50 protein-coding genes (2 of these 50 only partly in view) are annotated in these 56,559 nt (G+C 70.0%); 20 read left to right on the top strand and 30 right to left on the bottom strand.

Features of this window, described 5'->3' with window-relative positions; all coding sequences use genetic code 11:
• The 5 genes from ASE43_RS09335 to ASE43_RS09310 all read right to left on the bottom strand — a co-directional run.
• Positions 1-191: the beginning of a S9 family peptidase gene (locus tag ASE43_RS09335; RefSeq protein WP_057160269.1), read on the bottom strand. It extends 2,002 nt beyond the left edge of the window; only the first 191 of its 2,193 coding nucleotides appear in the window; it begins with the start codon at positions 189-191; its stop codon lies beyond the left edge, outside the window.
• A gap of 110 nt (positions 192-301) precedes the next feature.
• On the bottom strand, positions 302-2,392 hold the full coding sequence (locus ASE43_RS09330; protein WP_157499882.1) for a prolyl oligopeptidase family serine peptidase: 2,091 nt from the start codon (positions 2,390-2,392) through the stop codon (positions 302-304).
• A gap of 245 nt (positions 2,393-2,637) precedes the next feature.
• A complete protein-coding gene (locus tag ASE43_RS09325) occupies positions 2,638-2,973 on the bottom strand; it encodes a hypothetical protein (RefSeq protein ID WP_057160267.1) in 336 nt (111 codons plus the stop codon).
• A 333-nt stretch (positions 2,974-3,306) separates the two neighbouring features.
• Positions 3,307-4,269 (bottom strand): patatin-like phospholipase family protein, encoded by a 963-nt coding sequence (locus tag ASE43_RS09315; RefSeq protein WP_057160265.1) that lies wholly within the window; start codon positions 4,267-4,269, stop codon positions 3,307-3,309.
• Positions 4,269-5,237, bottom strand: a complete 969-nt coding sequence (locus ASE43_RS09310; RefSeq protein ID WP_056178209.1) for a YafY family protein — start codon at positions 5,235-5,237, stop codon at positions 4,269-4,271. Before ASE43_RS09310 ends, ASE43_RS09315 begins: the two co-directional genes overlap by 1 nt.
• Positions 5,238-5,329: 92 nt before the next feature.
• On the opposite strand from ASE43_RS09310, the gene ASE43_RS09305 reads away from it, so the two are divergent.
• From ASE43_RS09305 to ASE43_RS09275, 7 genes are all read left to right on the top strand, one after another.
• Positions 5,330-5,908, top strand: a complete 579-nt coding sequence (locus tag ASE43_RS09305; protein ID WP_157489367.1) for a hypothetical protein — start codon at positions 5,330-5,332, stop codon at positions 5,906-5,908.
• A 99-nt stretch (positions 5,909-6,007) separates the two neighbouring features.
• Positions 6,008-6,622, top strand: coding sequence for a hypothetical protein (locus ASE43_RS09300; RefSeq protein ID WP_057160263.1), 615 nt, complete (start codon positions 6,008-6,010; stop codon positions 6,620-6,622).
• Positions 6,623-6,665: 43 nt separating this feature from the next.
• The gene (locus ASE43_RS09295; RefSeq protein ID WP_057160262.1) at positions 6,666-9,674 is read left to right on the top strand and encodes a molybdopterin oxidoreductase family protein; all 3,009 of its coding nucleotides are present in this window, start codon (positions 6,666-6,668) and stop codon (positions 9,672-9,674) included.
• Complete coding sequence (locus ASE43_RS09290; RefSeq protein ID WP_157489366.1) at positions 9,671-9,889, top strand: hypothetical protein; 219 nt, start codon at positions 9,671-9,673, stop codon at positions 9,887-9,889. The genes ASE43_RS09295 and ASE43_RS09290 overlap by 4 nt, the downstream gene beginning before the upstream one ends.
• Positions 9,886-10,674 carry a 4Fe-4S dicluster domain-containing protein gene (locus ASE43_RS09285; RefSeq protein WP_056178199.1) on the top strand — a complete coding sequence of 263 codons (789 nt, stop codon included), beginning with the start codon at positions 9,886-9,888 and terminating at the stop codon, positions 10,672-10,674. Before ASE43_RS09290 ends, ASE43_RS09285 begins: the two co-directional genes overlap by 4 nt.
• Before the next feature lie 100 nt (positions 10,675-10,774).
• A complete protein-coding gene (locus ASE43_RS09280) occupies positions 10,775-11,773 on the top strand; it encodes a DmsC/YnfH family molybdoenzyme membrane anchor subunit (protein ID WP_057160261.1) in 999 nt (332 codons plus the stop codon).
• Positions 11,774-11,882: 109 nt separating this feature from the next.
• Positions 11,883-12,557, top strand: a complete 675-nt coding sequence (locus tag ASE43_RS09275; RefSeq protein WP_057160260.1) for a DUF481 domain-containing protein — start codon at positions 11,883-11,885, stop codon at positions 12,555-12,557.
• Between the two features lie 74 nt (positions 12,558-12,631).
• Here ASE43_RS09275 and hemC read toward each other — a convergent pair whose 3' ends face one another.
• The 5 genes from hemC to ASE43_RS09250 form a co-directional block, all read right to left on the bottom strand.
• Complete coding sequence (hemC, locus tag ASE43_RS09270; RefSeq protein WP_056178193.1) at positions 12,632-13,552, bottom strand: hydroxymethylbilane synthase; 921 nt, start codon at positions 13,550-13,552, stop codon at positions 12,632-12,634.
• A 388-nt stretch (positions 13,553-13,940) separates the two neighbouring features.
• Positions 13,941-14,669 carry a LytTR family DNA-binding domain-containing protein gene (locus ASE43_RS09265; protein ID WP_056178191.1) on the bottom strand — a complete coding sequence of 243 codons (729 nt, stop codon included), beginning with the start codon at positions 14,667-14,669 and terminating at the stop codon, positions 13,941-13,943.
• An 8-nt stretch (positions 14,670-14,677) separates the two neighbouring features.
• Positions 14,678-15,739, bottom strand: coding sequence for a histidine kinase (locus tag ASE43_RS09260; RefSeq protein ID WP_056178189.1), 1,062 nt, complete (start codon positions 15,737-15,739; stop codon positions 14,678-14,680).
• Between the two features lie 2 nt (positions 15,740-15,741).
• The gene (locus ASE43_RS09255; RefSeq protein WP_157499796.1) at positions 15,742-16,428 is read right to left on the bottom strand and encodes a carboxylesterase; all 687 of its coding nucleotides are present in this window, start codon (positions 16,426-16,428) and stop codon (positions 15,742-15,744) included.
• A 58-nt stretch (positions 16,429-16,486) separates the two neighbouring features.
• On the bottom strand, positions 16,487-17,443 hold the full coding sequence (locus ASE43_RS09250) for an energy transducer TonB (protein WP_056178186.1): 957 nt from the start codon (positions 17,441-17,443) through the stop codon (positions 16,487-16,489).
• A gap of 120 nt (positions 17,444-17,563) precedes the next feature.
• Here ASE43_RS09250 and ASE43_RS09245 point away from each other — a divergent pair, with 120 nt between their 5' ends.
• The 4 genes from ASE43_RS09245 to ASE43_RS09230 all read left to right on the top strand — a co-directional run bounded on the left by ASE43_RS09245 (position 17,564) and on the right by ASE43_RS09230 (position 23,853).
• Positions 17,564-17,932 (top strand): hypothetical protein, encoded by a 369-nt coding sequence (locus ASE43_RS09245; protein ID WP_056178184.1) that lies wholly within the window; start codon positions 17,564-17,566, stop codon positions 17,930-17,932.
• Positions 17,933-17,988: 56 nt separating this feature from the next.
• On the top strand, positions 17,989-19,314 hold the full coding sequence (locus ASE43_RS09240) for a TolC family protein (protein WP_057160259.1): 1,326 nt from the start codon (positions 17,989-17,991) through the stop codon (positions 19,312-19,314).
• Positions 19,311-20,570 (top strand): efflux RND transporter periplasmic adaptor subunit, encoded by a 1,260-nt coding sequence (locus ASE43_RS09235; protein WP_157499794.1) that lies wholly within the window; start codon positions 19,311-19,313, stop codon positions 20,568-20,570. Before ASE43_RS09240 ends, ASE43_RS09235 begins: the two co-directional genes overlap by 4 nt.
• Before the next feature lie 97 nt (positions 20,571-20,667).
• Entirely contained in the window at positions 20,668-23,853 is a 3,186-nt protein-coding gene (locus ASE43_RS09230) for a CusA/CzcA family heavy metal efflux RND transporter (protein WP_057160258.1), read from the top strand.
• Positions 23,854-24,096: 243 nt separating this feature from the next.
• Here the strand turns inward: ASE43_RS09230 and ASE43_RS09225 are convergent, their stop codons facing one another.
• The 3 genes from ASE43_RS09225 to ASE43_RS09215 are packed head-to-tail and all read right to left on the bottom strand — an operon-like array spanning position 24,097 to position 27,359.
• Entirely contained in the window at positions 24,097-24,666 is a 570-nt protein-coding gene (locus ASE43_RS09225; protein ID WP_056178176.1) for a hypothetical protein, read from the bottom strand.
• 13 nt (positions 24,667-24,679) lie between these two features.
• Positions 24,680-26,845: a xanthine dehydrogenase family protein molybdopterin-binding subunit gene (locus tag ASE43_RS09220; protein ID WP_057160257.1), complete on the bottom strand. Its 2,166-nt coding sequence runs from the start codon at positions 26,843-26,845 to the stop codon at positions 24,680-24,682.
• Positions 26,846-26,903: 58 nt separating this feature from the next.
• Positions 26,904-27,359, bottom strand: a complete 456-nt coding sequence (locus tag ASE43_RS09215; protein ID WP_056178173.1) for a (2Fe-2S)-binding protein — start codon at positions 27,357-27,359, stop codon at positions 26,904-26,906.
• 167 nt (positions 27,360-27,526) lie between these two features.
• On the opposite strand from ASE43_RS09215, the gene ASE43_RS09210 reads away from it, so the two are divergent.
• Both ASE43_RS09210 and ASE43_RS09205 read left to right on the top strand, forming a co-directional pair.
• Positions 27,527-28,528: an XdhC/CoxI family protein gene (locus tag ASE43_RS09210; protein ID WP_162258777.1), complete on the top strand. Its 1,002-nt coding sequence runs from the start codon at positions 27,527-27,529 to the stop codon at positions 28,526-28,528.
• On the top strand, positions 28,525-29,148 hold the full coding sequence (locus tag ASE43_RS09205) for a nucleotidyltransferase family protein (protein ID WP_057160255.1): 624 nt from the start codon (positions 28,525-28,527) through the stop codon (positions 29,146-29,148). Before ASE43_RS09210 ends, ASE43_RS09205 begins: the two co-directional genes overlap by 4 nt.
• Positions 29,149-29,211: 63 nt before the next feature.
• On the opposite strand, the gene ASE43_RS09200 is transcribed toward ASE43_RS09205, so the two are convergent.
• The gene (locus ASE43_RS09200) at positions 29,212-29,427 is read right to left on the bottom strand and encodes a hypothetical protein (RefSeq protein WP_056178169.1); all 216 of its coding nucleotides are present in this window, start codon (positions 29,425-29,427) and stop codon (positions 29,212-29,214) included.
• 184 nt (positions 29,428-29,611) lie between these two features.
• Positions 29,612-30,517 carry a LysR family transcriptional regulator gene (locus ASE43_RS09195; RefSeq protein ID WP_057160254.1) on the bottom strand — a complete coding sequence of 302 codons (906 nt, stop codon included), beginning with the start codon at positions 30,515-30,517 and terminating at the stop codon, positions 29,612-29,614.
• Positions 30,518-30,626: 109 nt separating this feature from the next.
• Here ASE43_RS09195 and ASE43_RS09190 point away from each other — a divergent pair, with 109 nt between their 5' ends.
• Positions 30,627-31,085, top strand: coding sequence for a carboxymuconolactone decarboxylase family protein (locus tag ASE43_RS09190; protein ID WP_057160253.1), 459 nt, complete (start codon positions 30,627-30,629; stop codon positions 31,083-31,085).
• Between the two features lie 34 nt (positions 31,086-31,119).
• On the opposite strand, the gene ASE43_RS09185 is transcribed toward ASE43_RS09190, so the two are convergent.
• Positions 31,120-31,926 (bottom strand): class I SAM-dependent methyltransferase, encoded by an 807-nt coding sequence (locus ASE43_RS09185; RefSeq protein ID WP_162258776.1) that lies wholly within the window; start codon positions 31,924-31,926, stop codon positions 31,120-31,122.
• Positions 31,927-32,159: 233 nt separating this feature from the next.
• Between ASE43_RS09185 and ASE43_RS09180 the strand changes: the two genes are divergently transcribed.
• From ASE43_RS09180 to ASE43_RS09170, 3 genes are all read left to right on the top strand, one after another.
• Positions 32,160-33,209, top strand: a complete 1,050-nt coding sequence (locus ASE43_RS09180; protein ID WP_057160251.1) for a bifunctional nicotinamide-nucleotide adenylyltransferase/Nudix hydroxylase — start codon at positions 32,160-32,162, stop codon at positions 33,207-33,209.
• Between the two features lie 64 nt (positions 33,210-33,273).
• Positions 33,274-34,698, top strand: a complete 1,425-nt coding sequence (locus tag ASE43_RS09175; RefSeq protein WP_057160250.1) for a nicotinate phosphoribosyltransferase — start codon at positions 33,274-33,276, stop codon at positions 34,696-34,698.
• Between the two features lie 134 nt (positions 34,699-34,832).
• Positions 34,833-35,750 carry a rhodanese-like domain-containing protein gene (locus tag ASE43_RS09170; RefSeq protein ID WP_057160249.1) on the top strand — a complete coding sequence of 306 codons (918 nt, stop codon included), beginning with the start codon at positions 34,833-34,835 and terminating at the stop codon, positions 35,748-35,750.
• Positions 35,751-35,760: 10 nt separating this feature from the next.
• Here the strand turns inward: ASE43_RS09170 and ASE43_RS09165 are convergent, their stop codons facing one another.
• Positions 35,761-36,156 carry a VOC family protein gene (locus ASE43_RS09165; RefSeq protein ID WP_056178156.1) on the bottom strand — a complete coding sequence of 132 codons (396 nt, stop codon included), beginning with the start codon at positions 36,154-36,156 and terminating at the stop codon, positions 35,761-35,763.
• Between the two features lie 236 nt (positions 36,157-36,392).
• Here ASE43_RS09165 and ASE43_RS09160 point away from each other — a divergent pair, with 236 nt between their 5' ends.
• Positions 36,393-37,442 (top strand): diguanylate cyclase, encoded by a 1,050-nt coding sequence (locus tag ASE43_RS09160; RefSeq protein WP_056178152.1) that lies wholly within the window; start codon positions 36,393-36,395, stop codon positions 37,440-37,442.
• A 46-nt stretch (positions 37,443-37,488) separates the two neighbouring features.
• Positions 37,489-37,773: a DUF4031 domain-containing protein gene (locus ASE43_RS09155; protein WP_057160248.1), complete on the top strand. Its 285-nt coding sequence runs from the start codon at positions 37,489-37,491 to the stop codon at positions 37,771-37,773.
• 37 nt (positions 37,774-37,810) lie between these two features.
• On the opposite strand, the gene ASE43_RS09150 is transcribed toward ASE43_RS09155, so the two are convergent.
• From ASE43_RS09150 to acnD, 12 genes are all read right to left on the bottom strand, one after another.
• Positions 37,811-38,572, bottom strand: coding sequence for an ABC transporter permease (locus tag ASE43_RS09150; RefSeq protein ID WP_056178148.1), 762 nt, complete (start codon positions 38,570-38,572; stop codon positions 37,811-37,813).
• Complete coding sequence (locus ASE43_RS09145; protein ID WP_057160247.1) at positions 38,569-39,546, bottom strand: ABC transporter ATP-binding protein; 978 nt, start codon at positions 39,544-39,546, stop codon at positions 38,569-38,571. The genes ASE43_RS09150 and ASE43_RS09145 overlap by 4 nt, the downstream gene beginning before the upstream one ends.
• A 129-nt stretch (positions 39,547-39,675) precedes the next feature.
• Positions 39,676-40,788 carry an NAD-dependent epimerase/dehydratase family protein gene (locus tag ASE43_RS09140; protein ID WP_082607201.1) on the bottom strand — a complete coding sequence of 371 codons (1,113 nt, stop codon included), beginning with the start codon at positions 40,786-40,788 and terminating at the stop codon, positions 39,676-39,678.
• A gap of 459 nt (positions 40,789-41,247) precedes the next feature.
• Positions 41,248-41,847, bottom strand: a complete 600-nt coding sequence (locus ASE43_RS09135) for an ankyrin repeat domain-containing protein (RefSeq protein ID WP_057160246.1) — start codon at positions 41,845-41,847, stop codon at positions 41,248-41,250.
• 25 nt (positions 41,848-41,872) lie between these two features.
• The gene (locus tag ASE43_RS09130) at positions 41,873-42,946 is read right to left on the bottom strand and encodes a hypothetical protein (RefSeq protein ID WP_057160245.1); all 1,074 of its coding nucleotides are present in this window, start codon (positions 42,944-42,946) and stop codon (positions 41,873-41,875) included.
• On the bottom strand, positions 42,943-43,770 hold the full coding sequence (locus tag ASE43_RS09125; RefSeq protein ID WP_057160244.1) for a hypothetical protein: 828 nt from the start codon (positions 43,768-43,770) through the stop codon (positions 42,943-42,945). The genes ASE43_RS09130 and ASE43_RS09125 overlap by 4 nt, the downstream gene beginning before the upstream one ends.
• A gap of 3 nt (positions 43,771-43,773) precedes the next feature.
• A complete protein-coding gene (locus ASE43_RS09120; protein ID WP_162250647.1) occupies positions 43,774-44,322 on the bottom strand; it encodes a sigma-70 family RNA polymerase sigma factor in 549 nt (182 codons plus the stop codon).
• 108 nt (positions 44,323-44,430) lie between these two features.
• On the bottom strand, positions 44,431-46,626 hold the full coding sequence (locus ASE43_RS09115) for a DUF5916 domain-containing protein (RefSeq protein ID WP_057160243.1): 2,196 nt from the start codon (positions 46,624-46,626) through the stop codon (positions 44,431-44,433).
• A 183-nt stretch (positions 46,627-46,809) separates the two neighbouring features.
• Positions 46,810-48,288, bottom strand: coding sequence for an XVIPCD domain-containing protein (locus ASE43_RS09110; protein WP_056178133.1), 1,479 nt, complete (start codon positions 48,286-48,288; stop codon positions 46,810-46,812).
• A gap of 61 nt (positions 48,289-48,349) precedes the next feature.
• A complete protein-coding gene (locus ASE43_RS21820; RefSeq protein WP_057160242.1) occupies positions 48,350-49,984 on the bottom strand; it encodes an XVIPCD domain-containing protein in 1,635 nt (544 codons plus the stop codon).
• Positions 49,985-50,329: 345 nt separating this feature from the next.
• On the bottom strand, positions 50,330-51,520 hold the full coding sequence (gene prpF / locus ASE43_RS09100) for a 2-methylaconitate cis-trans isomerase PrpF (protein ID WP_057160241.1): 1,191 nt from the start codon (positions 51,518-51,520) through the stop codon (positions 50,330-50,332).
• A gap of 86 nt (positions 51,521-51,606) precedes the next feature.
• A complete protein-coding gene (acnD, locus tag ASE43_RS09095) occupies positions 51,607-54,204 on the bottom strand; it encodes a Fe/S-dependent 2-methylisocitrate dehydratase AcnD (RefSeq protein WP_057160240.1) in 2,598 nt (865 codons plus the stop codon).
• 376 nt (positions 54,205-54,580) lie between these two features.
• Between acnD and ASE43_RS09090 the strand changes: the two genes are divergently transcribed.
• Complete coding sequence (locus ASE43_RS09090) at positions 54,581-55,489, top strand: LysR substrate-binding domain-containing protein (RefSeq protein WP_200956251.1); 909 nt, start codon at positions 54,581-54,583, stop codon at positions 55,487-55,489.
• A gap of 40 nt (positions 55,490-55,529) precedes the next feature.
• On the opposite strand, the gene ASE43_RS09085 is transcribed toward ASE43_RS09090, so the two are convergent.
• A protein-coding gene (locus tag ASE43_RS09085) for a Gfo/Idh/MocA family oxidoreductase (protein WP_056179876.1) crosses the window boundary here: on the bottom strand, positions 55,530-56,559 show its 3' portion. 326 nt of this gene lie beyond the right edge of the window; only the last 1,030 of its 1,356 coding nucleotides appear in the window; its start codon lies off the right edge, out of view; the stop codon is at positions 55,530-55,532.

The raw sequence follows: 56,559 nt of genomic DNA, 5'->3' as shown, positions 1-56,559 counted from the left end.
AGCATCTCCTTGTTCTCGCGCTTGTCGTCGCGCAGCCAGTAGTACTCGTCGTTGCGCTGGGCGCCGTGCGGCGCCTTGACCACATGCGGCTTCTTGGCCACGTCGGGAGGCAACGGGGCGTCGGCGGCGGAGGCGTTGGGGGTCGTGGTCATCAGTAGCGTTGCGGCCAGCAGGAGGGAGGTCGGTTTCATAGATAAGGTCCGTTTGCGGAGAGCGCAATGGCCGGCGGGCCGCGAGCCGCCGCGGGGCATCATGCCTGGCTGGGGAGGACGGGCGCCGTGCGGCGCCCGTCGCTAAGGGCTTACTTGGACAGCTTGTCCCACAGGAAGGTGTAGGCCAGCGCGCTCATGTGCGCGGCCTGGGCGTTGTTGGCCGAACCGCCGTGGCCGCCCTCGATGTTCTCGTAGTAGCGCACGTCCTTACCGGCTTCCATCATCTTGGCCATCATCTTGCGCGCGTGGCCCGGGTGGACGCGGTCGTCGCGGGTCGAGGTGGTGAACAGGGTCGGCGGATAGTCGCGCTTGGCGTCGAACAGGTGGTAGGGCGAGAAGGTCTTGATGAAGTCCCAGTCGGCGGTGTCCGGATCGCCGTACTCGGCCATCCAGGAGGCGCCGGCCAGCAGGTGGCTGTAGCGCTTCATGTCCAGCAGCGGCACCTGCACGACCACGGCGCCGAACAGCTCCGGGTACTGGGTCAGCATGTTGCCGGTGAGCAGGCCGCCGTTGCTGCCGCCCTGCGCGCCCAGGTGCTTGGGCGAGGTGACCTTGCGCGCGATCAGGTCCTGCGCGACCGCGGCGAAGTCCTCGTAGGCCTTGTGACGGTTGGCCTTGAGCGCGGCCTGGTGCCAGCGCGGACCGTACTCGCCGCCGCCGCGGATGTTGGCGACCACGTACACGCCGCCCTTCTCCAGCCAGCCCTTGCCGACGCCGCCGGAGTAGCCCGGGGTCATCGAGACTTCGAAGCCGCCGTAGCCGTACAACAGGGTCGGGGTGCTGCCGTCGAGCTTGAGGTTCTTCGGACGGACCATGAAGTAAGGCACCTTGGTGCCGTCCTTGCTGGTCGCGAAGTGCTGCTCGATCACGTTGTTCGACCCGTCGAAGAAGGTCGGCATGGTCTTCAGCGTTTCCGGCTGCTGGCCGAGCTTGGCCAGCGACAGCGTGGTCGGGGTCAGGTAGTCGGTGGCGGTCAGCCAGACGTCGTCGCTCTCGTCGTCGTCCACCGCCGACACGCCGATGCTGCCGAAGGCCGGCGCGCCGACGAACTCGCTGCGCTGCCAGCTGCCCGGAGTGAGCACGCTGAGCTTGTACTTCACGTCCTCCATGACGTTGAGCACCAGCTTGTTGCGGGTCCAGGTGGTGCCGGCCAGCGAGCTGCGCTCGGTCGGCTCGAACAGCACGGCGAAATCGCGCTTGCCGGCCATGAAGTCGTCGAAGCGGGTGACGATCAGGCTGCCCGGCTTATAGGTCTTGCCGCCGGCGCTGTAGGGCTCGCGCAGCTCCAGGGTCAGCCACTCGCGATGCACGCCCTTCTCGGCCGAGTTCGGCGCGTCGATCTTGGTCAGCTTGCCGTCGGCGCCGCGCAGGTAGAGCTCGTTGTTGTAGAAGGCGATGGTGCGCGAGACGAAGTCGCGCTCGAACCCTTCGGTGGGGTCATGGCCGGCGGAGATGTACATGTCCTCCGCGGTGCCTTCGTACACCACGGTGGCGGCGCTGAGCGGGGTGCCGCGCTTCCACTGCTTGACGATGCGCGGGTAGCCCGACGAGGTCATGCTGCCCTTGCCGAAATCGGTGAACACGTAGACGTTGTCGCGGTCGATCCACTGCAGGCCGCCCTTGGCCTCGGGACGGAAGTAGCCGTCCTTGACCCAGGTCTGGGTGCTCAGGTCGAACTCGCGGGTCACGTCGGCGTCGGCGCCGCCGCGCGAGAGCGCGATCAGGCAGCGCTGGTACTGCGGCTTGAGGCAGTCGGCGCCGTGCCAGACCCAGTTCTCGCCTTCGGCCTTGTTGAGCGCGTCCAGGTCGATCACGGTTTCCCAGGCCGGCTTGTCCTTGCGGTACTCGGCCAGGGTGGTGCGGCGCCACAGGCCGCGCTGGTGGTTCGCGTCCTTCCAGAAGTTGTAGTAGTGGTCGCCGATCTTCATCACGCCGGGAATCTTGGCGTCGGAGTCGAGGATGGCGCGGATGTCGGCTTCCAGCGTCTTGAAGGCGGGCGTGGCGGCCAGTTCGGCCTCGGCCTGGGCGTTGCGCTCGCGCACCCAGGCCAGCGGGCGCTCGCCCTGCACGTCTTCCAGCCAGGCATAGGGATCGGACCCGTCGGTCATTTTGGCGGCCTCCTCGGCAGCAACGGCGGTGGCGACCGGGGCCCCCAGACCGGCGATGCCGATGGAGATCATTCCTACCGAAACGAGCAACGGCTTGCAGGCCTTGGACAGCGTGGACATCGGCGCTCCGCGAATACAGGGAAAGGCCGAACGCTAGCACAGGGCCCGACGGGCCCCGCCGTGCCCGAAGTCATGTGGGGAGGGTGTGCCGCGCTCGCGTTATGGCGGTTTCCGCGGCGTTTTCGGCGCAAATCCCATCCAGCTCGCGCGCGCCGGGGCGCGACTTTGCGCGTTGCGGCGCTTCGCGCCGGAGCGCTTCAGGCCGCGCGCGCGGCCGCGGCGCGAGCGAGCGGGCGGGCGCGGCGCCGGGCCTGGGCACCCGGCCGGCGGCGGCGCACGGGGGCCGCGGCGGCCTGGTCCTGCGCGCGCCACGGCAGGCGGAAACGGTGCAGCGCCCACCAGGCGGTCAGCGGCATCGCCAGCAGCCACAGCGGCAGCCAGCCGATCTGGGCGCTGCTGGCGCGCGCGGCCGGCAGCAGCAACACCAGGACCGCGCCGATGGCGACGATGTAGCGCAGGGCCTGTTCGACGCGCGGGTCGATCGGGTCGACGGCGGAACGGGAGGAATCGAGACGGGCGACGGACTGGCGCATGGCGAGGGCTCCGGGTGGCGGGACCGGGCTTGGCGACCCGATGGAGCCACCTTGGGACGGGGCCGTCTCAGAGGCTGCGACCCTCGATTCGATGGGGTGCGAGGGGGGTGAGGCGGCGTTCGCGGCGCTGGGGCCGGCGCCGGCGCGCGGATGGCGCGGCGATGCGGTTCGCCTGTGGCTCACCGCATCCTACGGCCGTGCTTGACGCGACTTTGGGGTAGGAGCGGCGTAAGCCGCGACCCGGAACTACGGCGTGGTTGCAAGTTCGCCGCAGGTGGAAATCGCGGCCGCGGCTTACGCCGCTCCTACCCCACGGCAAAGGCAGGGGCTTCGCTAGTAGCCGGCCGCGTCCAGGGCTTTGTCGGCTTCCGCGCGGCCCAGCGCAATCAGTTCGCGCGCGCGCCAGAACTCGTAGAACTGGCAGGCGTCGCGCGGAATGCGGATCACCAGCTCGGGCGGGTCCAGGGCCAGGTGCACGCGCGCGATCTGGGCCTGCATGGTGTCTAACGAGCGCGCCATCAGTTCGCTGAAACCCAGCTCGTGACCGGCCGCGTCCGCGACCGGCGCCGAGGCCGCGTTCTCGCGGCGCCAGCGCTGGCCGAACCAGCGCCACAGGCGCGCGCTGCGGGTGTGCACGGCCTGGGCCTCGGCCTCATCGGCCTGGCGGGCGCTGTCGTCGCCGCCGTCGCGCCGCGCCGGCGTGCCGGGCGGACGCTGCGGCCAGCCGTGCATGTCGACCGCGATCAGGCGATGGGCGTCGGACAGCCGCGTCGCGGCGATCGGCAGCGGCGCCAGCAGGCCGCCATCGACCAACTCGCGGCCATGCACTTCGTGAGGAGTGAACACGCCGGGGATCGCGATCGAGGCGCGCACCGCGTCCCACAGATCGCCCTCGCGCAGCCAGACTTCGCGCTGGCGCATCAGGTCCACCGCGACCGCGGTGAACGCGATCGGCAGATCCTCGATGCGCGGCTCGCCGGCCAGTTCGCGCAACGCCTGCATCAGGCGCTCGCCGCGGAACAGCGAGGCCTGGCCCAGCGCTGGGTCCAGCAGGCGCAGCATGTCGGTGCGGCTGAGGCCGTACAGCCAGTCGCGATAGGCGTCGAGCTTGCCGGCCGCGTACAGGCCGCCGACCAGGGCGCCGCTGGAGGAGCCGGCGACCGCGACGATGTCGATCGAGCGCGCCTGCAGCGCCTCGATCACGCCGATCTGGGCCAGGCCGCGCGCGCCGCCCGCGCCCAGCACCAGCGCGACCTGCTCGTCGCTGCGGATGCGCGGAGCGTCGGCGCCTGCCATCAGCGGTCGTAGTTGGCCAGCGCTAGCGACAGCATGCTCTTGGCCTGTTCGCGCAGCACCGTCGGCTCGACGATTTCGGCTTCGCTGCCGTAATGCATCACATCCATCAGCAGCTCGCGGCCGGCGCTGTAGGGCAGCTTGAGTTCGTAGCGGCCGTCGGGCAGGAAGCGGCCCTGCTGCTGCGAATGCCAGTGCTCGTCGGCGACCCAGCGCGCAGCCTTGGCGCTGAACACGATGGTCGCCCAGCCCTTGGGGGTGCCGGAGAAGATGCCGTAGCTGGAGGCGAGGTGGCGGTCGAGCTCCTCGTCGGGCACGTCGCGCGCCTCGCTCTCGCCGATCCGCGCGCCGCTGATGCGGTCGACCGAGAAGCTGCGCAGCGCGTCGCGCTCGTGGTCCCAGGCGTCCAGGTACCAGTTTTCGCGGTAATGGGTCAGCCGCTGCGGCGACACGTTGCGACGGGTGCGCTCGTCGGTGGAGCGCGCGCGGTATTCGAAGCTCAGCACCTTGCGGTCCAGCACCGCGGTGGCGACGTTGCGGAAGGCGGTCTCGTCCAGGCGGCGGGTGCGGTGCGGGATCACCCGCACGCGCTCCACCGGCACCCGGCGGCCGCCGGCATGTTCGTCCAGCAGCTTCTCGATGCGGTGCTGCAGGGGCGCGAGCGCGTTCGACAGCACGCCGCCGCCGCTGCGCAGCAACAGCTGCTGCGCGGCCAGCAGCGAGTGCAGCTCCTCCGAACTCAGCCACAGGCCCGGCAGTTCGAAGCGGTCGCCTTCGCTGCTGTCGTAGCGGAAGCCGGCCTCGCCGTTGCCGACCACCGGCGCCATCAGATAGTCGCGCAGATAGGCCAGGTCGCGATAGACCGTGGCGCGCGAGCATTCCAGGTCCTCCTGCAGGCGCTGCACGGTCACCGGATAGCGAGCGGCGGTCAGGATGCGGTGCAGGGCGTGGATGCGTTCGATGCGTTCCATGGCGATTCGGCGGCCGTGTCTGGCTGGTCGGGGGCGATTCCCGCGTTAAGCATGGCATCGGCCGATGCACGGCCGCTACTGCCGGATGGGCCATGAACGTGATCGGGTGCGCAAGAAGCTTGCTGTGCTTGGCTGTAACGCTGTCGCCGGCGGCGGTCTGGGCCGGCCCGCGCGAGGAGGTGACGGCCTCGATCGACAAATTTCTGGCCGCGCGCAGCTTCCACGCCAGCATGAGTTCGACCGGCGAGCGCCCGATGAGCAACGACATCGACTACGTCGCACCCGGCCGCTATCGCATGCGCATGGCCGGCATGGGCGAGCAGACCATCGTCGGCGACACCATGTACCTGAACGTGGGCGGCCGCAGCATGAAGGTGCCGCTGCCCAAGGGCACGCTCTCGCAATGGCGCGATCCGGCGCGCCTGGCCGAGAACGCCAAGACCATGAGCGTGACCGCGCTGGGCAGCGAAAGCCTGGGCGGGGTGGCGACGCGCAAGTATCGCGTCGACCATACCCAGCCGCAGGCGAGCAGCATGACCCTGTGGGTGGCCGGTAACGGCTATCCGCTGCAGATCGTGACCAGCGCGCAACTGCGCGGCAAGCCGGTGGTCACCACCATCCGCTATTCGCGTTTCGACGATCCCGGCATCAAGGTCGAGGTTCCGAAATAGACGCAGCGGGCGCGGCATCGCGGCGGGCGCGGCATTGCGGCTAACGAGCGTTTAACCGGCGCGCACGCAAGATGCGTCGCCCCGGAACGGAAGCCGACGATGCGGACACGGACGTGGTGGGTCGAGCAGATCTGGATCGGCTCGATCGTGATCGCGGCGCATCTGCTGATGGCCCTGGCGCTCAACCGCTTCCTGCGTCTCGATGCGCCCGCCGCGAGCGCGCGCGAGGACGAGGCCTTGCAGGTGGTGTTCGTGAGCCCGCCGCGCGATACCCGCGCGCGGCCCCCTGCTGCGTCCGGCGCGCGCGCCGCGCCGGCCGCGCCCGCACCGAGACCGACACGCGCCCGGCCTGCGCCCGCGGCGACGCCGACGGTGGTCGCCACGCCGGAACCCTTGGCCGGCCGCCCGCTGTCGGCCGTCTACGTGCAACAGGCGGGCCGCCTGCGCGAGCGCCCGCCGCCTGGGCTGGAACCGCAGGCCGACGCATTCGCCAGCCGCAGCCCGCGCCTGCCCGGCGCCGGCGCTACCCTGGGCGTGCCGATGCGCGAACCGATCAGCGCCGCGTCGGTGATCGAGAAGGTCGGCAGCCTGTTCGGCGGACGCAGTTCGCCGTGCCCGGACAACCGCAAGGACATCGCCGCGCTCGCGGTCGGCGGCGATCGCGCCGCCCTGGAGCGCGCGGTCGACTACGAGCGCCGCTACTGCCGCCCCTGAGCGCGCGCTCGCCGGAATCGGCGCGCGCAGGCACAATGCGCGCATGCCCGCGCCCGCTCCCAAAGAGCCAGTTCTGAACCTGTCGCCGTCGCCTGGCGACGAGGTCAAGACCACGACCTGCTACATGTGCGCCTGCCGTTGCGGCATCAAGGTGTGGTTGGCCGACGGCAAGATCCGCTACATCCAGGGCAATCCCGAACATCCGGTCAACCAGGGCGTGCTCTGCGCCAAGGGCTCGGCCGGGATCATGCAGCACTACTCGCCGGCACGGCTGGACAAGCCCTTGTTGCGCGTGGGCGAGCGCGGACGCGGCGAGTTCAAGGAAATCGAGTGGGACGAGGCGCTGCGGATCGCGACCGACTGGTTGGCGCCGATCCGCGAGCGCAACCCCGACGAGTTGGCTTTCTTCACCGGCCGCGACCAGTCGCAGGCGCTGACCGGCTGGTGGGCGCAGCAGTTCGGCACGGTCAACTACGCCGCTCACGGCGGTTTCTGCTCGGTCAACATGGCCGCTGGCGGCTTGTACACCCTGGGCGGTTCGTTCTGGGAATTCGGCGAACCCGACTGGGAGCATTCGCGCTATCTGATGCTGTGGGGCGTGGCCGAAGACCACGACTCCAATCCGATCAAGCTGGGCCTGGGCAAGTTGAAGGCGCACGGGGCCAAGATCGTCGCGGTCAATCCGGTGCGCAGCGGCTACGGCGCGATCGCCGACGAGTGGATCGGGATCCGCCCCGGCACCGACGGTCTGTTCGCGTTCGCGCTGATCCACGAACTGCTCAAGGCCGACCGCATCGATCTGGATTACCTGGTGCGCTACGCGAATGCGCATTGGCTGGTGATCGATAATCCGGGCGGCGCGGACGACGGTTTGTTCGCGCGCGACGGCGAAGGGCACCCCTTGTGCTGGGTGCGCGACCCTCACCCCGGCCCTCTCCCGCAAGCGGAAGAGGGAGCCGATACGCCGCACACGGCCGCCACGCGCGCGGCCGAAGCCGGCATTGTTCACGACGCAACGCATACCGCCGAAGGATCCCCTCTCCCGCCTGCGGGAGAGGGACAGGGTGAGGGCCGCGCGCTGCGCGCCGACGCCATCGGCATCTCGCCCGCCGTCGTCGGCGAATGCACCCTGCCCGACGGCCGTCGCGCGCGTCCGGTGTTCCATCTGATCGCCGAGCGCTATCTCGACCCGCAATACGCGCCCGACGCGGTCAGCGAACGCTGCGGCATTCCGGCCGACACCATCCGCCGCATCGCGCGCGAGCTCGCCGAAGCCGCGTTCGATCATCCGCTGACCCTGCCGATCGCCTGGACCGACGCCCACGGCCGCGAGCACAGCGAAATGGTCGGGCGCCCGGTCAGCATGCACGCCATGCGCGGCATCAGCGCGCACAGCAACGGCTTCCACACCTGCCGCGCCCTGCACTTGCTGCAGATGCTGCTGGGCGCGGTGGATACGCCGGGCTCGTTCCGCTACCAGCCGCCGTTCCCGAAGCCGATCGCACCGCCGAACCGGCCCGGCAAGCTGCGCCAGGCCAACGGCGTGCTCGATGCCGCGCCGCTGGGTTTCGTGCATGCGCCCGAGGACCTGGTGGTCGACGAACACGGCCAGCCGCGCCGCATCGACCACGCGTTCTCCTGGGCCTACCCGCTGTCCGCGCACGGCATGATGCACAGCGTGATCCGCAACGCCTGGGCCGGCGATCCCTACAAGATCGACACCCTGATGATGTTCATGGCCAACATGAGCTGGAACTCGGCGATGAACACCTCCGAGACCATAGGCTGGCTCACCGACAAGGACGACCGCGGCGAATACCGCATCCCGCGCATCATCTACGCCGACGCCTACGCCTCGGAAATGGTCGCCTACGCCGACCTGGTGTTGCCGGACACGACCTATCTGGAGCGGTTCGACGCGATCAGCATGCTCGATCGCCCGATCTCCGACGCCGACAGCGCGATCGACGCGATCCGTCATCCGGTGGTCGATGCCAAGGAACAGCGCGAGGGCCGCGACGTGCGCGGCTTCCAGTCGGTGCTGATCGATCTGGGCGCGCGCCTGGGCCTGCCCGGGCTGGTGCACGAGGACGGCAGCCCGCGCTATCGCGACTACGCCGATTACATCGTGCGCCACGAGCGCGCGCCTGGCGTCGGCCTGCTCGCGGGCTGGCGCGGCGAGCACGGCGATCTCGAAGCCAAGGGTCCGCCGAATCCGCAGCAGCTGGACCGCTACATCGAGCACGGCGGTTTCTGGCGCAGCCCGATTCCGGAGCACGCGCGCTATTTCAAGATGGCCAACCGCGGTTATCTGGACTGGGCGCAGAAGATGGGCTTCATCGGCCACGCCGATCCGATCGTGCTGCAGCTGTATTCGGAGACCCTGCAGAAGTTCCGTCTGGCCGCGCAAGGCCATGGCGAGCGCCAGCCGCCCGAGCAACACCGCGAGCGCGTGGCGACCTACTTCGACCCGCTGCCGATCTGGTACGAACCGTTCGAGGGCGCGCAGGTCGCCGATTCGGCCAGCCGCTATCCGCTCAGCGCGGTCACCCAGCGACCGATGTTCATGTACCACGCCTGGGGTTCGCAGAACGCCTGGCTGCGCCAGATCACCGCGCGCAATTATCTGTATCTGCATCCGGACACCGGCGCGCGCCACGGCATCGCCGACGAAGACTGGATCGCGGTGCAATCGCACCACGGACGCATCACGGCGCAGGCGAAGTTCGCCGGCAACGTGCAACCCGACACGGTCTGGACCTGGAACGCGATCGGCAAGCGCAAGGGCGCCTGGCGCCTGGCCAAGGACGCGCCGGAAGGCCGCAAGGGTTTCCTGCTCAACCACCTGATTTCCGACATCACCCCGCGCGGCGACTACGCCAACGCCGACCCGGTCACCGGCCAGGCGGCGTGGTTCGACCTGCGCGTGCGCATCGAACGCGTCGAGCCCGTCGGCGAGAGCGCGCCGCAGTTCCCGCCGCTGCAACTTGGCGAGGCCGACAACCGACCGCTGCGCTACGGCGCGGAATTCCGTAACAAGGCGTCCCGATGAAACGATCCTTCCGCATGCTGGTCGGCTGGTGCTGCGTGGCGCTGAGCTTCGCGCTGGTGGTCCTGATCGGCGCCGGCATCTTCGACCCGGTCGGCAGCGTCGCCGGCCACGATTCGCTGACGCCGGTGCTGATGGGCCTGCTGCCCAGCGTGAGCTTCGGCATCGCGCTGTTCGCGTTGGGCGTGTGGCTGATCAGCACGGGGCGCAAACGGTGACCGCCCTGCCGCCGCCGGGCAAGAAGAAGATGGGTCTGGTGATCGACCTGGACACCTGCGTGGGCTGTCATGCCTGCGCGGTGAGCTGCAAGGAATGGAACGCGGGCGGCTTCGCCGGTCCGCTGACCGACGAGCAGCCCTACGGCAAGGACCCCACCGGCGTGTGGTTCAACCGCGTGCACAGTTACGAGGTGGCGGCGGAGCCGGCATCGGGCGGCTGTGGTGGCGGCGCCGAGGCGGTGGCCCCGCAGCCGGCGATGACCCTGCACTTCCCACGCTCCTGCTTGCACTGCGAAACCCCGGCCTGCGTGACCGTGTGCCCGACCGGCGCCAGCTACAAGCGCGCCGAGGACGGCATCGTGCTGGTCGACGAGGACAAGTGCATCGGCTGCAAGCTGTGCTCCTGGGCCTGCCCCTACGGCGCGCGCGAGTACAGCCCGGTCGAAGGCGTGATGAAGAAATGCACGCTGTGCATCGACCGCATCTACAACGAACACCTGGAAGAAGCCGAGCGCCAACCGGCGTGCGTGCAGGCCTGCCCGACCCGCGCGCGCCACTTCGGCGACCTCGGCGATCCGGACTCCAAGGTCTCGCAATTGGTCGCCGCGCGCGGCGGCGTCGACCTGATGCCCGAACTGGGCTACAAGCCGACCAACCAGTATCTGCCGCCGCGGCCACGGCGCGCGGGCGAAACCGCCGCCATGCCGACAGCGCCCGAGGAAACACTCGACGCCGCCGCGCTGCCGCCGGTGCTGCGTTGGCTGGACAGAGTGTTGTCTCGATGAGGCCGATGCCCCGCCGCGCGCACGTCGGTACGAACGCTCGCGCGCGCCCGTCGCCGGCCTTACTTCCCACCCAATCGTTCCGCCGAACGCCGGTCCACTGATGCATCCCGCCTTCTCGGTCATCCTGTTCACCACCTTGTCCGGCGCGGGCTATGGGCTGCTCGCCTGGCTGGGCGCCCTGATCGCGAGCTCGCGCCTGCAGGCGCTGTCCTATGGCGAAGCCGGCGCCGGTTCGATCACGACGCTGGCGCTGCTGACGCTGGCGCTGGGTTTGCTGCTCAGCGTAATCGGCCTGCTCGCGTCCACCTTCCACCTGGGCAAGCCGCTGCGCGCCTGGCGCGCGTTCTCGCAGTGGCGCACTTCCTGGCTGTCGCGCGAAGGCGTGCTGTCGCTGGCGACCTTCCTGCCCGCGCTGGCGCTGGCGGCGCTGGTGTGGAACGCCGCGGGCGGCGATGCCGACGCGCTCGCGCGGTTGGCGAGCTGGGGATGTGTGGCCGGCGCGGCGCTGGCCCTGCTGGCGCTGCTGACCGTGGTCTGCACGGCGATGATCTACGCCTCGCTGCCGCCAATTCCGGCCTGGCGCCATCGCCTGGTGGTGCCGGTCTATCTCGGCTTCGCCCTGCTCACCGGCTGGGCCCTGCTCGCGAGCCTGGCCGTCGCCACCACTCGCTACGGCCTGCCCGCGCCGACCCTGCGCTATCTCGCGCTGGCCCTGGGCGTGCTGGCGCTGACGGCGGCCGCGATGAAACTGCGCTACTGGCACGCGATCGACAGCACGCCGCTCACCGTCACCCGCGCCGATGCGGTCGGCCTGCCCGGTCGCGAGCTCAGCGTGTTCGAGCGTCCGCATACCGAAGACAACTATCTGACCCGCGAAATGGGCTACGTGCTCGCGCGCAAGCACGCGCGCAAGTTGCGCCTGATCGCGGTGCTCGCGTTCGCGGCCGTGCCGCTGCTGCTGGCGCTGCTGGTGTGGCTGTGGCCGGGCGCGGCCTGGGTCGCGTTCCCGCTGGCGGCGGCCGCCGCGCTGCTGGGCGCGCTGGTCGAACGCTGGCTGTTCTTCGCCCAGGCCCGGCACCTGGTCACGCTGTATTACTGAGGCTGCGACCGCGTTCCGACGCGGTCGCGACGGCGGTTCAGCCCGGGTCTTGGGACTGTAATCGTTTCCATGGCATCATCTTGGCACCTATTCGGCCCTGTTCACGACGATGTCCGGCTTGTTCGGGCTCGCCCTGTTGGGCGGCCCCCTCCTCACATTGCCGACCCTGCCGGTCTCCGGCGACCCCACGCTGATGGCGCTCGCGAGCGATCCGGCGCAGATGCGGCTGTACTGCTTTTCGACACGCTGCGGCGACGAGGAATGGCGGCTGGCGTTGGCGCCACCGCCGTCGCAGGCGCGCGATCTCGCCGCGCCCGCGACCCCATCGCGCCGACCGCTGCGCCTGCCGGGTTCGCAGCGCTACATCGGCCTGAGCGCACCGGCCGCCGCGCGCGAAAGCCGCGGCGCTTATTCCAACGATTTCCGCATCGGCACCCGGTATGGCCTGCAGGTGCTGCGCGACGGTCCGACCCAGCTGGGCCTGCAGTTCGGCGCCGGCTACCGGCTGGCGCCGCTGTACGACGACGGCATCAACCGCCCGGGCGCGGTGATGCGCGGCGAACTCAACTTCGGGCAGAAGATCGGCGATCGCGCGCGTTGGACCCAGCGCGTGTTCGTCGAGAGCGGACGCGGCGACACCTTCGTCAAGCAGTCGGTGCGGCTGGACGTGGCGTTGTGGCCGGATTGGACGCTCGAGACCGATTTCGCGATACGCCACGATTCCAACGGCGGCGGCGGCAGCGAGTCGGCGGAAAGTTCGATCGAGCTGCGGCGGCGGTTCTGAGGGCCGGGATTCGGCATTGGAGATTGGAGATTCGGTAATAAGCCCAATCCACCCGCTCTACGAATCCCGAATCCCTAATCCCGAATCACCGCTTTTATGAAATCGCCGGCGCCTTGCGCGAGCAGGGCTTGCGCGACTTCCAGACCCAGGCATTCGGGGGCGTCGCCGCGGCCTTCGCCGTGAGCGCGCACCTGCCGGCCGTCGGCGGCGCCGACCAGGCCGTCCAGGCGCAGGTGCTCGCCGTCCAGGCGCGCGTGCGCCGCCACCGGCACGTGGCAGCTGCCGTGCAGGGCGCGGTTCATGGCACGCTCGGCCTCGACGCAGGTGCGGGTGTCGGCGTGATCCAGCGCGGCGCACAAGGCGCGCGTGGCCAGATGGTCGCTGTGGCATTCGATCGCGATCGCGCCCTGCGCCGGCGCCGGCAGCCACTGCGGCGCCTGCAGGCGTTCGCGCACGCGCGCGCCCAAGCCCAGGCGTTCCAGGCCGGCGACCGCGAGCACGATCGCGTCGTACTCGCCGGCGTCCAGCTTGGCCAGGCGGGTATTGACGTTGCCGCGCAGGTCCAGCAGTTGCAAATCCGGGCGCAGCGCGCGCAGCTGGGTCTGGCGGCGCAGCGAGGACGTGCCCACGCGCGCGCCCTGCGGCAGGGCGCCGATATGCGGGTAATGCGGGCTGACGAAGGCGTCGGCGTAGTCGGCGCGCTCCAGGATCGCGGGCAGGGCGAAACCCGGCTCCAGTTCCATCGGCACGTCCTTGAGCGAATGCACGGCGCAATCGGCTTCGCCCCGTTGCATCGCCACTTCCAGCTCCTTCAGGAACAGGCCTTTCCCGCCGATCGCGGCCAGCGAGCGGTCCAGCACCTCGTCGCCGCGGGTACTCATCGGCACCAGCACCACCTCCAGTCCGGGGTGGGCGGCGCGCAGGCGGGCGGCGACGTGCTCGGTCTGCCACAGGGCGAGCGGGCTTTTACGGGTGGCGATGCGGAGACGGGTCATGGGGGAATTTTAGAAGCAAATCCCCCCTAGCCCCCCTTTTTCAAAGGGGGGAACCGCAAAAGCGGGGAGAAGGCGGCGCCATCCACCACCAACGTATGCGCCTCCCCCTTTGAAAAAAGGGGGATTGAGGGGGATTTGCTTTGCAACGGCGCAGGCCCGCCGCTCATGGTTCTCCGGGCTCACCACGAACAGCACTCGAAGCAGCCCTGCTTGACCTCCCCCTTTGAAAAAGGGGGATTGAGGGGGATTTGCTTTGCAGCAACGCAGACCCGCCGCTCATGGCTCGACGGGCTCACCACGAACGGCTGCCGGAGCCACGGGCGGCGTTTGAGTCGCGAATTCCCGCGACCCTCATCGGAGCGCCCGCTACACACCCAGGCGCCGCCCCTTACAGATGCTTCAACGTCTCCCGCAGCGCCGACACGCAGCGCCGGCTGACTTCCAGCGGCTGCTTGCCGTGGCGCAGCACCGCCTGGACGTGGCCGTCGGGGCAGCGCTTGAGTTCGACGATCTCGTGGCGGGCGACCAGGCAGTTGCGGTGGATGCGCACGAAGCGCTCGCCGAACTCGTCTTCCAGCGACTTCAGCGATTCCTCGATCAGGTCCTCGCCGCGCGCGTGGTGGACGATCACGTACTTCTCTTCGGCATGCAGGTAGTGCACGTCCTCGATCGGGATCAGGCGCAGGCTGCCGCGCAGGCGCGCGCACAGGTGGGTGCGGCGTTGGCCCGGCGCGACCTCGCCGCCGCGCTCGCGGCCGGCGGCGAAGGTGCGCACGCGCTCCAGTGCGGCGCTCAGGCGCTCGGCGCGCACCGGCTTGACCAGGTAGTCGATCGCCTCGGCCTCGAAGGCCGACAGCGCGTGCGCGTCGTAGGCGGTGCAGAACACCACCGCCGGGCGCGGCTCGAACGCGGCCAGATGGCGCGCCGCCTCCAGGCCGTCGATGCCGGGCATGGCGATGTCCAGCAGCACCAGATCCGGCTGATGTTCGGCGCAGGCGTGCAGGGCGTGCTGGCCGTCGGCCGCTTCGGCCACGACCTCGACGCCGTGTTGCTCGGCCAGCAGCGCACGCAGGCGCTCGCGCGCCAGCGGCTCGTCGTCGGCAATGACTATCCTCATTGCGCCCTTCATCGGTACAGCGCCTCCACCCCAGTCGGCACGTGCAGTTCGCACAGATAGTAGTCCTCGGCCCAGCCCGCGGTCATCCGTGCCTGCGGGCCATAGGCGTAGCGCAGGCGCTGGCCGATGCTGCGCTGGGCGTGGCGGGTCCCGTTGCCGGGGCCTTCGGCCGGCGCCGGGGCCGGATTGCGCACCCGCAGGGCCAGCATCGGCCCGCTGACGGCCAGCTCGATTTCCAGGGTGCCGCCGCCGGACAGGCGCGAGATGCCGTGCAGGACCGCGTTCTCGACCAGCGGCTGCAGCACCAGGCGCGGCATCGGCAGGGTCCAGGGCAGCGGCTCGTGCTTGCGCCACTCCACCCGCAGCCGGTCGCCCAGGCGCAGTTGCTCGATCGCCAGGTAGCGCTCGGCCAGCTCGACCTCCTCGGCCAGGCTGGAGTCGGACTCGCCGGCGCCGAGCGCGGCGCGGAACAGGTCCGACAGGTCGAGCACCGCGCGCTCGGCCACCACCGGGTCGCTGCGCACCAGGCCGGCGATGGTGTTCATGCTGTTGAAGAGGAAGTGCGGCTTGATCCGCGCCTGCAGCGCGTCGACTTCGGCGCGCGCGCTGGCGCGCACCTGCGCCTTCCAGCCGTCGTTGACGTAGAGATAGCGCAGCACCACGCCGACCGCGAGCATGGTCACCGCCGCGGTGCCCAGGCTGAAACGCGCCAGCGTCACCCCGGGCGGCACCAGGCTGGCGCCGACGGCGTGGTCGATCGAATGGGTGATCGCGGCGAAGGTGGCGCCCAGCAGCGCCGCCGCCGCGGTCGCGATCACGCCGCCCAGGCTGGCCGGCAGACGCAGCAGGCGTTCGCGCGACACGCACAACAACACCGACACGGTCAGCGCCAGCCACAGGGCGAAGGTGCTGCCGGAGACGAAGCGCTGCCAGTCCCAGGGCGCGCCGCCGTCGGGTGCCAGCGCCAGCACGACCACGATCAGCTCGGCCATGCTCAGCATCACCACCAGCCGCGGCAGGCGGCACAGGTCCGGCAGCCAGGGTTCGCGCTCGCTGCCGGAGGCGCTCATGTTCAGGCCGCGAAGCGCCGCGACATCCAGTCGCCGAGGTCGCGGATTTCCTCCAGGCAGACCTGGTGTGCCATCGGATAGGCGTGCCAGTCGGGGCTCAGGCCGAGCGCGCGCAGGCGCGCGGCGCTGACTTCGCCGGCGGCGAAGGGCACCACCGGGTCGTAGCTGCCGTGGGCCATGAACAAGGGCTGCGAACGCGCCGCGTCCTGGGTCTCGCGTGCCAGGCGATCGGGCATCGGCAGATAGGTCGACAGCGCGATCAGACCGGCCAGCGGCTGCACGCGGCGCAGGCCCGCGGCCAGGGCCACCGCGCCGCCTTGCGAGAAGCCGGCCAGCAGCACCCGCGACGCCGGTACGCCGCGCTCGGCCTCGCGCGCGATCAGGGCCTCGATCTGGGCCACCGATTCGTCGACGCCGGTTTCGTCGGCGCGGTGGTTGAGGTCGCTGAAATCGCGGATGTCGTACCAGGCGCGCATGCGCACGCCGTTGTTGATGGTGACCGCGCGCACCGGCGCGTGCGGGAACACGAAGCGCAGCGCCGGCCAGTCGGGGCGCAGCAGCTCGGGCACGATGGGTGCGAAATCGTTGCCGTCGGCGCCCAGCCCGTGCAACCACAGCACGGTCCAGGCCGGCGCCGGACCGGTTTCGTGTTCGACGGTGTCCAGCAGGGGGGCGGTGGCGGTAGTCATCGCCGCATTGTGCGCTGCCGCCCCGGCGAGCCGCCAGCACCGGCGTCACGGCGCCGGCTCAGCCCTTGGGCAGGCGGAAGCTCAGGGTGCGGCTGGTCGGTACGCGCTCGCCGCCGGCCTCGAAGCGCCAGCGCGAGACCGCGGCCAACGCGGCTTCGTCGAACACGCCCGGCGGCGTCGACGACAACAGGCGCACCGCGGTCACGCTGCCGTCGGGCTGGATCACGAAGGCGATCTGCACGCTGCCCTCGATGCGTCGATTGAGCGCGCTGAGCGGATAGCGCGGCGCGGAATCGCTGATCAGGCGCGGCAACGGGCGTGTGGCAGGCGCGGCATTGCGCGCAGCGGGCGGCGCCAGCGGCGCGATCGCGATCGGTTCGGCGGCGGCGATCTGCGCTGCGGCCGCGCTCGGCGTCGCCACGGGCGGCGGCGCAACGGGCGCGGGTGCAGGCGTGGATACGGACGCGGACGCGGACGGCGGCGGTTTGACCGGGTTCGCCGATACGAGCGCGCGCTGTTGCGCCAACCGCAGTTGCTCGGCCTGCTGCGCGTCCATGCGCTGGATCTGTTCGACTTGCGCGGCGCGCGCCGCCAGCAGGCTCTCGCGCAGGCGCGGCAGCGCGGGCGCCTGCGCGTCCACCCGCGCCAGCAGATCCAGCATGCGTTGCGCTTCGTTCAGCTCGCCGCCGGCCAGGGCTTGCTCGCCGGCGATCAGCACGTAGGGCTGCAGCTCCTGCAAGGCGCTGGCGACGGCGGCCTCGCCGGGCTGTTTGTCGCGCAAGGCCAGGTAGTACTCGACCGCGTTGTCGCCGGCCGGCGCGTACATGCGCTGGCTGCGCAGGGCCTGCGCGGCCAGCGTGCGCAAACGCTGCGCGTCCAGGCTGGCCAGGGCCGGGCGCGCCGGCGCCACCTCCAGCGACGAGGAGGCCTGCAGGCTCTGCGGCGGCCGTTCGCCGCCGCACGCGGCCAGGCACGCCAGCGCGGCGACGACCGCACAGCTCCGAACCCACTTCATGGCACGCCCCCTGTAGACGAGGCGCGCAGTCTGGCCAGCGCATGTGACGGCCGTGCGGCACCCACTGTGCCGGGTCGGCGCAATTGTGTATCGCCGCACCGGGCCCGTACCCTAGCGCTCATGTACGGCCTGCCGCCCCTGTCCTCGATCCTGCGCTGCCTGGTCTTCGGCCTGCTCATGACGATGGCCGTGGTCCGGCCGGCGCTGGCCTTCGCCGAGGAAGCGCGCGAGATCGCGGCGCTCGACGCCCAGAGCGAATCCAACCTGGGCGAGCACGGCCACGACCATCCGCCGGGCAAGCCCGGCGCCGGCGACGACAACGACAACCGCTGGCACCTGAGCCACTGCTGCGGCCAACAGGCCGCGATGCTGCCGCGCTACGAATTGCGCATGCTCGCGCCCGACGCGCGCGCGCCGATGCCGCCGCGCGCGTTCGCCTTCGTACCGGCACCGCAGCCGGTACCGTTCCGTCCCCCGATCGCGGGCTGAGGTTTACGCCGGCTGTGCCGGCCGCACCTTCCTGTCCCGATTCGGAGTACGTCCCCATGTGGTTGCGTCCAGCGGCTTCGGCCGTCCTGGCGGCTGCGCTGTGCTTTCCGGCACAAGCGCAATCGTCGCCCCCTGCTTCAGTCGCCGCACCTGCCGCCGCACCCGCCGGCGCGGCGGCGTTCACCCTCGACGATGCGCTCGCGCGCATCGACGCCACCCACCCCGACCTGCGCCTGTTCGGCGGCCGCCGCGACGCGCTCGCGGCCGAACTCGACCGCGCCGGCCAACGCCCGGCGCTGACCGCCGGCGCGACGTTGGAGAACGCGTTCGGCAGCGGCGAGTTCAGCGGCCTGCGCGGCGCCGAGTTGTCGCTGACCCTGGCCTCGGTGTTCGAACGCGGCGGCAAGCTCGACGCGCGACGCACGCTCGCGCAAAGCCGCATCGACGCGCTCGCGGTCGAACGCGAAAGCCGGCGCCTGGATCTGTTGGCCGAAGCGGCGCGCCGCTACCTGAATATCGTCGCCGCGCAGCGCCAACACGCGATCGCCGAACTCGACATCGGCCAGCGCCAACGGACCGTCGCCGCGGCGCGCCAGCGCCTGCAGGCCGGCGCCTCGCCGGAATCGGTGGTGCTGACCGCGCAGGCGGCGCTTGCGCGCGCCGAACTCGAGCGCGAACGCGCCTCGCAGCGTCGGCTCGCCGCGCGCCGGCACCTGGCGGCGCTGTGGGGCGAGCGCGATCCGGGCTTCGCCGCCGCCGCCGGCGATCCTCTGACGCTGCCGGCGATCCGGGATTTCGACGCGCTCGCCGAGCTGCTGCAGCGCAGCCCGGAGATCGCGCGCTTCGCCGACGAGGGCCGCATCCGCGAGGCGCGGCTGCAGCTCGCGCGCACCCAGGCGACGCCGGATCTGGAGTGGCAGTTCGGCCTGCGTCGCCTGCAGGAGACCGGCGACCAGGCGCTGCTGGGCAGCGTGGCCCTGCCCCTGGGGGCGTCGCGTCGCGCCGCTCCCGATATCCGCGCCGCCGAAGCCGAGCTGGCGATGCTGGGGATCGAACGCGAAGCCCAGGGAATGTCGCTGTATTCGACCCTGGCCGATGCGCACGGCCGCTACCAGGTCGCCGCGCTCGAGGTGCGACGCCTCAACGACGACGTGCTGCCCAAGCTCGCGCGCGCCGAGGCCGCGGCCGAACGCGCTTACCGCGCGGGCGCCATCAGCTACCTCGAATGGGCGCAGCTGCAGTCCGAGCGCACCAATGGGCGCAAGCAGCAATTGGAGGCCGCGCTCGAAGCGCAGCGCGCCCTGATCGAAATCCAGAGGCTCACCGGCGAGGCCTTCGTCGCCGCTCCGGCCGCCTCCACCGCACAAGGAACCGCCCCGTGAAGATCTCTCACTTCAGCGCCGCACTGGCCTTGACCCTGCTGCTGGCCGCCTGCGGCGGCGATCCGTCCGCGCCGGCCGAGCACGCCCACGAGGAAGGCGACGCGCATGCCGAGGCCGAAGCACCGCGCAAGGGCGAGCACGGCGGCCGCGTGCTGGAAAGCAACGGCTATGCCGTGGAGTTGGCGATCGCCGAGGACGGCACGCCGCCGAAGTACCAGGCCTGGCTGTACCGCGACGGCAAACCGCTGCCGGCGTCCGCCGGCAGCGTCGAGGTCCGGCTCAAGCGTCTGGGCGGCGTCGCCGAGACCCATGTCTTGAAGCCCCAGGCGGACGGCAGCCTGATGGCCGCCAGCGTCGTCGGCGAACCGCATTCGTTCGACGTCGAAGTGACGGCCCGCATCGCCGGCACGGCCTTGCGTTGGGCCTATCCCAGTTACGAGGGGCGGACCCAGATCGCGGCCAAGGTCGCGCACGACGCCGGCATCCGCGTCGCGCCGGCCGCGGCCGGCGTGATCGCCGACGAGCACGAAGTCCAAGGCCTGCTCACTCCGGTCGAAGGGCGGGTCGCCAAGGTGGCGGCGCGCTTCCCCGGTCCGGTGCGGCGCTTGAACGCGAACGTCGGCGACCAGGTGCGTGCCGGCCAGCCGCTGGCCAGCATCGAAAGCAACCTGAGCCTGACCACCTACACCGTCGCCTCGCCGATCGCCGGCGTGGTGCTCGCGCGCAACGCCGCGGTCGGCTCGGTGGCCGGCGAAGGCGCGGCGCTGTTCGAAGTCGCCGACCTGTCTTCGCTGTGGGTCGACCTGCACGTGTTCGGCGCCGATGCCCAACACATCCAGGCCGGCGTGCCGGTCACCGTGACCCGCATGAGCGACGGTGTCACCGCCGACACCACGCTGGAACGCGTGCTGCCCGGCACCGCCACCGCCAGCCAGAGCACCGTGGCGCGCGCGACCATCGCCAACGCCGACGGCCTGTGGCGGCCGGGTTCGGCGGTCAAGGCGCGCATCACGGTGGAGCGCCAGCCGGCCCGGCTGGTGGTGCCGCTGGCGGCGCTGCAGACCTTCCGCGATTGGGATGCGGTGTTCATCCGCCACGGCGACGTCTACGAAGTGCGCCCGGTCGAACTGGGCAAGCGCGACGCGCAACGGGTGGAGGTGCTTTCGGGGCTGAAAGCCGGCGATCAGGTGGTGGTCGAGCAGAGCTACGTGGTGAAGGCGGACATCGAGAAGTCCGGCGCTTCCCACGACCACTGAGGGCGCAACGGTCCGCCAGGCCTGTCGGCCAGCGGTCCGGCGCATGCCGCCGCGTCGTTCGCGATGCGCGGCCCACCCGAATACCGAGGAAACACTCATGCTCGAGAAAATCATTCGCTTCGCCATCGCGCACCGATGGCTGATGATCGCGCTGACGTCGGCGCTGATCGGCGTGGGCGTCTGGAGCTTCACCAAGCTGCCGATCGACGCCACGCCCGACATCACCAACGTCCAGGTGCAGATCAACACCGAGACGCCCGGTTACTCGCCGCTGGAATCCGAACAGCGGGTGACCTTCCCCATCGAAACCACGCTGGCCGGACTGCCGGGCCTGGACTACACACGCTCGATTTCCCGCTACGGCCTGTCGCAGGTCACGGTGGTGTTCAAGGACGGCACCGACCTGTTCTTCGCACGCCAACAGGTCGCCGAGCGCATCCAGCAGGTGAAATCGCAGCTGCCGGCCGAACTGGAGCCGCAGATGGGCCCCGTCGCCACCGGCATGGGCGAGATCTTCATGTACACGGTCGATGCCAAGCCCGATGCGCGCAAGAAGGACGGCACGCCCTGGACCGCGACCGACCTGCGCACCTTGCAGGACTGGGTGGTGCGGCCGCAGTTGCGCAATACGCCCGGCGTGACCGAGGTCAACACCATCGGCGGCTACGCCCGCCAGATCCACATCACGCCCGACCCGGCGCGGCTGGTGGCGCTGGGATTCACCCTGCACGACGTGGTCGCGGCCGTCGCGGCCAACAATCAGAACGTCGGCGCCGGCTACATCGAACGCAACGGCCAGCAGTTCCTGGTGCGCGCGCCGGGCCAGGTCGCCGATCTCGATGCGATTCGCGACATCGTGCTGGACCGCCGCGACGGCGTGCCGATCCGCGTGCGCGACGTGGCCGAGGTCGGCGAAGGCCCGGAGCTGCGCAACGGCGCGGCGACCCAGAACGGCCGCGAGGTGGTGCTGGGCACGGCGTTCATGCTGATCGGCGCCAACAGCCGCGAAGTGGCGCAGGCCGCCGCCGAAAAACTGGCCGTGGCCAACAAAAGCCTGCCGGCCGGCGTGTCGGCCGCGCCGGTGTACGACCGCACCGCGCTGGTCGATCGCACCATCAAGACGGTGGCCAAGAACCTGATCGAAGGCGCCTTGCTGGTGATCGTGGTGTTGTTCTTGTTGTTGGGCAATTTCCGCGCGGCCTTGATCACCGCCGCGGTCATCCCCTTGGCGATGCTGTTCACGATGACCGGCATGGTCCGCGGCGGCGTGTCGGGCAATCTGATGAGCCTGGGCGCGCTCGACTTCGGCCTGATCGTGGATGGCGCGGTCATCATCATCGAGAACTGCCTGCGCCGCTTCGGCGAACTGCAGCATGCGCTGCAACGCCCGCTCAGCGACGAGGAACGGCTGGATACGACCGCGTCGGCGACCGCCGAGGTGATCCGTCCCAGCCTGTTCGGCCTGGGCATCATCACCGCGGTGTATTTGCCGATCTTCGCTCTCACCGGCGTCGAGGGGAAAATGTTCCACCCGATGGCCATCACCGTGGTGCTGGCGCTGACCGGCGCGATGCTGCTGTGCCTGACCTTCGTGCCGGCGTCCATCGCCCTGTTCCTGCGCGGCCGCGTCGAGGAAAAGGAAACCCGGCTGATGCGCTGGTCGCGCCAGGCCTACGAACCCGCACTGGCCTGGGCCTTGCGTCGCCGCGCCTGGGTGATCGGCGGCGCGCTGGCCGGCATCGCCTTGTGCGGCCTGCTGGCGACGCGGTTGGGCTCGGAGTTCATTCCCAGCCTGGACGAGGGCGATATCGCCATGCATGCGATGCGCATTCCGGGCACCAGCCTGGAACAGGCGATCAAGATGCAGGCCACCCTGGAAGCGCGCATCAAGCAGTTTCCGGAGGTGGAGCGCGTGTTCGGAAAACTCGGCACCGCCGAGGTCGCGACCGATCCGATGCCGCCCTCGGTCGCCGACACCTTCCTGATGCTCAAGCCGCGCGAGCAATGGCCGAACCCGCGCAAATCCAAGGCGCAGCTGGTCGCCGAGATCGAAGCGGCGGTCAAGCAATTGCCGGGCAACAACTACGAGTTCACCCAGCCGATCCAGATGCGCATGAACGAGCTGATCTCGGGCGTGCGCGCCGACGTGGCGATCAAACTCTACGGCGACGACCTGGATCGCTTGGTCGAAGTCGGCCGGCGCATCGAGGAGGTGGCCAAAGCGGTGCCCGGCGCCGCCGACGTCAAGCTGGAACAGGCGACCGGCTTGCCCTTGCTGACGATCGTGCCGGATCGGCAGGCGCTGGTGCGCTACGGCCTCAATCCCGGCGCGGTGCAGGACACGGTGGCGACGGCGGTGGGCGGCGAAGTGGCCGGCCAGCTGTTCGAAGGCGATCGTCGTTTCGACATCGTGGTTCGCCTGCCCGAGCGTCTGCGCCAGGATCCGGCGGCTCTGCAGGACCTGCCCATCCCGTTGGCCGGCAACGACAACGTCGACGAGTCCAGCCGCGCCGCCGCGTGGATGTCCGGCGCGCCGCAGACGGTGCCGCTGCGCGAGGTGGCGAAGATCGAGACCACCCTGGGGCCGAACCAGATCAATCGCGAAAACGGCAAGCGCCGCGTGGTGATCACCGCCAACGTGCGCGGCCGCGACCTGGGCGGCTTCGTCGGCGACCTGCGCCAACGCGTGGCGACCCAGGTCGAGCTGCCGACCGGCTACTGGATCGACTACGGCGGCACCTTCGAGCAGTTGATATCGGCCAGCCAGCGTCTGGCGATCGTGGTGCCGGTGACGCTGGCGATCATTTTCGCCCTGCTGTTCTGGGCCTTCGGTTCGGCCAAGGACGCAGCCATCGTGTTCAGCGGCGTGCCACTGGCGCTGACCGGCGGCGTGATCGCGCTGGCGCTGCGCGGGATACCGCTGTCGATCTCGGCCGGCGTGGGCTTCATCGCGCTATCGGGCGTGGCGGTGCTCAACGGCCTGGTGATGATCGCCTTCATCCGCAAGCTGCGCGAGCAGGGCGACCGCCTCGAAGACGCCATCGTCGACGGCGCCTTGGGACGCTTGCGTCCGGTGTTGATGACGGCGCTGGTGGCCTCGCTGGGCTTTCTGCCGATGGCCTTCAACGTCGGCGCCGGTTCGGAAGTGCAGCGGCCGCTGGCGACGGTGGTGATCGGCGGCATCGTGTCTTCGACGCTGCTGACCTTGCTGGTGCTGCCGGTGTTGTATCGGTGGTTGCATCGGGAGGGCGAGGACGCTCCTAAGGCGATGCCCGCGACCTGATACGACGAGGCCCGCGCCGTGAAGCGCGGGCCTCGATTCGCGGGACGATGCTGGAAACGTTCCGCGGCAGGCGGCACCTGCGGGTGCCGGGTTGCAGCGAACTCAAAGGCGTACGCGCCCCTCTTGCCAGGTACTACCCTGTGGGAGCGGCGTAAGCCGCGATGGCAATGAAGCGACGATGCGGCCGCGATCGCGGCTTACGCCGCTCCCACAGGAAGCAAAGCGGTTCCGGCAACCGAGTGGCTACGCCGCCGGACAGGGACCGCCCGCATCGGCCCAGAGTTTGAACTGAGCCACGAACTCGTCGTGCGGCACCGGCACCGGCAGGCGGTTGCCGCCGGGCTCCCAGCCCCATAGCACCAGCTTGTCCTCGCTGACGTGCTTGAGCAGGGCGGCGAAGTCGCGGCCGCCGTTGCGCTTCTGATCCTGGATCATCTCGCACAGCTGCTTGGGCGGCAAACCGATCCAGGCCATCTTGCGATCCGGCGGCGGCAGCTGCCAATGCGGCGCGCCCGGCGGTGCGTTGGGGCCGTAGCTGGCGGGCAGGTTCTTCTCGCCGTGACAGGTCGCGCAGGGCAGGCCGACCGCGCCCTTGCCCTCGGGGCCGCGCACCACGCCCATCGCGTGCGGTTGGCCGTTGTCGAACTGCAGCGGCTGATCGCCGGGGATGTGGCAGTTCTGGCAACGCGGATGCTGGAACACCTTCTGCACGGTGGCGAACGCGACCAACGCCTTTTCGCGTTGCTCGGGGCTGGGGCGCGGACCGCAGGCAGCGAGCGCGAGGACCACACCGCAGATCAGCAGGATGCGCATGTCGTCGTCCTCCTCAGGCCTTGAGCCGCAGCGGCAGTTCGCGCAGGCGCTGCCCGGTCAGGGCGAACACCGCGTTGGCGACCGCCGGCGCGATCGGCGCCGTGCCCGGTTCGCCGGCGCCGCCCATGCGTTCGGTGCTGGGCACGATGTGAACCTCGACCTGCGGCATCTCGTTGAGGCGCAGCACCTGGTAGTCGTGATAGTTGGACTGCTGCACGCGCCCGTCCTGGAAACTCAGCGCGCTGTGCAGCGCCGCGCCCAGGCCGAAGGCGATGCCCGATTCCATCTGCGCGCGCACGCCTTCCGGGTTCACCGCCAGGCCGCAGTCGATCGCGCACACCACCCGATGCACGCGGATCGCGCCGTTCTCCACCGAGACTTCGGCGATCTGGGCCAGGAAACTGCCGAAGGATTCGTGTACGGCGACGCCGCGCCCGCGCCCTTGCGCGGCCGGCGTGCTCCAGCCGGCTTTCTCGGCGGCCAGGTTCAGCGCGGCCAGGTGACGCGGATGCGACTTGAGCAGCGCGCGCCGGTATTCGACCGGATCCTTTTTCGCCGCATGCGCGAGCTCGTCGATCAGGCTTTCCATCACGAAGGCGTTGTAGCTATGCCCGACCGAACGCCACCACAGCACCGGGATGCCGGTCTTGGGCGAATGCAGTTCGACGCGGTGGTCGGGGATGTCCTTCAGGTACGGCGAATCGGACACGCCCTCCACCGAGGTCGCGTCCACGCCGTTCTTGACCATCAGCGCCTCGAACGGCGTGCCGCCGATGATGGACTGGCCGACCATACGATGCTGCCAGGCCACCGGATAACCCTGCGCGTCGACCGCGATGCGCGCCTGCTGCAGGTACATCGGCCGGTAGTAGCCGCCGCGCACATCGTCCTCGCGCGACCACACCGTCTTGACCGGCTTGCCCGCGGCCTTGGCGACCTGCACCGCTTCGGACACGAAATCCGAGTTGGTGGTGGCGCGCCGGCCGAAGCCGCCGCCCAGGAACATGGTGTGGATCTGCACCTGTTCGGGCTTGAGGCCGAGGATGCCGGCGGCGGCGTGCTGGTCGCCGGTCTGGAACTGGGTGCCGGTCCAGATCTCGCAACCGTCGCCGTCGATCTTGACCGTGCAGTTCAGGGGCTCCATCGGCGCGTGCGCGAGATAGGGCGTGTGGTACTCGGCGTCCAGGGTCTTGCCGGCCTTGGCCAGCGCGGCGGCGGCATCGCCGGCCTGCGCGGCGACGGCACCCGGGGTGGCGGCGAGCTTGCGGAACTCCTCGCGCAGCTTGACCGTGTCCAGGCCCGCGTTCGGGCCCAGGTCCCAGTCCACTTTCAGCGCATCGCGGCCCTGCTTGGCGGCCCAGTAATGATCGGCGACCACGGCCACGCCGCTGGGCACCTGGACCACGTCGCGCACGCCCGGCACGGCCTTGGCCGCGGCGGCGTCGAAGGATTTGACGGTGCCGCCGAACACCGGCGCGCGCGCGACCACCGCGGTCAGCAGGCCGTCGAACTGCACGTCCATGCCGAACTTCGCGCGCCCGGTGATCTTCTCCGGCGAATCCAGGCGCTTGGTCGGCTTGCCGATGATCTTCCAGTCCTTGGCGTCCTTGAGCACCGGCGCGGCCTTCGGCGCCGGCAGTTTCGCGGCATCGGCGGCGAGCTCGCCGTAGCGCGCGCGTTGCGTGCCGGCCACGACCACGCCGTTCTCGGTGCGGATGTCCGCCTCGGCCACGCCGAAGCGCTGCGCGGCCGCCGCCACCAGCAGCTGGCGCGCGGTCGCGCCGGCCTGGCGGTAGCGGTCGAATTCGGACCAGGTGCTGGTGGAACCGCCGGTCATCTGCTGGCCGAACGCGGTGTGCGCGTAGGCCGGCGCGGCCGGCGCGTGTTCGACCCGGATCTTGGACCAGTCCGCATCCAGTTCCTCGGCGACCAGCATGGCCAGGCCGGTCCACACGCCCTGGCCCATTTCGGAATGCGCGATCAGCACGGTCACGCTGTCGTCTTCGCCGATGCGCAGGAAGGCATTGGGCACGAACGGCGCGGCGGCGCTGGCGGCGGCCGGCGCGGCCAGCGCGTAGCGGCGCGCGCCGGGGATCACGAAGCCGATCACCAGCCCGCCGCCGAGGACGGCACCGGCCTTGAGGAATCGACGTCGGGAAGGCTGAGGCACAGCGTTCACGGCACACCTCCGTTGCGAATGACGAAGCTCGCGGCGGCCGCGCGGCCGCGCGCGCGACTCAGGCCTTGCCGAGCCCCGCCGCGCGCTTCACCGCCGCGCGGATGCGCGGGTAGGTGCCGCAGCGACAGATGTTGCCGGACAAGGCCTGATCGATATCGGTGTCGGTGGGCGCGGGCACCTTGGCCAGCAAGGCCGCCGCCGACATGATCTGACCGGACTGGCAGTAGCCGCACTGGACCACGTCCAGCTCGGCCCAGGCGCGCTGCACCGGATGGCTGCCGTCGGCCGACAGGCCTTCGATGGTGAGGATCTGTTTGCCTTCCACGGTCGATACCGGGGTGACGCAGGCGCGGCGCGGGGCGCCGTCGACGTGCACGGTGCAGGCGCCGCATTGGGCGATGCCGCAACCGAACTTGGTGCCGGTGAGTTGCATCAGGTCGCGCAGGACCCAGAGCAGGGGCATGTCGGGTGGGGCGTCCACCTCGTGCTCGCTGCCGTTGACATGCAGTTTCATGGATCCCTCGCGGCGGCTGGGGAAAGCCGAACATACGCCTGCGGCCGTGTTTACGCCATCCATGGCCGGCGCCCTGCAAGAAGCGCGCCTGTCGTGCGGCCGCCCGCATTGCAGGCGTCATGGCCAGACCGCATGATCGGGCGGTCGTCCGCGCTCAGGGATTCGCCGTGCCAGACGCTCCGCCCGTTGCGCCCGCCCTGCCCGCCGCCGGTGGCGTGCGCGGCACCCTGGAAGCCGCGGTGCGCGCGCAGGAACGCGGCGACCCGGCCAGCCTAGCCGTGGTCCTGGAAAGCGAGGGCTCGACCTACGTGCACCCCGGCGCGGTGGCCCTGTTCGGCGCGCGCGAGGGCCAGGTCGGCTGGCTCAGCGGCGGCTGCATCGAGCCCGAGATCGAGGAGCTGGCGGCGACCGCGGCGCGCTACGGCCGGGTCGAGTGGATGGACATCGACACCCGCAGCGACGAGGACCTGTTCGACGGTTCGGCGATCGGCTGCCGCGGCCGCCTGCGCCTGGCCCTGCTGCCGCTGGCCGCACTGCGCGAACTGCCGGCGCTGGTCGACGAATGGCGGCGCGGTCACGGCGACCTGCGCCTGGACATCAACCTCAACGGCGCCATGCGCGTGCGCGTCGGCGGCGAGCACCAGCCCTGGACCCTGCCGGTGGCGACGCCCTCGTGGCTGGGCCGCGGCGCGACCGCCTGGCTGCTGGAGATCGCGCGGCCGCCGTCGGTGCTGGTGTTCGGCGCCGGTCCGGAATCGGCCTCGCTGCTGCCGCTGCTGCGCTCGCTGGGCTGGATCACCAGCGTGGTCGAGCGCCGCCCGCGCTGGACCGCCCAGGCCGCGCACGCAGACTACGCGATCGCGCGTGCGCCCGCGCAGGCGTTGGCGAGCGCGCGTCCGCACGATGCCGCGCTGGTCATGCATCATCATTTCGAACTCGACCGCGAAGCGCTGGAAGCCTTGGCCACGAGCGAGATCGGATTCGTCGGCCTGCTCGGGCCCCACCAGCGTCGCGACGACCTGTTCCGGGTGCTGCCCGAAGCCGCGCGCGCCGCGCTCGCGCCGCGCCTGCACGCGCCGATCGGGCTCAAGCTCGGCGGCGACGGCCCGGAAGCGATCGCGCTCAGCGTCGCCGCGCAGTTGCAGTCGCTGCACCACGCACCGGCATGACGCATGCGGCGCTGGTGCTGGCCGCGGGCGGCAGCCGCCGGCTCGGTCGCGCCAAGCAACTGTTGACGCGCGACGGCGAACGCCTGATCCATCGCGCCGTGCGCCTGGCCGCGCAGACGGGACCGCAGCGCCTGTTGGTGGTGTTGGGTGCGCAGGCCGACGCCCTGCAAGCCGCGATCGCCGACCTGCCCGCCGAGGTCTGCCTCAATCCAAATTGGGAGCTCGGCTTGGCGAGTAGCTTGCACTGCGGCGCGACGGCCTTGGCTACACACGCCGGGCCCGTGCTGATCCTGGGCTGCGATCAACCGGCCCTGGAGTTGGAACATCTGCAAGCGCTGCTCGCAGGTGCGACGCGCGCGCGCTCGCAGTGCGCGGCGACCCGCCACGGCGATGCGCCGGGCATTCCGGCGGTGGTCTCAGGCGAACTGATGGCGCAGGCGCGTGGCCTGCACGGCGACCGCGGCTTCGGTGCGCTGCTCGCGCGCCTGCCGCCGGATGAACTGACCTGGCTCGACGCCCCCGCATTGCAGTGGGACATCGACGTGGAAGCCGACGTCGCGCGCGCGGCCGCGGCCGGCTTGCTGGATCGTGGCGTATTGGATCGCGGCGCGAACGCCTGAGAGGCGCCCGCGCCGCCCGGAGCGCTCGTCCAACGTTCCGGGCGGCAGGGGCTTCACGCGGGCCTAGGGGACCAGCGTGCCGAACACAGCCTGCGAGCGCGCGTCGTAGATGCGCAGCCACAGTCCATTGCGCGATTGCTCCGCGTAGCGCTGCGCCAGCGGCAGCACCGCTTCCAGTGCGGCTTCGGGGCTGAGGTAATCCTGCGCCAGTTCCGCGATCGCGGTGGTCAGGGCCTTGCCTCCGTTGCCGTTCCGCAGCTTCAGTTCGACGCGAAACATGGCGCTTCCTTGCTCTGAATAAGGCGTCCCCGGCCCAGCTCCGACAGTTCCTGTCTCGGCGTCCGTCTCCGTGGCGCGGCGTCCTGCCGGTGCCTAAGGCCGTGCTGTCGGGGACGAGCTCAATGTGCGCTTTTCGTGACTCAGATAACGTCATCCGAGCGCTCGATCGTTTGTAGGATTTTTCCTACCCCTCGCGCGCGGGCAATCCGTCCAGACGCGGCTGCAATTCCGCGAAGCCCGTGCGCATGGCGTCCAGGAATACCTTGACCCGCGCGCTGCGGCGCAGGTCCGGGTGGGTCAGCAGCCACAGGTCCGAGCGCAGCTCCGGTATCGGATCGCCGACCCGCACCAGTCGCTTATCGCCGTCGCACAGATGGCAGGGCAATACCGCCATGCCGATCCCGGCCGCGGCCGCGTCGCGCAGCGCGAGCAGGCTGTTGCTGCGCAGCACCGCGGTCTCGTGATAGCCGCGCTTGATCCCCCACTGCGCCATCGCGATATGCGACAGGCTGTCGTCCGGCACCACCCAATCCTGCTCGCCCAGGTCCGCGCCCGCGCGCAGTTTGAATTTGCGCGGCCGGTACACCGCCGCCGCGATCGTCGCGATCTTGCGCCCGATCAGGCTGTCGGGCGGTTGTCCGCCGGGGCGCAGCGCCACGTCGGCTTCGCGGCGGCTGAGGTCGCGGGTGGCGTTGTCGGCGGTCAGCTCCAGCACGATGCGCGGATAGGCCTGGCGGAACCGCGCCAGCAACGGCGGCATCAGGCCGCTCAGCAGGGCCTCGGCCGTGGTCACGCGCAAGCTGCCAGCCGGGCGCGCGTCCAGGCCCGAGAGCCGGCGCTCGGTGGCCTCGATGCGCTGCTCGATCTCGGCCGCCACCGCGATCACTTCCTCGCCGGTTGCGGTCGCCGCATAGCCGTCGCGCGCGCGCTCGAACAGGCGCGCGCCGAGCTTACGCTCGATCTCGTTGATGCGCCGGAACACCGTGGGGTGGCTCACGCCCAGCCGCTTGGACGCACCGTTGAGCGAACCGGCGCGGCCGACGGCGAGGATGAAACGGTAGTCGTCCCAGGACAGGCGTTGTTCATTCATGTAATCACCGCTTGCATTCTTGTCGGAATGTATTTCACCGATGAACATCCTAACCTGCTCCGCAGACGCCCGGCACGGGCGCCGCCTTTCCCCCTAACGGAGCACGCATATGTCGCAACGCCTCGACACCAATACCCTGCTGCCCAGCGGCCTCCAGGCCCTGGGCGCCCTGCACAGCGCGGTCGAACGCAGCGGCCTGGAAACCGCGCTGATCGACCTGATCAACGTGCGCGCCTCGCAGATCAACGGCTGCGCCTACTGCCTGTGGCTGCACACGCGCGAGGCCATGGCCCACGGCGAAACCGCCGAACGCCTGCAGTTGCTGCGAGTGTGGGACGAAGGTCCCTTCAGCGAACGCGAACGCGCCGCCCTGGCCTGGACCGAAGCGGTCACGCGCGTGGCCGACGCGCCGGTCGCCGACGCGGTCTATGCGCGCGCGCTGGCCGCGTTCGGCGAACAGTACCTGGGCGCGCTCAATTACGCGGTAATCGCGATCAACGCCTGGAACCGTCTGGCGATTCCGTTCCGCAAGACACCGCCGGCCACCCGCGCCGCCAACGCGGCATGAGGTTGACGGGGCGAGTAACGACGGTTGGCGCGCCTCAGAATCGGTAGCGCGCCAGCCGCCCCAGCCGGCGCAGCCAGCTCCAGCGGTCGTAGGCGCGGTAGACCCAGCGTTGGCGCGCGGGCAGACCCAGCACGTCGGGGCGTTCGCTCAAGCGCGGCTCGTCGACGAAGGTCAGGCGCGGATGCCAGTCCTCCATCTCGCGCGGATCGTCGACGCCCCAATCGCCGAAGCGCGCGCCGGTGCTGCGGCCGACCCAGGAGCGCCGCAGCAGGCGCAGGGCGAAGCGGCTATAGATGTCGCACAACCATTCGCCGCGCGGGAAGCGGTCGATCACGCGCTTCACCAAGTCGCGCGCGTCGGCCTCCTCCAGATACGGGAACAGGCCTTCGCTGATCACCAGCGCCGGGCGGCCGCCGGCGATCGGCGCCAGCCAGTCCGGATCGGACGCGTCCACCGCCAGCATGCGGTAGCTGCCGTAACGCTCGGGCAGCAACTCGCGACGCAGTTGGATGACCTGCGGATAGTCGATATCGATCCAGTCCAGATCGGCGGGCGGATTGATCCGAAACACGCGCGTGTCCAGGCCGCAGCCCAGGTGCAGCACGATGGTGTCGGGATGCTGCGCCAGCCATTCGCGCGCCCACTCGTCCAGCACCTTGGCGCGCAGGGCGATGCCGGCGATCTGGCCGGTATTGAGCGGGAAGTGGCCGAAGTCGTAGTCGATCCGGCGCACGATCTCGTCGGCCAGTTCGTCGTGCAGCAGCGGCTGCGCCGAACGGTTGTCCAGGGCCTTGGCGTAGAGCGTGATCAACAGCGTCTGCTGGGCGCCTTGCAATTGCACGTGCTTCCTCCCGCCTAGCGACGGGGCCGCCGCCGCGCGTCCGTTCGCGTCGGCATTCGCCCCATACGCGATCTTGCGACGGCGCATGTGAGGATCAGGCGTAGACGCGGCAGCGGCATCCCGGACGGGTCGCGAGCGAACCACGCGACCGCATTGTCGGCTTCGCGCGATCGGCGTAGCATGATCGACAAGCCCAGGGACAGACCCGGGGCTACTCACCGTGAGGGAGCCTCATGGACTACGACTACCTGGTTTTCATCGGGCGTTTCGAACCGTTCCACAACGGTCACGCCGCCGTCGCCCGCCTCGCCCTGACCAAGGCCCGCAAGGTCATCTTCCTGGTCGGCTCGGCCGACACCCCGCGCACCACCAAGAACCCGTTCACCGTGGCCGAGCGCGCGGTGATGATCCAATCCGCCTTGGGCGATGCCGCCGAACGCTTGATCGTGCGTCCGCTGCGCGATCGTCTCTACAACGAAAGCCGCTGGATCGCCGGCGTGCAGCGCGCGGTCGCCGAGGCGATCGCCCAGGACGGCGGCGACGCGCAGGCGCGGGTGGGCCTAATCGGTCAGGACAAGGACGCCTCCAGCTACTACCTGCGCGAGTTCCCGCAGTGGCAGCTGGTCGACGTGCAGCACACCGCCACCCTGTCGGCCACCGAACTGCGCCGCTATCTGTACGAGGCCAATCAGCTCGACAGCCACGGCGGCCTGATGCTGATCCGCGCCAACGTGCCCGGCCCGGTGTTCGACATGCTCGAGGCCTTCCGCAAGAACTCGCCGGCGTTCAAGCAACTGGTCGCCGAGCACCAGTTCATCGACACCTACCGCGCGGCCTGGGCCGACGCGCCCTACCCGCCCACCTTCGTCACCACCGACGCGGTGGTGGTGCATTCCGGCCACGTGCTGCTGGTGCGGCGCCGCGCCGAACCCGGCAAGGGCCTGTGGGCGCTGCCCGGCGGCTTCGTCGGCCAGGACGAAAGCCTGCTCGACGCCTGCCTGCGCGAGCTGCGCGAAGAGACCCGGCTGAAGATTCCGCTGCCGGTGCTGAAGGGATCGATCCGCCACCAGCACGTGTTCGACCACCCCGAACGCAGCCAGCGCGGGCGCACCATCACCCACGCCTTCCATTTCGACTTCCCCAGCGGCGAGCTGCCCGACGTGCGCGGCGGCGACGACGCCGACAAGGCGCGCTGGATTCCGGTCAGCGTGGCGCTGGAGATGGGCCCGCAGCTGTTCGAAGACCACCTGCACATACTCGAGTTCTTCCTCGGCCGCGGTTGAACCGCCGGCCGCCCCCGCCGGCGGACAGACCGCCGGTCATCCCGACGCGAAGGAGCTTCCCGTCATGCAATGCCTGAACAACCTGCTGCTCAACACCGACAGCTACAAGGCCAGTCACTGGCTGCAGTATCCGCCCGGCACCGACGCCACGTTCTTCTACGTCGAATCGCGCGGCGGCGTCTACGATCGCACCGTATTCTTCGGCTTGCAGGCGATCCTCAAGGAATACCTGGGCAAGCCGATCAGCCACGCCGATATCGACGAGGCGCGCGATCTCTACGCCGCGCACGGCGAGCCCTTCAACGAAGCCGGTTGGCGCTACATCGTCGATCACCACGGCGGCCTGCTGCCGCTGCGCATTCGCGCGGTGCCCGAAGGCACGGTGGTGCCGACCCATCAGGCCCTGGTCACGATCGAGTCCACCGACCCGCAGGCGTATTGGGTGCCGTCCTACGTCGAGACCCTGCTGCTGCGCCTGTGGTACCCGGTGACGGTGGCCACGATCAGCTGGCACGCCAAGCAGACCATCCGCCAGTTCCTGGAACGCACCAGCGACGATCCCGAAGGCCAGCTGCCGTTCAAGCTGCACGACTTCGGCGCGCGCGGCGTTTCCAGCGCCGAATCGGCCGCGCTGGGCGGCGTCGCCCACCTGGTCAACTTCATGGGCACCGACACCGTCGCCGGCCTGCTCGCCGCGCGCGCCTACTATCACGAGGCCATGGCCGGCTATTCGATCCCGGCCGCCGAGCACAGCACCATCACCAGCTGGGGCCGCGAGCACGAGGTCGACGCCTACCGCAACATGCTGCGCCAGTTCGCCAAGCCCGGCGCGATCGTGGCCGTGGTCTCGGACAGCTACGACATCTTCCACGCGATCCGCGAGCATTGGGGCAAGACCCTGCGCGAGGAAGTGATCGCCTCGGGCGCGACCGTGGTGATCCGCCCCGACTCCGGCGACCCGGTCGACGTGGTCCACCAGTGCCTGAGCCTGCTCGACGAAGCCTTCGGCCATACCGTCAACGGCAAGGGCTACAAGGTGCTCAACCACGTGCGGGTGATCCAGGGCGACGGCATCAACCCGACCAGCATCCGCGCGATCCTGGAACGCGCTACCAGCTACGGCTACGCCACCGACAACCTCGCCTTCGGCATGGGCGGCGCGCTGCTGCAACGCCTGGACCGCGACACCCAGAAGTTCGCGCTCAAGTGCTCGGCCGCGCGCGTGAACGGCGAATGGATCGACGTCTACAAGGACCCGGTCACCGACAAGGGCAAGGCCAGCAAACGCGGCCGCATGACCCTGCTGCGCCATCGCGAGTACGGCCACTTCAAGACCGTGCCGGTGCCGGCCGAGGCGGCGACGCTGGAAGACTTGGCTCGGCCTGCCGGTTACGACGACGCCATGGTCACGGTGTGGGAGAACGGCCGCCTGCTGCGCGACTGGCGTTTCGACGAGGTGCGCGCCCTGGCCAACGCCGCGCGGCTGTAAGCGCGGGCGCCACGTGCCCGTTGGCGCGGCGTGCCAGCCGCGCAACGCTGCTTCTTCCCGGCGCCGATTGCGCGGCGCCGGGGCTGCGCGGACACTGCCGCTCTGGCCCGCGTGGCCTGCCGCCCGAGACCCCGATGGACATGCTGCTGCACCTGATCGAAAGCTACGGCCTGCTCGTGGTCTTCGTCGCCGTGCTGCTGGATCAGGGCGGGCTGCCGGTGCCGGCCTACCCGCCGATCATCGTCACCGCCGCGATCGCGGTGGATCGCGGCGAGAGCCTGCTGGCGATCGTGCTGGTCGCCTCGGCCGCCGCGGTGGTCGCCGACTGGCTGTGGTTCCTGGGCGGGCGCCGGTTCGGCAATGCGCTGCTGAAGCTGATGTGCCGACTGTCGCTGTCGCCGGATTCCTGCGTGCTGATGACGCGCGGCGTGTACGCGCGCTGGGGCGCGCCCTCGCTGATCCTGGCCAAGTTCGTGCCCGGCTTCGCCGCGGTCGCGACCACCTTGGCCGGCGACACCGGCACCAGCACGCGCCGCTTCCTGCTGTTCGACGCGATCGGCGCGCTGCTATGGGCCAGCGTGGCGGTGGCGGTGGGCGCGGTGTTCCATCGCGCGGTCAACGACGTGCTCGCGCGCCTGGAAGCGCTGGGCCACTACGCACTGCCGGTGTTGCTGGCGCTGATCGCAGCCTTCGTGGCCTACAAGTGGGTGCGCCGGCAGTGGTTTCTGCGCCAGTTGCGCATGGCCCGGATCACGGTCGGCGAGCTATACCGCATGATCGAGGACGGCAGCGGCCCGACCATCCTGGACGTCCGCCGCGCCGAGAGCCGCGCCGAATCGGGCTGGATCCCGGGCGCGATCTTCGTCGCCACCCTGTCGGACGCGCCGTTGATACCAGCCGACGAAGTGATCGTCTATTGCGACTGTCCCAGCGAGGCCTCGGCGGCGGTGCTGGCGCAGGAACTCAAGCGCCGCGGCTACAAGCGCGTGCGCCCGCTCGCGGGCGGTTTCGCGGCCTGGGCGGCCGAAGGCCACGCGATCGCGCGCGACTGAGGACGCGCGCTCAGTCGGGCGCGCGCTCGTACAACTCCAGCGGCAGTTCGTCGGGGTCGGCGAAGAAGGTGTAGCGCCGGCCGGTGTATTCGTCCACGCGTACCGGCTCCACCGTCACGCCATGGCCCTGCAGGGCGCTTACCGCGGCGTCGATGTCGACCACCTCGAACGCCAGGTGGCGCAGGCCGCGCGCCTCCGGGTAGGACGGGCGCGGCGGCGGATCGGGAAACGAGAACAGCTCCAGCTGGCTGCCGTCGGGCAGGGCCAGGTCGAGCTTGTAGGAGTCGCGCGCCGCCCGGTAGGCCTCGGCGATCACCCGCAGCCCCAGCACCTGGGTGTAGAAGTGCTTGGAGCGCGGGTAGTCGGAGCAGATCAGGGCAACGTGATGGAGGGCGGAAATCCGCATGACGGTCGTCGCAATCGGGCGAGCCCCATTCTAGGGCGGGCATCGCCAGCTCGGTGCGGCCCCGCCTTCACGCCACGATCGGCATGCCGGTTCGACCGTGCCTGCGGGGCCGCGGCGCGGCCGCGTCGACATCGCCTGCACGACGATCTGAGACAATTCGGGCAGGACGAGCCGCATCCCCCACGACATCGCCCGACCCTGGTTCGAGACACTGGTCCAAGCCACAGGCTGTCGCAATGCCGTCCACCCAACTCGCCGCCGACCTGACGCAGTCGCACCTGCGTTTCATCCGCCGCATCCGTCGCATGCGCAGCATCGGCCTGGGCTTGGGCATGCTGTGCGTGGGCTCGGGCCTGTACGCCACCGACGCGCCGGCGGCGGTGTGGGCGCTGCTGGCGTTCAACGGCCTGGTCTGGCCGCACCTGGCCTATTGGCTGTCGCGCCGCAATGCCCACCCCGACCGCACCGAGTTCCGCAATCTGACCGTGGACTCGGCCATGGGCGGGGTCTGGATCGCGCTGATGCAGTTCAACCTGCTGCCCTCGGTGCTGCTGGCGGTGATGCTGACCATGGACAAGCTCAGCGTCGGCGGCCCGCGCTTCGCCTCGCGCGCGCTGCTGTGGATGATGGCCGCCTGCCTGATCGTGGCGGCCTTGAACGGTTTCGCGTTCGCGCCGCACAGCGGGCAGATGGAGATCCTGGGCTCGTTGCCGCTGCTGATCGCCTACCCGCTCACCATCGGCATCGCGACCTGGGAGCTGGGCCACAAGGTGCGCCTGCAGAACAAGCTGCTGCGCGAGGTCGCGGTGGTGGATTTCGCCTCCGGCCTGGCCAATCGCCGGCATTGGCTGGAAGTGGTGCGCGGCGAGCTCGCGCGCCACCAGCGCACCCAGCGGCCGGCGACCTTGATGATGATCGACATCGACCACTTCAAGCAGATCAACGACAGCCAGGGCCACACCGTCGGCGACCAGGTGATCGAGGAATTCGCCGCGCTGCTGCAGCATTGCCTGCGCGAAACCGACACCGCCGGCCGCTACGGCGGCGACGAGTTCGCGGTGGTGCTGCCGGGCTCCGACCTCAACGAGGCCCAGCACGTGGCCGAACGCGCCCTGGAGCGCGTGCGCGAGCGCCTGTTCGCGCAGGGCCTGCGCTGCTCGATCAGCATCGGCGCGGCCGAAGCCGGGCCGAGCACGCCCGACGCCGGGTCCTGGATCCGCAAGGCCGACAAGGCCCTGTACCGGGCCAAGGCCGCCGGCCGCGATCGCGTCGAACTGGCGCAGTGATGCCACCGCCTGGCGGATACTGGTCCCCTTCCCCACCGGATCGCGCATGACCGTCTACGTCGACGATGCCGTCTGGCCCTGGCGCGGCGTACGCTGGGCCCACCTGATGGCCGATACCCTGGACGAGCTGCACGCCTTCGCGCAGCGGCTGGGGATTCCGCGGCGCGCGTTCCAGAACAAGACCAGCGGCGCCCACTACGACGTCGACACCGCGATGCGCGAACGCGCGATCGCCCTGGGCGCGGTCGCGATCTCGCGCCATCGCGATCGCGAGCTGGTACATGCGGTGATCGCCAACGCCAAGGCGCAAGGCCGCGGCGAGCGGCCTTGATCGGACGCATCGCCGCGGCGAGCGGCCTTGCGCGCGCCTAGGACTTGAGCTTGTAGCCGGTGCGGAAGATCAGCCAGATCGCCAGCAGGCACAGCAGCAGGAAGGCCGCGGTCATGCCCACGCTGACCGCGATGCTGACGTCGGACACGCCGTAGAAGCTCCAGCGAAAGCCGCTGACCAGGTACACCACCGGATTGAACAGCGACAGCTTCTGCCACAGCGGCGGCAGCATGTGGATGGAATAGAAACTGCCGCCCAGGAAGGCCAGCGGAGTGACGATCATCATCGGCACGATCTGCAGCTTCTCGAAGCCGTCCGCCCAGACCCCGATGATGAAGCCGAACAGGCTGAAGCTGACCGCGGTCAGGACCAGGAAGCCGACCATCCAGAACGGGTGCGCGATCTCGAACGGCACGAACAAGCGCGCCGTGGCCAGCATGATCGCGCCCAGGATCACCGACTTGGTCGCGGCCGCGCCGACGTAGCCCAGCACCACCTCGACGAAGGAGATCGGCGCCGACAGGATCTCGAAGATGGTGCCGGTGAACTTGGGCATGTAGATGCCGAAGGAGGCGTTGGAGATGCTCTCGGTCAGCAGCGCCAGCATGATCAGGCCCGGCACGATGTAGGCGCCGTAGCTGATGCCGTCGATGGCGACCATGCGCGAGCCGATCGCCGAGCCGAACACGATGAAGTACAGCGAGGTCGACAGCACCGGCGAGGCGATGCTCTGCATCAGGGTCCGCCAGGTGCGGTGCATCTCGAAGTAGTAGATGGCGCGGATCGCGTAGACGTTCATGGCGTCGCTCCGCGCGCGCTGGAGCGCACCAGGCTGACGAAGATCTCCTCCAGCGAGCTCTGCGTGGTCTGCAGGTCCTTGAAGTCGATGCCGTGCTCGCCCAGGCAGCGCAGCAGCGCGGCGATGCCGGTCTCCTCGGCCTGGGCGTCGAAGGTGTAGACCAGTTCGTGGCCGTCGGCCGACAGCTCCAGCGCCAGCCCGGCCAGCGGTTCGGGCAGACGTTGCAGCGGCGTCTGCAGGTGCAGGGTCAGCTGCTTCTTGCCGAGCTTGCGCATCAGCGCCGCCTTGTCCTCGACCAGCACGATCTCGCCGTGGTTGATCACGCCGATGCGGTCGGCCATTTCCTCGGCCTCCTCGATGTAATGCGTGGTCAGGATCACGGTCACGCCGCTGGCGCGCAGCGCCGACACCATGTTCCACATGTCGCGGCGCAGCTCGACGTCGACCCCGGCGGTGGGTTCGTCCAGGAACAGCACCTTGGGCTCGTGCGCCAGCGCCTTGGCGATCAGCACACGGCGCTTCATGCCGCCGGACAGTGCCATGATCTTGGCGTCCTTCTTGTCCCACAGCGACAGGTCGCGCAGCACCTTTTCCAGATGCTGCGGATTGGGCGGCTTGCCGAACAGGCCGCGGCTGAACTTGACCGTGTCCCACACGCTTTCGAAGGCGTCGGTGGACAACTCCTGCGGCACCAGGCCGATCTTGGCGCGCGCGGCGCGGAAGTCGCGCAGGATGTCGTGGCCGTCGACGCGCACCGTACCCGAGGTGGGATTGACGATGCCGCAGACGATGCTGATCAGGGTGGTCTTGCCGGCGCCGTTCGGCCCCAACAGGGCGAAGATCTCGCCCTGGCGTATCGCCAGATCCACGCCTTTGAGGGCCTGGAAACCGCCGGCGTAGGCCTTGGTCAGGCCGACGATGGAGACGATGGCTTCGCTGGACGCGCGGTCGGGTGCTGGCGCGGTCGAGGGCATGGCAACTCCGTCAGGATCGGTGCGGCGACAGCAGGGCGGCGCCGGCGGCGCGGGATCCGCCGACTAGGTCGAGCGTCGCCACTCTACCCGACCCGGCGCGCACGCACTGTGCAGCGGACGGCGTCGCGCTCAGGCCGCGATCGCGAGTTCCTCGCCATGCTGCTGCGCGGCATGGTCCTGCAGCACGCGATCGAGCAGCTTGCGCTCCAACAGGGCCAGTTCGAACGGCAACTGCTCGGGCGTAGGCGTCGCGCGCGCGACCACGGGCGCGGGTTGCGGCAGCGGCGCCGTCCGCAGGCAGCCCATGCCGTACAAGGTCTCGCGCACGGCGGTGTCCAGGTCGGTGCGCGGCTCCTCGCCGAGGAAGCCGAGCAGACGGCGGTTGTCCAGCCGCACCGGCTCCATCCACAGCCGGCGCTGTTCGGCGATGTCGCGGAACATCGGCAGCAGCGGCGAACTCATGCGCAGCAGGGCCCAGGGAAAGCGCTTCACGCGCAGGCCGGCGCGCCCGAGCGCGCGCGCGATCGCCGCGGTCATGGCGCTGCCGTCGGCGTCCCAATGTCCGCCGACATGGAAACGCTCGTAGGCGTCCAGGCGCTCCTCCTGTTCGACCAGGCGCAGCATGGTTTCGGCCAGATCCGGCAGATAGCACCACTGGTGACCGATGCCGACGCGGCCGGGGTAGCGCACGCCGCTCACCGCGCGGCCGGGTTCGACCATGGCCTGGGCGAACCAACTGTGGCCGGCGTGCGGCCCGAAGTGGTCGCCGCTGCGCACGATCAGGGCGCGCGCGCCCTGCTCCACCGCGTCGCGCAGGCGCCGCTCCATCTCCACCCGCAGCGCGCCGCGCCGCGTCTGCGGCTGCTGTGGCGCGTCCTCCGCCACCGACGCCGAGGGCGCGTAGTTGCTGGCGCTACCCGGCAACAGCAGACGCGCGCGGCCGGCGATGGCGGCGTCCAGGCTGTGCTGCAGCATGCTCAGCGACTGCGTATCGCCGTCCTGGAACACGGACGGGTTCACCGCATGCACGATCAGCGACGCGCCCTTGGCGGCCTGCATCACGTCGTCGCGCTGCATCGCGTCGCCGCGCCACCAATAGATGCCGTTGCCGCGGCGCCCGGCCATGCGGCTGCGGTGCTGCAGCGCGTGCACTTCCCAGCCACGCCGGACCAGGCGCACCGCGACTTCTCCGCCGATGCCGCCGCTGGCGCCCAGGACCAGGGCGCGTCTGTTCGAGTTCATCCTGCCCTCCGTTGCCTGCGCCGGTCGCGACACGACCGGCCTGTGGCATACCTTGGCATCGCGGTCATGGCGGCGTAACTGACGAATGTCATCCGCTGCGTACGCAGGTCGCATGCATCGTGTGCGCGCCGTCGCGAGAACGATCGCTGCCGCACAGCACGCCCCGGGGACAGGCCGCATGCTCGCGCCAGGGCCGCATGCGCGAAGCGAGGCCGGGATCGGCTTGACGTTGGTTGGCGCCAGGGAGCGCGCCGGACCGGCCGCCGGAGTTTCCGTCGCCTGGTCTTGAGCGCCGGCCGCCGGCACTACGCTTCCGGGCCGGGCGGCGGGCCGCATGAGCACGAGCCTGACGATGTCGCATCGCCGCGGCTTGCTGCCGAGTGTGCGCGCGACCGTCGCGTTTCTCGCCGATCGCCTGCGCGCGACGCCGGAGTCCGGCGCCCGATCGACGCGTCCCGATCAGCGGCGCGCGCCGCGCTCGATCAGATAGCGGCGTACGTCGTCTGTGCGCGCCTGATTCAGCGGCGAGCGCCACACCGGCGCCGCGCCCGCATGCGCACGCACCGCTACGCCCAGGTTAACGTCCGCGCCGCGTTCGACCAGGTAGGCGACCGCACGCGCATCGCCGCTGCGCGCGGCGTTGATCAGCGCGGTCTCGTCGTCTTCGACGATGGCGTCTATGTCCGCGCCGGCTTCGACCAGGCGGCGAACCACCGCCAGGTTGTCGCGCTGCGCGGCGGCCGCGATCAGGGCGTTGCCGTCGCCGCGCACGCGCAGGTCGACCTGGGCGCCCAGGCGCAGCAGCTCGGCGACCAGGGCCGGATCGCGCCGGCGCGCGGCTTCGATCAGGGCGGTGCCGTCGCCGGGCACGGCCGCGTCGACGTCGGCGCCGCGCGCGACCAGGTGACGCAGCGCGTCGATGCGACCGGCCCTGACCGCGTCGATCAAAGCCGCGCCGTCCTCGGCGGCGGCGCTGGCCGGTTTCAGCAGCATCGAGGCCAACAGGCCCAGCACCAGCGCCGCATAGAGCGCGGCGCGAATCGGATAGCGGATACGCATGCGGGCAGCTCCGGAACTGTTGCGCTCAGCGGCGCGGGCGATTGGGGTCGTAGCCGGCGTCGATCAGCACGCGTTGCACCGCGCGTTGTTCGTCGGCCGTGGCGGCCTGGTGATACAGCTTCATCACCACGCCTTCGTTGGACGCGACCAGCAGGCTCTTCAGCACTTCCTGGCGCAGCAGCGGCGCGCTGCGCACGTTCGGATACAGGGCCAGCAGATCGCGGGTGGCGTTGGCGGTGCCCAGGGCCTGGATCGCGGCGATCCGGGTACCCGAATCGGTGGAACTGTTGGCGACCTCGGCCAGCACCTCGCTTTGCCCGGCCACGCCCAGCGCCTGCAGCGCGCCGCGGCGCAGGCTCGCGTTCGAACTGCGGCGCGCGACCTCGGCCAGATCCTGGTAGCTGCCCGCCACGCCCATCGCCTTGAGCACCAGCAGCTTGCGATCGGCCTGCGGCACCGCGGCGTAGACCTGGCGCAGCTCGTCGCCGGCGTTGGCCACCGCCAGCATGCGCACCGCACGCTCGGACAGCAGCGGATCGTTGCCGCGCGCGACCACCGCCACCTGCGCCAGCGCGCCGGCGTCGTCCATCTGACTGAGCAGGAACAGCGCGCGTTGCTTCAGGCGCGGCGCACCGTTGCCGTTGAGCAGGGCCACCAGTTTCGGGATCGCCTGCGCGGGCGGCTGCCGCAGCAGCGCGGTCAGCGAGTCGTCGCCATCGACCACCGGCGCCTGGTTCCTGCCGTGCAGCAGCTGCGCGGCGTCGCGGTTCCAGCGGCTGCGCGGGAACTCGCCACGCAGGCGCTTGACCAGCGCGGTCGCCTCGTCGTCGCGGCCGGCGCGCATGAGCGCGTAAGCCTGCCAATAGATGGCCGCGTCGACCGCATCGGGCTCGCTCTGGCGCAGGCGCCGTTCGAGATCGGCGAAACGCAGTTGCGCGCCCCTCCAGTCGCCCGAGCCCAGGGCGCTGTGGCCCTGCCAATACAGGGCGTTCATCTCGCCGCCCGGATCCAGCGGCACCGCCGCCAGGGGCGCGGCGAACAGCAGCGTGGCCAGGGTCAGCGCCGTCAGGCGCGGACGCAGTGGGATGTGGCGGATCATGTCGTCGCTCCTTCCTGCGCGGCGGCGCTGCCGCTGCGCTGTTGCAAACGCGCTTCGACCGCGCGCACCTGGAACACAAGATCGCTGCCGTCGACATAGTCGCGCAGCGCGTTTTCTTGTTCGACGCCCGCGGCGGGCGTTCGGTTAGCCAGTTCGATCAGGGTCGGCTCCAGCGAATGCAGGAAGCCGGCCAGCGCGCGGTCGCCGCGCTCGGCCGCGGCGGCGGCATAGAGACGGTTGTCGTCGACCAGATCGCGCACATAGGCCGGATCCATCGGCGCCAGCGCCCCGCCCTCGTTGTTGACCACGCTCAGCAACAGGCCTTCGGTGCTGCGCAGATGTCCGGCCACGTAGGCGTCGAGCACGCGGTCGGCGCGGTCGTTGCCGGTGCCCTCCGGCGCGGGCACGGGCGCGGCGGGCTGGGCCGCGACCGGCGCGGCCGGTGGCATCGGGTCGCGGCCTGCGAACGGCAGATAGACCGCCAGCGCCAGCACGGCGGTCGCGGCCAGGCCGGCGCCCCAGGCGCGCAGACGGCGGCGCGGCCGCGCATGCGCACGCGCGGTCGCGCGCGGCGCCGACGCGGTGGCCGGCGCCGACGCCTCGGCCAGACGCGGCTGCAGGCGCTGCCACAGCCGCGCTTCCAGGTCCGGATCGTAGGGCGGCAGCGCGTCGGCGTCGGCCGCGGCCAACAGCTGGCGCAGGCGCTGATAGCGCGCGGCGAGCTCGGGCGAGGCGGCCAGCGCGGACGCGATCTCGCGCAGGCGCTCGGGCGCAAGGCCGTCGCGGTAGTGGTACAGGATCAGGTCGTCGTCGCGGATGGACATGGCTTACCTCAAGGTTTCCAGGGCGTCGCGCAATTTGCGCACCGCGCGGAAGATGGCCTGCTTGCACTGGCCGGTATTCATACCCAGGGTTTCGGCGATCCGCTCCAGCGGTTCGCCTTCCCAATGACGCAGGACGAAAGCGGCGCGCTCGGACGGACTCAGGCGCTGCATCTGGCGGTCGATGCGCAGGCCGATCTGCACGCCGGAGGCGCGCGCCTCCGGATCCGGCGCGTCGTCCGGCAGCGCGGCCAGAAAATCCGCCCCTTCCTCGTCCTCCGGATGGGCGGCGGGGCCGTCCTGGCGATGGCGGGCGTCGCGGCGCAGTTGCTCCAGCGCCGCGTTCACCGCGATCCGGTGCAGCCAGGTCGAGAACGCGGCGCGGCCGTCGTAGCCGGCCAGGCCGCGCCAGGCCTTGTAGAACGCCTCCTGCACCGCGTCCTCGGCCAACGCGGCGTCGCGGGTGATGCGGAAGCACAACTGGAACAGCGGCCGCGCGTGCGCGTCCACCAGCCCGCGGAACGCGCGCTCGTCGCCGGCGCGTGCGCGTGCCACCGCCGATTGCGCTGCGCTGTCCAAGGGTGGGTCGCCGCCGTCCATCCCCTTAGGATGCACCCACCCCGCGATCGGTTAGCCCGGATGTGCGGGCGCCGTCCCCCCGGCCTAGAACCGGTAGCGGATCTTGGCCAGCAGCTGGTCTGCGTCGCGCAGCCCCAGGGCGTCGTCGAACAGGGCGCCGCCGCCGATCCCGTCGCGCTCCTGACGCCGGTAGCCGCCGCGCGAATAGGCCAGGAACACGTCCGACTGCGGCCCCAGCAGATAGCGGTAGCGCAGCTGCAGGCCGAAGTTGTTGACGTCGAAGTCCGGCAGCGCCTGGCCGCTGGCGGCCATCCGGCCCGAGGGCTGCAGCCGGTAGCGTTGGCCGCGGCTGCCGCGCACCGCCACCCACTCCGACTTCAGGCGCAGCTCGTGGCGCTGGCCCGGGAACCAGCTCAGACCGAGGCTGGCGAAGTCGCCACGGCGCGCGTAGCGGCCGAAATTGCGCCCGCCTTCCCAGATCAGCCAGTCCTCGCCGCGGTCCGGGCCGAACTCGAACGAGGCGTTGAAGGCGTCGCTGGGGTACCAGTTGGCGCTGAGCACCACCTCCTGGGTCGGGCGCGCGCTCAGCCCGCGCGGCGACAGTTCGATCGAGGCGCTCAGCGACCAGTCGCCGTAGCGGCGGCTGCTGTAGCCGACCTCGGCGTCGTAGCGGCCCGAGCGCTGCCACAGTCCGTTGCCGCGCGAGATCAGGTCGTCCGCGCCGTCGCTGATCAGGCTGGCCTCAAGGTAAATCAGGTCGCCGTTGCGGAAGTTGAGGTTGCCGCCCAGCAGCAGATAGGTCGGCGGACGGTCGCCGCGGTCGTTGCTGCGCGCCTGCAGTTCGGCCGACCAGCGCGTGCTGCCGAGTTTCGAGGCCGCATCCTCGATCCGGTGCAGATACACCGCGGTCGCCTCCATTTCGTTGAGGCTGGCGCGGCGCTGGAAACCGAGGTCGTTGAAGTCGAGCCGGTCGCCGAAGTGGGTGAGCTCCAACTCGTAGCGCCAGCGGTTCGACGGCGTCCAATTGATGCGCAGCCAGGCGCCGCTGTCGTCGCTGCTGCGTCCGGCCTGGTCGATGAAACTGGCCAGAGCCTGGGCGTTGACGATCAATCGGTCGTTCGGTTTCCAGCTCAGATCCAGCGCCTGCACCTGCGCCTCGCGATCGCGATGGGGCCGTTGCACCAGGCTGCCCAACCAACCCAGGTTCAGCCCCGGGCGCAGCGGGTACTGCAACCGCGCCGCATAGAAGTCGCGACCCGCCTGGCCATCCTCGCTGGCTGCGAGCAGACCGTAGCCCAGGGCGCCCACCGAGCCGTTGAGCTTGAGCGCGGCATCGATGTCGCTGGCGCCGGAGCCGTCGTCGGCAGCGCCGCCGATGCGGCGGGTGTGGATCAGCCGGCCGGCGTCCGGTGTGGTCAGATCGAAGATGCTCTGGTTCTCGGTGAAGAACGGGCGGCGGTCGCTGTAGAAGGTCTCGACCGCGTCGAAGTTGATCACCAGATCGTCGGACTCGACCTGGCCGAAATCCGGATTGACGGTGGCGCTGAGCTGGAAGGTCGGCGAAGGCTTCCAGAACACATCGACGCCGGCGTTGTAGCGGGTGCGGCCGTCTATCAGGTCGTGGTGGGCGGTCAGGTAAGGCCAGAAGTGCAGCAAAGGCTTGCGGTACTGGGCGATTTCGATCGGCTCGAAGCCGGACACGAAACGCCCGCGCGAGGTCGCCACCGCCGGCGTGGCCTGGCGCTCGCCGTTGCTGCCCAGGGTGCGGCTGAAGTAGACGTTGATCTTGCGCGTGGCGGCGTCGGCGCCGCGCATGGTCGCGACCGACCACGGGATCAGCAGTTCGGCCTGCCAGCCGGTGGCGGTCTCGCTCACCGCCCAGGACCAGTCGGTGTCCCAGTCCAGGTTCAGTACGTTCTCGTTGACGACCACGCCGTCCTGCACCGAGCCGGCGCGGTCGACGCTGAAGCTGTAGGCGCTGCGACCGTCGCCGTCGAAATCGATGCTGACGTTGACGCGATCGGCGGCGCGGTCCTGGTCGCGTTCCAGCCGCGGTTTGACCCGCGCGAACGCGCTGGACTGCTCCAGCTCGAACGCCACCGCGATGCCCTCCGGCGTGGACAGCAGGCGCGCCGTGGTGCCCGCGCCGGCGGGCGGCGCTTCCAAGCGGTAGGGCTCGGTGACCTTGAAGTCCTGATACGCGCGCGCCTGCTGCCACTGCGCCTCGTCGACCTTGCCGTCGATCGCGATGGCCGCCTGCGCGCCGCCGGCGAACATCATCGGCAATACCCATCCACCGCATGCCCAGGCATGCGTGCTGCGCTTACTCGTTGTCATCTCAATCCCGGTGCGTTGCGTCTACAGGATTGGATGGGATGCGGCGGCGGTGGTTAGCCGGGTTTCGTCCCGGCGCAACAGGCCTGCGCCGAGCCGTGAACGGCCAGGCGCAGGCGACGACGCGGATTACTGGACCAAGCCGCGGTTCTGTTGCTGGCCCTGCTGCCAACCCTGCTGGGTCGGCGTGGCCACATTGGCGATCTCCTGGCTGTTCTGCTGCAGGGTGCGGTTGAGCAGGTTCTGCTCGGGATGGAGCACCACGTCGCGCGCGCCGCTGAAGCCATGATCGCGCACCGCATACAGATTGCCTTCGTGACTCACCACCCGCGAGATGTCGGGCATGTGATTCTGCTTGGCGAACAAGGCCACCGACGAGGCCAGCACTTCCTGCTGCTGCGGCGCAAGCGCCTTGTACTCGGCTTGCACGCATTTGAGCGCGTTGTTGAACAGCGGATGATCCGGATGGCGCTGGTCGTTGAGCAGGATCGCCTGCGGCTGCTGCGGCGCGCCCAACGGCAGGCCGCCGAAGCCGCCTTCCTGCAGGCTGCCGATGCCGCCGTAGGTCTGGCGCATGGTGCTGCGGATCTGATCGCGCATGCTGGGGGACAGCGTCAGCTGATCCTCACGGTAGTCGCCGGGCATGGGCTTGATCTCGACCTTGTCGCGGTACTGGCCGTGCCGATCCAGTTCCCACTCGTGACCGCTGTTGGCGCTGCGGCCGACCAATCGCAGATTGCTGGTTTCGTTGTAGGCGTCCGCCGCATGGGCCTTGGTGATGCCGCCGTCCGGTGCGTACTTCATCATCTCCTTGGACAGGATCTCGAACGGCACCCGATGGTCGATGTCGAGGGCGTCGCGGGTCAGCAGCTGGCCGGAGGCGTCGCATTTGAACAGGTGCACGTCGCTGATCTTGCCGGTGGTCGGGCTCTTGATCTGCACCGTGGTCGCATAGGCCTGTTCCAGCTGCGCCTCATACCACTTGCCGGCGACGCGGGCATCGAAGCTCAGGCCCTTGCGCCCCTCATCGGCCGACCACGGCGTTTCCATGGTGGTCTTGTGGCGTCGCGCCAGGTCGCGGTCTTCGTCGAACGCGGGATGGTTGACGTTGGTGTCGAAACCCAGGCGCTCGTCGACCCACTTCTGCCATTGCGGCGAGTTCGGCCCGTGGGTGGCGTAGATCAGGTCCGCGCTGTCGCGGGCGCGGTTCACCACCGCCGGCAGCATGCGCAGGTTGCCGACGTCGTTGTAGGCGTAGTGGGCATCGGCCTGATTATCGACGCCCTTGTTGACGCAGTGCTGCTTCCACGGCGTGACGTGATCGATGTCCAGCGCGTCGATGCTGTGCCAGGTATCGGTGGTGGCGTTGTGGAACAGCGCGACCCGGCCCTGGTCGGTTTCGACCGGCTGCGCATACATGTTCTTGAACGCCCAGTCGTTGCGCATGTACTCGACGGTGGAGTCGTAGAAGGCCAGCGACTCGCGCGTGTCCTGACTGGTCCAGGGCGTGGTCTGCAGACGACCGCCGTGCTGGGTCGGCTTCAGGTCCTCCCAGCTGACCAGGGTGACGTGTTGTCCGCTTTGCAGGGTGACGTCTTCGAAAGGCATGGTTGGGCTCCTTGGCGGTGACGCATCGGCGTCCTTGGCGGGCGGGCGGCGGGCGGACCCGTCAGTAAGTCATCGGTTGCTGCTGGCCCTGCCCTGGCGCGGGCGCCTTGGCCGGCGTGGGCAGCTTGTCGATAACGGAAGTGTTCTGCTCCACGGTGCGGCTGGCGGCCAGGTCGGCCCCCGCCGACGCGATCAGGCGCCCGGGCGAGTTGGGGTTCTGCACCACGAACAACTTGCCTTCGCTATAGGCCACCTGATCGATCGCGGTCATCTGGTTGGCCTTGGCCACCCAGGCCAGCGACGAGGCCGCGTTCTCCTGCTGGGTCGGGCCGAGCTTCGCGCCCGGCCCCGCCTGCAGGCACTTCAGCGCCTGCGCGAACAGCGGATGATCGGGATGGCGCGGGTCGTTCATCAGCGGCGCGGCCGCGACGGCCGCCGCGAACGCGAACACCGGGGGCTGCGTCTGCGCGCTGGGCTGCGGCGCGCCGCCGAGGCCCGTCGCCGCTGCGGCCACCGTCGGCGACGCGGCGAACGAGGGCGTGGACGACAAGGGATTGAACACCGGCGTCGAGGGTGTGGACGACAAGGGGTTGAACGCGGGCGTCGAGAGCGACGGGCTCGCGGCCGCGGCCGACGCGGCCAGCGGCGGCGCCGCGTTCGAACGCGATTCGCTGCCCAGCCGCATCGGCGCGACTTCGTCGTCGATGAAATCGTCGAACTCGCCGGACAACTCCGGGTCTTCGTCGTCGCGGTAGTTGCCGAACTGGTCCAGCTCCCACTCGTGCGAACTGTTGGCGCTGCGCGAGACCAGGCGCAGGTTGCTGGTCTCGTTGAACGCGTCCAGCGCGTTGGCCTTGGTCGCCACGCCGCCCTCGGCGTACTTCACCATCTCCTTTGCCAGGATCTCGAACGGCACCTCATGGTCGATGTCGAGAGCGTCGCGCGTGCATAGCTGGCCGGACGCCGCGCAATGGAACAACGGCACCGCGGTGACCTTGCCGGTGGTCGGGCTGGTCATCTCGACGCTGCCGGCGTAGCTCTCCTTGAGTTGGTGGTCGAACCATTTGTCGAGCACGCGGGTGTCGAAGCTGAGGCCTTTGCGGCCCTCGCTGGAATCCCAATCCCGGCCGGTGGTGGCGACGGTGCGCCGCGCCAGGTCGCTCTCGGCGTCGTAGGCCGGATGGGCCGCGTCGGGGTCGAAGGCGAAATGCTTCTTGACCCAGGCCTTGGTCTGCGGGGAGTCGTTGCCGTGCTCCTCCAGCATGGTCTCGAAACTTTCGCGCGCGCGATTGACCGGCGACGGCAGCAGGCGCAGGTTGCCGACGTCGTTGTAGGCGCGGTTGGCGTCGGCGTAGTTATCGACCTTGAGCGCGGTGAGATGCTCCTTCCACTTGCGCGCGTGGTCGATGTCCAGCGCGTCGGCCGAATGCCAGGTATCGGTGGCGGCGTTGTGAAACAGCAGCAGATGCTTGCCGTCCTTCGACGCTTTGGTGGGCGACATGTGCTCGATCGCCCAGTCGTTGCGCATGTAGTCGATGGTCGACTCGTAGAAGCCCACGCCCTTGCGCGGATGGCTGGGGTTCCAGGCCTTGGCCTGCAGATCGTCGCCGTGCTGGGTCGGCGCCTCGTCTTCCCACTTCACCAAGGTGACCCGGCCGCCGCCGTGCAACTGGGTCGGAATGAACTCATGCGCCATGCTGCCTCTCCCTGTCGATGAAACCGACTTCCGTGATGACTGGCGGATCGACGACCGGCGCTCGTCCCCAGGCGCCGGCCTTGCCCCGGCCGGATCGAGCTCACGGCGGGCACGGCGGCGAGGATACCGCTACTCGCCACCTCCATGACACTTTTAATCCACACATACCGTGGACATAAACGACGAGCGGTCGTGCCGGAACGCGGCCCGGTCGGCAGCGCCGAACCGGCGCCATGGCCCAGCCACGCTCGGCGGGTAAACGGCCCCAGCGGCGACGGCCGGCCAGAGCGGGCGGCGGCGCGGGCGCTCGCCGCCGGCCTTGTCCCTTCTTAGCTTGCCCCTTGCTTAGAAGGAGTCGGCGGGCACGCGCACCCAGCCTTCCATCAGCACGCGCGCGCTGCGGCTCATCGAGGCCTTAGTCACGGCCCACTCGCCGTCGACCTGACGCGCTTCCACGCCCACCCGCAGGGTCCCGGAAGGATGGCCGAAGCGCACCGCGGCGCGGTCGTTGCCGCCGCCCGCGGCCAGGTTCACCACGGTGCCGGGCACCGAGGCGGCGGTGGCGATCGCGACCGCGGCCGTGCCCATCATCGCGTGGTGCAGCTTGCCCATCGACAGCGCGCGCGCGAGCAGATCGATGTCGGCGGCGGCGATACGCTTGCCGCCCGACGAGGTGTAGTCCTGCGGCGGCGCGACGAACGCGACCTTGGGCGTGTGCTGGCGCTGCACCGCGCCGGAGATGTCCGCAATCAGGCCCATGCGCACCGCGCCGTGGGCGCGGATGGTTTCGAACTTGGCCAGCGCGGCGGGATCGCCGTTGATCGCGTCCTGCAGTTCGGCGCCGGTGTAGCCCAGGTCGGCGGCGTTGAGAAAGATGGTCGGCACGCCTGCGTTGATCATGGTCGCGCGCAGCGTGCCCACGCCCGGCACGTCCAGGTCGTCGACGATGTTGCCGGTGGGGAACATCGCGCCACCGCCCTCGCCTTCGTCGGCCGGATCCAGGAATTCCAGCTGGATCTCGGCGGCCGGGAAGGTCACGCCATCGAGTTCGAAATCGCCGGTCTCCTGGACCTGGCCGTTGCTGACCGGCACGTGCGCGATGATGGTCTTGCCGATGTTGGCCTGCCAGATGCGCACGATCGCGATGCCGTCGTGCGGCACGCGCGCGGGATCGATCAGACCGGCGGCGATCGCGAACGGGCCCACCGCGGAACTGAGGTTGCCGCAGTTGCCGCTCCAGTCGACGAAGGACTGCGAGATGCCGACCTGGCCGTAGAGATAATCGACGTCGTGCTCCGGCACCGCCGACTTGGCCAGGATCACGCACTTGCTGGTGCTGGACGTCGCGCCGCCCATGCCGTCGGTGTGCTTGCCGTAAGGATCGGGCGAACCGATCACGCGCAGCAGCAGAGCATCGCGCGCCGTCCCCGGCACCTGGGCCGCGGCGGGCAGATCCTCCAGACGGAAGAACACGCCCTTGCTGGTGCCGCCGCGCATGTAGGTGGCGGGGATGCGGAGCTGGGGGAGGTGCGACATGGGCGATGGCTTCCGTGGATCGGGGGAATGGTTGCGTAAGGATCGCGACCTCGACCGCCGCGGCGGCGAGGTCGGCGATACCGGCCTCAAGCCGCCTGCGCGGACTCGAGGAAATCGTTGGCGAAACGCTGCAACACGCCGCCGGCCTCGTAGATCGAGACTTCCTCGGCGGTGTCCAGGCGGCAGGTCACCGGCACGTCCACGCGCTCGCCGTTGCGACGGTGGATCACCAGGGTCAGGGTCGCGCGCGGGGTGCGCTCGCCGATCACATCAAAGGTCTCGGTGCCGTCGATGCCCAGCGTGTTGCGGTCGGTGCCGGGCAGGAATTCCAGCGGCAGCACGCCCATGCCGATCAGGTTGGTGCGGTGGATACGCTCGAAGCCCTCGGCGGCGATCGCTTCCACACCCGCCAGGCGCACGCCCTTGGCCGCCCAGTCGCGCGAGGAGCCCTGACCGTAGTCGGCGCCGGCGACGATGATCAACGGCTGGCGGCGCTCCATATAGGTCTCGATCGCCTCCCACATGCGCGTGACCTCGCCTTCCGGCTCGATCCGCGCCAGCGACCCCTGACGCACCTTGCCGGCCTCGTCGCGCACCATTTCGTTGAGCAGCTTGGGATTGGCGAAGGTCGCGCGCTGCGCGGTGAGGTGGTCGCCGCGATGGGTCGCGTAGGAATTGAAGTCCTCTTCCGGCACGCCCATCTTGGCCAGGTATTCGCCGGCCGCGCTGTCGAGCATGATCGCGTTGGACGGCGAGAGATGGTCGGTGGTGATGTTGTCGCCCAGCACCGCCAGCGGGCGCATGCCGCTGAGCGTGCGTTCGCCGGCCAGCGCGCCTTCCCAATACGGCGGGCGGCGGATGTAGGTGCTCTGCGGGCGCCAGGCGTACAGCGGGTCGATGCTGCCGCCGACGGCGCCGTCGGAGCGGAACATGGGCTCGTAGACCTGGCGGAACTGCTCCGGCTTCACGCTGCTGGCGACGATCGCGTCGATCTCCTCGTCGCTGGGCCAGATGTCCTTGAGCGTGATCGGCTGGCCGTCGGGGTCGTAGCCCAGCGCGTCCTTCTCGATGTCGAAACGCACCGTGCCGGCGATCGCGTAGGCGACCACCAGCGGCGGCGAGGCCAGGAAGGCCTGCTTGGCGTAGGGATGGATGCGGCCGTCGAAATTGCGGTTGCCCGACAGCACCGCGGTCGCGTACAGATCGCGTTCGATCACTTCCTTCTGGATCGCCGGGTCCAGCGCGCCGCTCATGCCGTTGCAGGTGGTGCAGGCGAAGGCGACGATGCCGAAGCCCAACCGCTCCAGTTCGCTCAGCAGGCCGGCCTCTTCCAGGTACAGCTGCACCGCCTTGGAACCGGGCGCGAGCGAGCTCTTCACCCACGGCCGGCGCACCAGGCCGCGCGCATTGGCGTTGCGCGCGATCAGGCCGGCGGCGATCACGTTGCGCGGGTTGCTGGTGTTGGTGCAGCTGGTGATGGCGGCGATGATGACCGCGCCGTCGGGCATCTGACCCGGCACGTCCTGCCACTGCCCGGCGATGCCGCGCGCGGCCAGTTCGGAGGTCGGCAGCCGCTTATGCGGATTGGACGGGCCGGCCATGTTGCGCACCACGGTCGACAGGTCGAACTCGAGCACACGCTCGTATTGCGCGCCGACCAGGGCGTCGGCCCACAGGCCGGTCTGCTTGGCGTAGGTTTCGACCAGCTTGACCTGGGCGTCCTCGCGGCCGGTCAGGCGCAGGTAGTCGATGGTCTTGTCGTCGATGAAGAACATCGCCGCGGTGGCGCCGTACTCGGGCGCCATGTTGGAAATGGTGGCGCGGTCGCCCAGGGTCAGCGCGGACGCACCTGTACCGTAGAACTCCAGGTAGGCGCCGACCACCTTGGACTGGCGCAGGAACTCGGTCAGCGCCAGCACGATGTCGGTGGCGGTGATGCCGGCCTGCGGTTTGCCGCTCAGGTGCACGCCGACGATCTCGGGCAGGCGCATCCACGACGCGCGGCCCAGCATCACGCTCTCGGCTTCCAGGCCGCCGACGCCGATCGCGATCACGCCCAGCGCGTCCACGTGCGGGGTGTGGCTGTCGGTGCCGACCAGGGTGTCGGGGAAGGCCACGCCGTCGCGCGCATGCACCACCGGCGACATCCGCTCCAGATTGATCTGATGCATGATCCCGTTGCCCGGCGGAATCACATCGACGTTGCGGAACGCGCGCTTGGTCCAGTTGATGAAGTGGAAGCGGTCCTCGTTGCGGCGGTCCTCGACGGCGCGGTTCTTGGCGAACGCGTCCTTGTCGAAACCGCCGTGCTCCACCGCCAGCGAGTGGTCCACGATCAGTTGGGTCGGCACCACCGGATTGATCTGCGAGGGGTCGCCGCCGCGCTCGGCGATGGCGTCGCGCAGGCCGGCCAGGTCGACCAGCGCGGTCTGGCCGAGGATGTCGTGGCAGACCACGCGCGCCGGGAACCAGGGGAAGTCCAGGTCGCTGCGGCGCTCGATCAACTGGGTCAGGTAGGCCGCCAGCATCGCCGGCTCGGCGCGCCGCACCAGGTTCTCGGCGTGCACGCGCGAGGTATAGGGCAGGCGGTCGTAGGCGCCGGGCGCGATCGCCTCGACCGCGGCGCGTGCGTCGAAATAGTCGAGCGTGGTGCCCGGTAGCGGCTTGCGGTATTCAGTGTTCATGGCTGGCGGCTGGCTTCAATGCGAAAGGACGGTCTTGCATGTGCCGGCATCGCAATGGCGACGGCGCCACGCACGAACCCAGGCCCGCCACATGCGCGCATGCGGTAACCAGGAAAACGGCGATGCCGAGGCCGGGAGTCGCCGGCAGGGGCGATTATCCCGCAATTGCCGCCGCGCCGGGGCCAGGCGGCGGCAAAGCCGGGCGTTCCGGGCCACGTAAGCGCCGTCGCAAGCCGGGCGAACGCGCGGCGGCCGATTCGGCCGCGCCGACGCCCGTCACCCAAGGCGACCGCGGTTACCCCGTGGTTTGACCGGCCCCGTCGAAACGGGCAATCCTCGCCCCTCCCTGGCATCGGCCCTGAGATCGATGAATCGCATGTTCCCAGGCACGCGCGCGCTGCGGACCTTCGCGGCGGCGGCCCGGCATCTGAACTTCACCCGCGCCGCCGAGGAAGTGGGCCTGACCCCGGCCGCGGTCAGCCACCAGATCAAGGAACTGGAGGACCAGCTGGACCTGGTGCTGTTCGCGCGCGGCGGCCGCAACCTGCAGCTCACGCCGGCCGGCATGACGCTGTTCGAAGCCGCGGCCTCGGCCCTGGAATCGCTGCAGCGCGCGGTCGGTCGCGCACGCGGCATGGCGCGCGGCGCCACCCAGCTGCGTATCTCCCTGAGCGCGCGCTTCGCGACCAACTGGCTGCTGCCGCGCCTGCCGCAATTCCAGGCTGCGCACCCTGAGTTGGAACTGAGCTTCGACATCAGCGATGCCCTGCGCGACTTCGATGGCGACGACATCGACCTGGCGATCCGTTTCGGCACCGGCCGCGTCGCCGACGCCTGCGCGGACCGCCTGTTCGACACCGTGATCGCGCCGGTGTGCAGCCCGCGCCTGCTCGCCGACGGCGCCAGACTCGAACAACCCAGCGACCTGTTGCGGCACACCCTGTACTACGTCGACTGGAAGACCGACGGCATGGTCTGGCCGAACTGGCGGATGTGGATGGCCGCGGCCGGCATCGCGGATTTCGACGACCGCCGCTGCGTCGGCTTCGCCGATTCCAGCCACGTCGTGCAGGCGGTGATCGACGGCGGCGGCATCGGCCTGGCCGACCTGGACATGATCGCCAATGACTTCGCCCAGGGCCGCCTGCAGCGGCTGTTCGACACGGTCGTGCCGGTGGCGCCGGAGTACGCCTATCACCTGGTCTACCCGCAGCGCAGTCGCGACGATCCGCGCATCCGCGCGTTTCGGAGCTGGCTGCTGGAACAGGCGGGCGTGTCGATCTGAGCGCGCCGCCGACGGCCGTGGCCGCCGGCGGTCGTCGACCTCAGTACTTGGCGTCGAACGCGAAGATCGGCTTGCGCGACTTCCACAGGCCCTGAGTGAAGTCCGGGAAGTCCAGAGTCTGATAGTTCTGGGCGATGGACTGCTCCGACAAGGGCGTGATCGCGCTCCAGGCCACCGCGTCGTAGATGTCGATCGGCATCGGCGCTTCGGCCTTCACGGCTTCGACGAAAGCGTGGATCACGAAGTAGTCCATGCCGCCGTGTCCGGCGCCCTCGGCGTCCTTGGCGTACTTGCGCCACAGCGGGTGGTCGTACTGGTCCTGGTAGGTCTTGAACTCTTCCCACTTGTGCGGCGGGCTGCGACCTTCGATGTGGATGGACTGGTTGAGGTCCATCCACAGGCCCTTGGTGCCTTGCACGCGGAAGCCGAGCGAGTACGGGCGCGGCAGCGAGGTGTCGTGCTGCAGCAGGATGGTCTCGCCGTTTTCGCAGGCCAAGGTGGTGGTGACCACGTCGCCGAGCTTGAAGCTGGCCTGGGTGCTGGGATGGGTGGTGCCGCCGCTCTTGGCCACGGTGTATTCGTGCAGGCCGCGCGCCTTGGTGGCGAAGCTGTTGATGCGGGTGAAGCGGTTGCCGCGGTTGATGCCGGTGTACATCGCGCAGGGACCGATGCCGTGGCTGGGGTAGAGCTCGCCGTTGCGGCGCACCGAATGCTCGGTGCGCCAGCGCGCCTCGGACCAGCCCTTGGGGCCGAACTCCACGCCGCTGCCGTAGGGCTGGTCGGGGTCGCCGGAGTTGAACTTCACCGCGCGCAGATCGTGCTGGTAGCCGCCCTGCAGATGCACCAGCTCGCCGAACAGGCCCGCGCGCACCATCTGCAGCGCGGCCATCACGTCGCGGCGGTAGCACACGTTCTCCAACAGCATGTAGGGCGTGCCGGTGCGCAGCTGGGTGCGCAACACCTGCCAGTGATCGTCCAGGGTGACGCCGGCCACGACCTCGCAGCCCACCGCGACCTTGGCCTCCATGGCGTCGATCGCCATCGGCGCATGCCATTCCCAGGGCGTGGCG

This window comes from Lysobacter sp. Root983 (assembly GCF_001429345.1).
Classification (GTDB): Bacteria; Pseudomonadota; Gammaproteobacteria; order Xanthomonadales; family Xanthomonadaceae; genus Lysobacter.
This window is presented reverse-complemented; position numbering and strand designations above follow the sequence as displayed.

Bases quoted from the DNA above. Each gene is read 5' to 3' on its own strand.
- ASE43_RS09330 (WP_157499882.1), bottom strand. From the start codon at position 2,392: ATGATCTCCATCGGCATCGCCGGTCTGGGGGCCCCGGTCGCCACCGCC.
- ASE43_RS09325 (WP_057160267.1), bottom strand. From the start codon at position 2,973: ATGCGCCAGTCCGTCGCCCGTCTCGATTCCTCCCGTTCCGCCGTCGAC.
- ASE43_RS09315 (WP_057160265.1), bottom strand. From the start codon at position 4,269: ATGGCAGGCGCCGACGCTCCGCGCATCCGCAGCGACGAGCAGGTCGCG.
- ASE43_RS09310 (WP_056178209.1), bottom strand. From the start codon at position 5,237: ATGGAACGCATCGAACGCATCCACGCCCTGCACCGCATCCTGACCGCC.
- ASE43_RS09305 (WP_157489367.1), top strand. From the start codon at position 5,330: ATGAACGTGATCGGGTGCGCAAGAAGCTTGCTGTGCTTGGCTGTAACG.
- ASE43_RS09300 (WP_057160263.1), top strand. From the start codon at position 6,008: ATGCGGACACGGACGTGGTGGGTCGAGCAGATCTGGATCGGCTCGATC.
- ASE43_RS09295 (WP_057160262.1), top strand. From the start codon at position 6,666: ATGCCCGCGCCCGCTCCCAAAGAGCCAGTTCTGAACCTGTCGCCGTCG.
- ASE43_RS09290 (WP_157489366.1), top strand. From the start codon at position 9,671: ATGAAACGATCCTTCCGCATGCTGGTCGGCTGGTGCTGCGTGGCGCTG.
- ASE43_RS09280 (WP_057160261.1), top strand. From the start codon at position 10,775: ATGCATCCCGCCTTCTCGGTCATCCTGTTCACCACCTTGTCCGGCGCG.
- ASE43_RS09275 (WP_057160260.1), top strand. From the start codon at position 11,883: ATGTCCGGCTTGTTCGGGCTCGCCCTGTTGGGCGGCCCCCTCCTCACA.
- hemC (WP_056178193.1), bottom strand. From the start codon at position 13,552: ATGACCCGTCTCCGCATCGCCACCCGTAAAAGCCCGCTCGCCCTGTGG.
- ASE43_RS09265 (WP_056178191.1), bottom strand. From the start codon at position 14,669: ATGAGGATAGTCATTGCCGACGACGAGCCGCTGGCGCGCGAGCGCCTG.
- ASE43_RS09260 (WP_056178189.1), bottom strand. From the start codon at position 15,739: ATGAGCGCCTCCGGCAGCGAGCGCGAACCCTGGCTGCCGGACCTGTGC.
- ASE43_RS09255 (WP_157499796.1), bottom strand. From the start codon at position 16,428: ATGACTACCGCCACCGCCCCCCTGCTGGACACCGTCGAACACGAAACC.
- ASE43_RS09250 (WP_056178186.1), bottom strand. From the start codon at position 17,443: ATGAAGTGGGTTCGGAGCTGTGCGGTCGTCGCCGCGCTGGCGTGCCTG.
- ASE43_RS09245 (WP_056178184.1), top strand. From the start codon at position 17,564: ATGTACGGCCTGCCGCCCCTGTCCTCGATCCTGCGCTGCCTGGTCTTC.
- ASE43_RS09240 (WP_057160259.1), top strand. From the start codon at position 17,989: ATGTGGTTGCGTCCAGCGGCTTCGGCCGTCCTGGCGGCTGCGCTGTGC.
- ASE43_RS09230 (WP_057160258.1), top strand. From the start codon at position 20,668: ATGCTCGAGAAAATCATTCGCTTCGCCATCGCGCACCGATGGCTGATG.
- ASE43_RS09225 (WP_056178176.1), bottom strand. From the start codon at position 24,666: ATGCGCATCCTGCTGATCTGCGGTGTGGTCCTCGCGCTCGCTGCCTGC.
- ASE43_RS09215 (WP_056178173.1), bottom strand. From the start codon at position 27,359: ATGAAACTGCATGTCAACGGCAGCGAGCACGAGGTGGACGCCCCACCC.
- ASE43_RS09205 (WP_057160255.1), top strand. From the start codon at position 28,525: ATGACGCATGCGGCGCTGGTGCTGGCCGCGGGCGGCAGCCGCCGGCTC.
- ASE43_RS09200 (WP_056178169.1), bottom strand. From the start codon at position 29,427: ATGTTTCGCGTCGAACTGAAGCTGCGGAACGGCAACGGAGGCAAGGCC.
- ASE43_RS09195 (WP_057160254.1), bottom strand. From the start codon at position 30,517: ATGAATGAACAACGCCTGTCCTGGGACGACTACCGTTTCATCCTCGCC.
- ASE43_RS09190 (WP_057160253.1), top strand. From the start codon at position 30,627: ATGTCGCAACGCCTCGACACCAATACCCTGCTGCCCAGCGGCCTCCAG.
- ASE43_RS09180 (WP_057160251.1), top strand. From the start codon at position 32,160: ATGGACTACGACTACCTGGTTTTCATCGGGCGTTTCGAACCGTTCCAC.
- ASE43_RS09175 (WP_057160250.1), top strand. From the start codon at position 33,274: ATGCAATGCCTGAACAACCTGCTGCTCAACACCGACAGCTACAAGGCC.
- ASE43_RS09170 (WP_057160249.1), top strand. From the start codon at position 34,833: ATGGACATGCTGCTGCACCTGATCGAAAGCTACGGCCTGCTCGTGGTC.
- ASE43_RS09165 (WP_056178156.1), bottom strand. From the start codon at position 36,156: ATGCGGATTTCCGCCCTCCATCACGTTGCCCTGATCTGCTCCGACTAC.
- ASE43_RS09160 (WP_056178152.1), top strand. From the start codon at position 36,393: ATGCCGTCCACCCAACTCGCCGCCGACCTGACGCAGTCGCACCTGCGT.
- ASE43_RS09155 (WP_057160248.1), top strand. From the start codon at position 37,489: ATGACCGTCTACGTCGACGATGCCGTCTGGCCCTGGCGCGGCGTACGC.
- ASE43_RS09150 (WP_056178148.1), bottom strand. From the start codon at position 38,572: ATGAACGTCTACGCGATCCGCGCCATCTACTACTTCGAGATGCACCGC.
- ASE43_RS09145 (WP_057160247.1), bottom strand. From the start codon at position 39,546: ATGCCCTCGACCGCGCCAGCACCCGACCGCGCGTCCAGCGAAGCCATC.
- ASE43_RS09140 (WP_082607201.1), bottom strand. From the start codon at position 40,788: ATGAACTCGAACAGACGCGCCCTGGTCCTGGGCGCCAGCGGCGGCATC.
- ASE43_RS09135 (WP_057160246.1), bottom strand. From the start codon at position 41,847: ATGCGTATCCGCTATCCGATTCGCGCCGCGCTCTATGCGGCGCTGGTG.
- ASE43_RS09130 (WP_057160245.1), bottom strand. From the start codon at position 42,946: ATGATCCGCCACATCCCACTGCGTCCGCGCCTGACGGCGCTGACCCTG.
- ASE43_RS09125 (WP_057160244.1), bottom strand. From the start codon at position 43,770: ATGTCCATCCGCGACGACGACCTGATCCTGTACCACTACCGCGACGGC.
- ASE43_RS09115 (WP_057160243.1), bottom strand. From the start codon at position 46,626: ATGATGTTCGCCGGCGGCGCGCAGGCGGCCATCGCGATCGACGGCAAG.
- ASE43_RS09110 (WP_056178133.1), bottom strand. From the start codon at position 48,288: ATGCCTTTCGAAGACGTCACCCTGCAAAGCGGACAACACGTCACCCTG.
- ASE43_RS21820 (WP_057160242.1), bottom strand. From the start codon at position 49,984: ATGGCGCATGAGTTCATTCCGACCCAGTTGCACGGCGGCGGCCGGGTC.
- prpF (WP_057160241.1), bottom strand. From the start codon at position 51,520: ATGTCGCACCTCCCCCAGCTCCGCATCCCCGCCACCTACATGCGCGGC.
- acnD (WP_057160240.1), bottom strand. From the start codon at position 54,204: ATGAACACTGAATACCGCAAGCCGCTACCGGGCACCACGCTCGACTAT.
- ASE43_RS09090 (WP_200956251.1), top strand. From the start codon at position 54,581: ATGTTCCCAGGCACGCGCGCGCTGCGGACCTTCGCGGCGGCGGCCCGG.